Origin of the sequence: Nocardia sp. NPDC003269, from assembly GCF_042888005.1 — a bacterium.
Taxonomy (GTDB): domain Bacteria; phylum Actinomycetota; class Actinomycetes; order Mycobacteriales; family Mycobacteriaceae; genus Nocardia.
This window is the reverse complement of sequence record NZ_JBIAPA010000002.1, coordinates 1,799,542-1,857,212: the sequence shown is the minus strand read 5'-3', so window position 1 is coordinate 1,857,212 and position 57,671 is coordinate 1,799,542. Positions and strand designations below refer to the sequence as shown.

50 protein-coding genes (1 of these 50 running past the window's edge) are annotated in these 57,671 nt (G+C 71.1%); 18 read left to right on the top strand and 32 right to left on the bottom strand.

What is annotated here, in order from left to right; translation table 11 throughout:
• Window positions 1-523, bottom strand: partial view of an NAD-dependent protein deacetylase gene (locus ACFYWJ_RS18955; protein WP_355284544.1) — the 5' portion only. The gene continues 335 nt to the left of window position 1, outside the view; 523 of the gene's 858 nt are visible here — the first part of the coding sequence; it begins with the start codon at window positions 521-523; its stop codon lies beyond the left edge, outside the window.
• Between the two features lie 127 nt (window positions 524-650).
• On the opposite strand from ACFYWJ_RS18955, the gene ACFYWJ_RS18950 reads away from it, so the two are divergent.
• Together ACFYWJ_RS18950 and ACFYWJ_RS18945 are read left to right on the top strand one after the other, a co-directional pair.
• Window positions 651-1,106, top strand: a complete 456-nt coding sequence (locus tag ACFYWJ_RS18950) for a hypothetical protein (RefSeq protein WP_355284547.1) — start codon at window positions 651-653, stop codon at window positions 1,104-1,106.
• 254 nt (window positions 1,107-1,360) lie between these two features.
• Window positions 1,361-1,711, top strand: coding sequence for a hypothetical protein (locus tag ACFYWJ_RS18945; RefSeq protein ID WP_355284550.1), 351 nt, complete (start codon window positions 1,361-1,363; stop codon window positions 1,709-1,711).
• On the opposite strand, the gene ACFYWJ_RS18940 is transcribed toward ACFYWJ_RS18945, so the two are convergent.
• The 6 genes from ACFYWJ_RS18940 to ACFYWJ_RS18915 all read right to left on the bottom strand — a co-directional run bounded on the left by ACFYWJ_RS18940 (window position 1,689) and on the right by ACFYWJ_RS18915 (window position 10,358).
• Complete coding sequence (locus tag ACFYWJ_RS18940; protein ID WP_355284553.1) at window positions 1,689-2,543, bottom strand: acyl-CoA thioesterase domain-containing protein; 855 nt, start codon at window positions 2,541-2,543, stop codon at window positions 1,689-1,691. The two genes, ACFYWJ_RS18945 and ACFYWJ_RS18940, sit on opposite strands and share 23 nt — an antisense overlap.
• A 103-nt stretch (window positions 2,544-2,646) precedes the next feature.
• Window positions 2,647-3,498, bottom strand: coding sequence for an acyl-CoA thioesterase domain-containing protein (locus ACFYWJ_RS18935; RefSeq protein ID WP_355284556.1), 852 nt, complete (start codon window positions 3,496-3,498; stop codon window positions 2,647-2,649).
• The gene (cobN, locus tag ACFYWJ_RS18930; protein ID WP_355284559.1) at window positions 3,495-7,142 is read right to left on the bottom strand and encodes a cobaltochelatase subunit CobN; all 3,648 of its coding nucleotides are present in this window, start codon (window positions 7,140-7,142) and stop codon (window positions 3,495-3,497) included. Before cobN ends, ACFYWJ_RS18935 begins: the two co-directional genes overlap by 4 nt.
• 332 nt (window positions 7,143-7,474) lie before the next feature.
• Window positions 7,475-7,957: a hypothetical protein gene (locus ACFYWJ_RS18925; protein ID WP_355284562.1), complete on the bottom strand. Its 483-nt coding sequence runs from the start codon at window positions 7,955-7,957 to the stop codon at window positions 7,475-7,477.
• 164 nt (window positions 7,958-8,121) lie between these two features.
• Window positions 8,122-9,648, bottom strand: a complete 1,527-nt coding sequence (locus tag ACFYWJ_RS18920) for a MerR family DNA-binding transcriptional regulator (RefSeq protein WP_387162357.1) — start codon at window positions 9,646-9,648, stop codon at window positions 8,122-8,124.
• A gap of 41 nt (window positions 9,649-9,689) precedes the next feature.
• Window positions 9,690-10,358, bottom strand: a complete 669-nt coding sequence (locus ACFYWJ_RS18915) for a hypothetical protein (RefSeq protein ID WP_355284568.1) — start codon at window positions 10,356-10,358, stop codon at window positions 9,690-9,692.
• Between the two features lie 118 nt (window positions 10,359-10,476).
• On the opposite strand from ACFYWJ_RS18915, the gene cobG reads away from it, so the two are divergent.
• The 6 genes from cobG to ACFYWJ_RS18885 all read left to right on the top strand — a co-directional run bounded on the left by cobG (window position 10,477) and on the right by ACFYWJ_RS18885 (window position 22,821).
• Window positions 10,477-11,667 (top strand): precorrin-3B synthase, encoded by a 1,191-nt coding sequence (gene cobG / locus ACFYWJ_RS18910; protein ID WP_355284571.1) that lies wholly within the window; start codon window positions 10,477-10,479, stop codon window positions 11,665-11,667.
• Between the two features lie 79 nt (window positions 11,668-11,746).
• Window positions 11,747-12,838 carry an RNA ligase (ATP) gene (locus ACFYWJ_RS18905; protein ID WP_355284574.1) on the top strand — a complete coding sequence of 364 codons (1,092 nt, stop codon included), beginning with the start codon at window positions 11,747-11,749 and terminating at the stop codon, window positions 12,836-12,838.
• A 297-nt stretch (window positions 12,839-13,135) separates the two neighbouring features.
• On the top strand, window positions 13,136-15,934 hold the full coding sequence (locus ACFYWJ_RS18900; protein ID WP_355284577.1) for a DUF6603 domain-containing protein: 2,799 nt from the start codon (window positions 13,136-13,138) through the stop codon (window positions 15,932-15,934).
• 15 nt (window positions 15,935-15,949) lie between these two features.
• Window positions 15,950-18,070 carry a hypothetical protein gene (locus ACFYWJ_RS18895; RefSeq protein ID WP_355284579.1) on the top strand — a complete coding sequence of 707 codons (2,121 nt, stop codon included), beginning with the start codon at window positions 15,950-15,952 and terminating at the stop codon, window positions 18,068-18,070.
• A 24-nt stretch (window positions 18,071-18,094) separates the two neighbouring features.
• On the top strand, window positions 18,095-21,547 hold the full coding sequence (locus ACFYWJ_RS18890) for a hypothetical protein (protein ID WP_355284582.1): 3,453 nt from the start codon (window positions 18,095-18,097) through the stop codon (window positions 21,545-21,547).
• Window positions 21,547-22,821, top strand: a complete 1,275-nt coding sequence (locus ACFYWJ_RS18885; RefSeq protein WP_355284585.1) for a hypothetical protein — start codon at window positions 21,547-21,549, stop codon at window positions 22,819-22,821. Before ACFYWJ_RS18890 ends, ACFYWJ_RS18885 begins: the two co-directional genes overlap by 1 nt.
• 51 nt (window positions 22,822-22,872) lie before the next feature.
• Here the strand turns inward: ACFYWJ_RS18885 and ACFYWJ_RS18880 are convergent, their stop codons facing one another.
• Window positions 22,873-24,063, bottom strand: a complete 1,191-nt coding sequence (locus ACFYWJ_RS18880) for a low temperature requirement protein A (RefSeq protein ID WP_355284587.1) — start codon at window positions 24,061-24,063, stop codon at window positions 22,873-22,875.
• Window positions 24,064-24,099: 36 nt separating this feature from the next.
• Window positions 24,100-24,984 carry a dimethylargininase gene (ddaH, locus tag ACFYWJ_RS18875; RefSeq protein ID WP_355284590.1) on the bottom strand — a complete coding sequence of 295 codons (885 nt, stop codon included), beginning with the start codon at window positions 24,982-24,984 and terminating at the stop codon, window positions 24,100-24,102.
• A 137-nt stretch (window positions 24,985-25,121) separates the two neighbouring features.
• Here ddaH and ACFYWJ_RS18870 point away from each other — a divergent pair, with 137 nt between their 5' ends.
• The 5 genes from ACFYWJ_RS18870 to ACFYWJ_RS18850 all read left to right on the top strand — a co-directional run bounded on the left by ACFYWJ_RS18870 (window position 25,122) and on the right by ACFYWJ_RS18850 (window position 29,097).
• Window positions 25,122-25,559, top strand: a complete 438-nt coding sequence (locus tag ACFYWJ_RS18870; protein WP_218718291.1) for an Lrp/AsnC family transcriptional regulator — start codon at window positions 25,122-25,124, stop codon at window positions 25,557-25,559.
• 48 nt (window positions 25,560-25,607) lie between these two features.
• Complete coding sequence (locus tag ACFYWJ_RS18865; RefSeq protein ID WP_355284594.1) at window positions 25,608-26,243, top strand: precorrin-8X methylmutase; 636 nt, start codon at window positions 25,608-25,610, stop codon at window positions 26,241-26,243.
• A complete protein-coding gene (locus ACFYWJ_RS18860; protein ID WP_355284597.1) occupies window positions 26,240-27,784 on the top strand; it encodes a precorrin-2 C(20)-methyltransferase in 1,545 nt (514 codons plus the stop codon). Before ACFYWJ_RS18865 ends, ACFYWJ_RS18860 begins: the two co-directional genes overlap by 4 nt.
• Before the next feature lie 164 nt (window positions 27,785-27,948).
• Window positions 27,949-28,419, top strand: a complete 471-nt coding sequence (locus ACFYWJ_RS18855) for a ubiquitin-like domain-containing protein (RefSeq protein ID WP_355284600.1) — start codon at window positions 27,949-27,951, stop codon at window positions 28,417-28,419.
• A gap of 135 nt (window positions 28,420-28,554) precedes the next feature.
• Complete coding sequence (locus ACFYWJ_RS18850) at window positions 28,555-29,097, top strand: PadR family transcriptional regulator (RefSeq protein ID WP_355275465.1); 543 nt, start codon at window positions 28,555-28,557, stop codon at window positions 29,095-29,097.
• Window positions 29,098-29,102: 5 nt separating this feature from the next.
• Here ACFYWJ_RS18850 and ACFYWJ_RS18845 read toward each other — a convergent pair whose 3' ends face one another.
• The 3 genes from ACFYWJ_RS18845 to ACFYWJ_RS18835 all read right to left on the bottom strand — a co-directional run bounded on the left by ACFYWJ_RS18845 (window position 29,103) and on the right by ACFYWJ_RS18835 (window position 32,088).
• Entirely contained in the window at window positions 29,103-29,855 is a 753-nt protein-coding gene (locus ACFYWJ_RS18845) for a cobalt-precorrin-6A reductase (RefSeq protein ID WP_355275995.1), read from the bottom strand.
• A 248-nt stretch (window positions 29,856-30,103) separates the two neighbouring features.
• Window positions 30,104-31,357, bottom strand: coding sequence for a precorrin-6y C5,15-methyltransferase (decarboxylating) subunit CbiE (cbiE, locus tag ACFYWJ_RS18840; RefSeq protein WP_355275467.1), 1,254 nt, complete (start codon window positions 31,355-31,357; stop codon window positions 30,104-30,106).
• A complete protein-coding gene (locus tag ACFYWJ_RS18835) occupies window positions 31,336-32,088 on the bottom strand; it encodes an SDR family NAD(P)-dependent oxidoreductase (protein WP_355275468.1) in 753 nt (250 codons plus the stop codon). The genes cbiE and ACFYWJ_RS18835 overlap by 22 nt, the downstream gene beginning before the upstream one ends.
• Before the next feature lie 98 nt (window positions 32,089-32,186).
• On the opposite strand from ACFYWJ_RS18835, the gene ACFYWJ_RS18830 reads away from it, so the two are divergent.
• Entirely contained in the window at window positions 32,187-32,585 is a 399-nt protein-coding gene (locus ACFYWJ_RS18830) for a TIGR03618 family F420-dependent PPOX class oxidoreductase (protein ID WP_355275469.1), read from the top strand.
• 6 nt (window positions 32,586-32,591) lie between these two features.
• Here the strand turns inward: ACFYWJ_RS18830 and ACFYWJ_RS18825 are convergent, their stop codons facing one another.
• A complete protein-coding gene (locus ACFYWJ_RS18825) occupies window positions 32,592-33,719 on the bottom strand; it encodes a Xaa-Pro peptidase family protein (protein WP_355275470.1) in 1,128 nt (375 codons plus the stop codon).
• Between the two features lie 117 nt (window positions 33,720-33,836).
• Here ACFYWJ_RS18825 and ACFYWJ_RS18820 point away from each other — a divergent pair, with 117 nt between their 5' ends.
• A complete protein-coding gene (locus ACFYWJ_RS18820) occupies window positions 33,837-34,808 on the top strand; it encodes a 5'-3' exonuclease (RefSeq protein WP_355275471.1) in 972 nt (323 codons plus the stop codon).
• Window positions 34,809-34,877: 69 nt separating this feature from the next.
• Here ACFYWJ_RS18820 and ACFYWJ_RS18815 read toward each other — a convergent pair whose 3' ends face one another.
• From ACFYWJ_RS18815 to ACFYWJ_RS18785, 7 genes are all read right to left on the bottom strand, one after another.
• The gene (locus tag ACFYWJ_RS18815) at window positions 34,878-35,597 is read right to left on the bottom strand and encodes a DUF4333 domain-containing protein (protein ID WP_355275473.1); all 720 of its coding nucleotides are present in this window, start codon (window positions 35,595-35,597) and stop codon (window positions 34,878-34,880) included.
• A gap of 119 nt (window positions 35,598-35,716) precedes the next feature.
• On the bottom strand, window positions 35,717-38,413 hold the full coding sequence (locus ACFYWJ_RS18810; RefSeq protein ID WP_355275474.1) for an RNA helicase: 2,697 nt from the start codon (window positions 38,411-38,413) through the stop codon (window positions 35,717-35,719).
• Between the two features lie 3 nt (window positions 38,414-38,416).
• On the bottom strand, window positions 38,417-39,370 hold the full coding sequence (gene tatC / locus ACFYWJ_RS18805; protein WP_355275476.1) for a twin-arginine translocase subunit TatC: 954 nt from the start codon (window positions 39,368-39,370) through the stop codon (window positions 38,417-38,419).
• 95 nt (window positions 39,371-39,465) lie between these two features.
• Window positions 39,466-39,732 carry a Sec-independent protein translocase subunit TatA gene (tatA, locus tag ACFYWJ_RS18800; RefSeq protein ID WP_355275478.1) on the bottom strand — a complete coding sequence of 89 codons (267 nt, stop codon included), beginning with the start codon at window positions 39,730-39,732 and terminating at the stop codon, window positions 39,466-39,468.
• A gap of 92 nt (window positions 39,733-39,824) precedes the next feature.
• Window positions 39,825-40,853: a 2-dehydropantoate 2-reductase gene (locus ACFYWJ_RS18795; protein WP_355275479.1), complete on the bottom strand. Its 1,029-nt coding sequence runs from the start codon at window positions 40,851-40,853 to the stop codon at window positions 39,825-39,827.
• The gene (locus ACFYWJ_RS18790; RefSeq protein ID WP_355275481.1) at window positions 40,850-41,827 is read right to left on the bottom strand and encodes a YafY family protein; all 978 of its coding nucleotides are present in this window, start codon (window positions 41,825-41,827) and stop codon (window positions 40,850-40,852) included. Before ACFYWJ_RS18790 ends, ACFYWJ_RS18795 begins: the two co-directional genes overlap by 4 nt.
• Window positions 41,824-42,819 (bottom strand): YafY family protein, encoded by a 996-nt coding sequence (locus ACFYWJ_RS18785; protein ID WP_355275483.1) that lies wholly within the window; start codon window positions 42,817-42,819, stop codon window positions 41,824-41,826. Before ACFYWJ_RS18785 ends, ACFYWJ_RS18790 begins: the two co-directional genes overlap by 4 nt.
• A gap of 105 nt (window positions 42,820-42,924) precedes the next feature.
• Between ACFYWJ_RS18785 and ACFYWJ_RS18780 the strand changes: the two genes are divergently transcribed.
• Window positions 42,925-43,239, top strand: a complete 315-nt coding sequence (locus ACFYWJ_RS18780) for a thiamine-binding protein (RefSeq protein WP_355275485.1) — start codon at window positions 42,925-42,927, stop codon at window positions 43,237-43,239.
• 19 nt (window positions 43,240-43,258) lie between these two features.
• Here the strand turns inward: ACFYWJ_RS18780 and ACFYWJ_RS18775 are convergent, their stop codons facing one another.
• The 6 genes from ACFYWJ_RS18775 to ACFYWJ_RS18750 form a co-directional block, all read right to left on the bottom strand.
• Window positions 43,259-43,714, bottom strand: coding sequence for a MaoC family dehydratase (locus ACFYWJ_RS18775; RefSeq protein WP_355275487.1), 456 nt, complete (start codon window positions 43,712-43,714; stop codon window positions 43,259-43,261).
• Entirely contained in the window at window positions 43,711-45,204 is a 1,494-nt protein-coding gene (locus ACFYWJ_RS18770; RefSeq protein ID WP_355275489.1) for a long-chain fatty acid--CoA ligase, read from the bottom strand. Before ACFYWJ_RS18770 ends, ACFYWJ_RS18775 begins: the two co-directional genes overlap by 4 nt.
• 171 nt (window positions 45,205-45,375) lie before the next feature.
• Complete coding sequence (gene pcaF, locus ACFYWJ_RS18765; protein ID WP_355275491.1) at window positions 45,376-46,575, bottom strand: 3-oxoadipyl-CoA thiolase; 1,200 nt, start codon at window positions 46,573-46,575, stop codon at window positions 45,376-45,378.
• The gene (locus ACFYWJ_RS18760; protein ID WP_355275493.1) at window positions 46,572-47,729 is read right to left on the bottom strand and encodes an acyl-CoA dehydrogenase family protein; all 1,158 of its coding nucleotides are present in this window, start codon (window positions 47,727-47,729) and stop codon (window positions 46,572-46,574) included. The genes pcaF and ACFYWJ_RS18760 overlap by 4 nt, the downstream gene beginning before the upstream one ends.
• A 16-nt stretch (window positions 47,730-47,745) precedes the next feature.
• A complete protein-coding gene (gene fabG, locus ACFYWJ_RS18755) occupies window positions 47,746-48,498 on the bottom strand; it encodes a 3-oxoacyl-ACP reductase FabG (RefSeq protein ID WP_355275495.1) in 753 nt (250 codons plus the stop codon).
• A 16-nt stretch (window positions 48,499-48,514) separates the two neighbouring features.
• The gene (locus ACFYWJ_RS18750; RefSeq protein WP_355275497.1) at window positions 48,515-49,666 is read right to left on the bottom strand and encodes an acyl-CoA dehydrogenase family protein; all 1,152 of its coding nucleotides are present in this window, start codon (window positions 49,664-49,666) and stop codon (window positions 48,515-48,517) included.
• Window positions 49,667-49,804: 138 nt separating this feature from the next.
• On the opposite strand from ACFYWJ_RS18750, the gene ACFYWJ_RS18745 reads away from it, so the two are divergent.
• Window positions 49,805-50,440, top strand: a complete 636-nt coding sequence (locus ACFYWJ_RS18745) for a TetR family transcriptional regulator (RefSeq protein WP_355275498.1) — start codon at window positions 49,805-49,807, stop codon at window positions 50,438-50,440.
• A gap of 92 nt (window positions 50,441-50,532) precedes the next feature.
• On the opposite strand, the gene pafA is transcribed toward ACFYWJ_RS18745, so the two are convergent.
• The 5 genes from pafA to dop form a co-directional block, all read right to left on the bottom strand.
• The gene (pafA, locus tag ACFYWJ_RS18740; protein ID WP_355275500.1) at window positions 50,533-51,891 is read right to left on the bottom strand and encodes a Pup--protein ligase; all 1,359 of its coding nucleotides are present in this window, start codon (window positions 51,889-51,891) and stop codon (window positions 50,533-50,535) included.
• Window positions 51,892-52,057: 166 nt separating this feature from the next.
• Window positions 52,058-52,825, bottom strand: coding sequence for a proteasome subunit alpha (prcA, locus tag ACFYWJ_RS18735; protein ID WP_355275502.1), 768 nt, complete (start codon window positions 52,823-52,825; stop codon window positions 52,058-52,060).
• Complete coding sequence (prcB, locus tag ACFYWJ_RS18730; RefSeq protein WP_355275503.1) at window positions 52,822-53,598, bottom strand: proteasome subunit beta; 777 nt, start codon at window positions 53,596-53,598, stop codon at window positions 52,822-52,824. Before prcB ends, prcA begins: the two co-directional genes overlap by 4 nt.
• Window positions 53,599-53,663: 65 nt before the next feature.
• Window positions 53,664-53,858, bottom strand: a complete 195-nt coding sequence (locus tag ACFYWJ_RS18725) for a ubiquitin-like protein Pup (RefSeq protein ID WP_019047503.1) — start codon at window positions 53,856-53,858, stop codon at window positions 53,664-53,666.
• 162 nt (window positions 53,859-54,020) lie between these two features.
• Entirely contained in the window at window positions 54,021-55,520 is a 1,500-nt protein-coding gene (dop, locus tag ACFYWJ_RS18720) for a depupylase/deamidase Dop (protein WP_355275505.1), read from the bottom strand.
• A gap of 236 nt (window positions 55,521-55,756) precedes the next feature.
• Between dop and ACFYWJ_RS18715 the strand changes: the two genes are divergently transcribed.
• Window positions 55,757-56,941, top strand: coding sequence for a DUF418 domain-containing protein (locus ACFYWJ_RS18715; RefSeq protein WP_355275507.1), 1,185 nt, complete (start codon window positions 55,757-55,759; stop codon window positions 56,939-56,941).
• 1 nt (window position 56,942) lies between these two features.
• Here the strand turns inward: ACFYWJ_RS18715 and ACFYWJ_RS18710 are convergent, their stop codons facing one another.
• Entirely contained in the window at window positions 56,943-57,671 is a 729-nt protein-coding gene (locus ACFYWJ_RS18710) for a TetR/AcrR family transcriptional regulator (RefSeq protein WP_355275509.1), read from the bottom strand.

Genomic DNA, 57,671 nt, shown 5'->3' with positions numbered 1-57,671 from the left:
TGACCACCGCGTCCGCGTCGGGGGCCACTTCGATGCCGGTCGCCGAAACATCCTCCGCGAAACCGGGATTGGCTGCCTCGAGCCGGTCGGCCAGCGTCATGCGGGAGATCATCGCGGTGCAGCGCAGGCAGCAGACCCTGGCGTAGGTGCCGTGCAGGTCGATCACCCGCCGCGCCCCGGCCTTGGTGTGCAGCAGGTCCACGTTCTGGGTGATGACGCCGGAGACCACGCCGGCGCGTTCCAGCGCGGCGACGGCCCGGTGGCCCTGGTTCGGCCGGGCCGCGTCCATCCGCCGCCAGCCGAGGTGGTTGCGGGCCCAGTAGCGCTGCCGGAACTCGGCGTCACCCACGAACTGCTGATAGGTCATCGGTGTGCGCGGCGGGGAGTCGGGGCCGCGGTAGTCGGGGATGCCGCTGTCGGTGCTCAGCCCGGCGCCGGAGATCACCACGACGCGACGCCCGGCCAGCAGCTCGGCCGCGCGCTCCACCGCCGCCGCGGTGTCGTCCGGGGTGGGATCCACCATGAATCCACTGTACGAGCGGCGGGGCGCGCGGCCGGTGGCCGGGTCGCGGCGGTGAACACGCCGAGGCGGAGTTGCGTGGCGCGCCGGTGCGGCGACATGATGGCTCATCCGCCCGGGGAGGAAGCCTGTGTCCGACATCGACGAATACGGCCGCGCCGCACTCAATGCCGCGGTCGACGGGACGATCATCGCCGTCCGCCGGATGTTCTACGTCCTCGGCGACGACATCGACCGCACCGAGGGGCCGATCGAGTTCACCTTCCACGACGGCGCGACCCTGCTCCTCGACGCCGGGGTCGACGGCGCGGAGTTGCGGATCGGCGCCGCGCCGTGGCGGGACCCGTTCGAACCGCTGGTCGACCCGGTGAACATCGAATACGTCGCCGCCTCTGGCAAGTACACCGCGTTCGACGTCACCGACGAACCGCCCTACGACGCGCTCGCCGGTCGGCGGGTGGACGCGGTCTCGGTCGTGCCGCTGCCCGACGGCAGGCCGCGCGCCGCCACGCTGTACCTCGGCGAGGGCATGGTGAAGGCGGAGTCGATCGCCGACGAGCTGATCGTGACGCTGGCTCCGGCGTGAGCGCGCTCGATCGGCTCCGTGGCCTGTTCCGGCGCGGCGCCGCGGCCGGGCCGACGTTCGCGACGACCCCGCTTCCGGCACCTCGGCGAGCGCGCGCCGGCCGTCGCCCGTGGGAAACAGCCTGGTCCGGGCCACGGCGAGGCTGATCGGAGCCGAGGACACGGCGCGTGGTTGCGCGCGGGCGGGGACCACTCGAGGCAGCATGGGGCACGGCGCAGTGGGTGGACCGGGTGGCAGGGAAGGTGTGTGGGCGGGTGAGTGCAGCGGTGCCGGGGCAGATCAGATGGCGGGCGGGATGGGGAATCGCGGCGGGACTGTTCGTCGCCGTGTTCGTGCTGGTCCCCGCGACGTTCGCGGTGCAGGACGCCTGGCAGGTGCCCGTGCCGCGGACGATCGCGTTCGCCGAGATCGAGCCCATCCAGACCTCGTACTGGCTCAGCTGGGCGCTCACCCTGGCGGCACTGCTGACCCCGGCACTGCTGCTGGCGCTGCTGCCGCCGGCCCGGCTCATCGCGCTCGGCTACCTGCTGACCACCACCGCGGCCGGGTTCGTGCTGTGCGCGACCACCGTGGGGCTGGCGTTCAGCGGCCTCGATCCGGCGTGACCTGGGTCAGCGCGAACTCCTCGGACAGGGTGTCGATGACCGAGCCGTGGATCTGCCGGTGCTCGTTGGCCAGTGCCGTGGTGGTGCAGATCCCGAACGCGCCCTCGGCGTCGTAGAGGACCGCGGCGCCCGCGGCGATGCCGTCGTCGCTGAGGTGCGACTCCGCCTCGATGCCCATCTCGAGCCCGATCGGCAGGCGCGAGAACGTGATCGAGACGTCGGTGTTGATGAAGCCGATGCCCTCGGTGCCCCAGTTGGTCACCAGACTGGTCTGCTCCCCCGCCATGGCGGCGAAGCAGAACGGGGAGGACGCCTCCCCGGCGACCACCGGGATATTGCGCACCCACTTGCGCTTCCTGGCGTCGTTCTGATGCTCGGTCATCTTCACCGACCACCCGTTGCCGTCGCTGCCGAACAGGTGCATGGCCTCGTCGACGGTGGCCAGCGCGTCGCGCGGGGGCAGCGGCCGTTCCCGCTCGGGCCGCCACACCTCCCCCGGCGGCTGGGTCGACCGCTTCAGCAGCAGCGCGCTACCCCGCGCCACCGGCTCACCACCGGAGCGCAACACGATCGCCACCGCGCGGACCCGTTTGCCGTCGCGGACCAGCTCACTGTGCACGGTCAGCGGCACCGCGGGCACCGCCCGGTGCAGGTCGACGGTCAGCCGGGCGGGCGCGAACCCGTCGCCGCAGTAGCGCGCCTCGACCTCGCGGGCGATCAGCCCGCACACCGGCGGACCGGACAGCGTGCTCGGCGCCCACAGGCTCATGGAGAAGCGGGTGGGCTGGAAAACGCCGTCGTCCTGCGTGAAGTACGCCGGAGAAGTGCTCATTGCGACTCTCTTCTGCCCTGCGGTCGGCACCGGGGTGCCGTGGTGCGCCCACGCACCACGATCAGAGTAGAACGCGTTCTAGTTTTCCGGCAAGTCCGGCAGCTCAGGCGTGCTGCCTGCCACCGCGCTGCGGAATGTAGGCGTCGATGGCCGCACCGCTGATCTGCCTGCGTTCGTTGGCGACGGCCGACACCGTGCACACCGCGAATTCACCGTCCGCGTCGTAGAGCGCGGCCGAGCCGGCGGCGATGCCGTCGTGGCTGAGGTGGTTGCCCGCCTCGATGCCCATCTCCGGGCCGATCGGCATCCGCGAGAACGTGATCGAGACGTCGGTGTTGATGAAGCCGATGCCCTCGGTGCCCCAGTTGGTCACCAGGCTGGCCTGCTCGCCCGCCATGGCGGCGAAGACGAACGGCGACCCGGCCTCCCCGGCGACCACCGGGATGCCGCGCACCCACTTGCGCTTGCGGGTGTCGTTCTCGTGCCGCGAGATCTCGACCGACCAGCCCTCGCCGGACCCGTCGCTGTCGAACAGGTGCACGGTCGGCGCGACCGCGGCCAGCAGTTCCGCCGGCGGCAGCGGTGGCCGCCGCACCTCGCGCCACACCTCGCCCGGCGGCTGCGCCGAGCGTTTCAGCAGCACCGCCGAGGCCCGCGCGACGACCACGCCGTCGGCGCGCAGCACCGCCTGCGCCGCGCGCACCCGGTTGCCGTCGCGGGTCGGTTCGCTGTCGACGGTCAGGGCGACCGCCGGCACCGGCTGGTGCAGGTCGACGGTGAACCGGGCGGGCACGAATTCCCCGGTGCGGTACCGGTTCTCGATCTCGCGGGCGAGCAGTCCGCACACCGGCGGGCCGGACAGGAGCCCCTCGGCCCACAGGCTCCGGCCCCACGACGTCGGCGTGTACACCTCGCCGTCGCGGCGGAAATAGGCGGCGGACTGCTCCGTGCTCACTCCAGCTCGCCCTCGGTCTCGAGGTAGACTTGGCGCAGCTTGTCCAGCGTCTCGGCCTCCGGGTGCTCCCACAGCTTGCGCTCGGCGGCCTCGAGCAGGCGTTCGGCGATGCCGTGCAGCGCCCACGGGTTGGACTGCTCCATGAACTTGCGGTTCACGTCGTCGAAGACGTAGCTCTCGGACAGCTTCTCGTACATCCAGTCGGCGACGACATTGGTGGTGGCGTCGTAGCCGAACAGGTAGTCCACGGTGGCGGCCATCTCGAAGGCGCCCTTGTAGCCGTGGCGGCGCATCGCCTCGAGCCAGCGCGGGTTCACCACGCGGGCACGGAAGACGCGGGCGGTCTCCTCCGAGAGCGTGCGCGTGCGCACGGCGTCGGGGCGGGTGGAGTCGCCGATGTAGGCCTCGGGGTTCTTGCCGGTCAGCGCGCGCACGGTGGCGACCATGCCGCCGTGGTACTGGAAGTAGTCGTCGGAGTCGGCGATGTCGTGTTCGCGGGTGTCGGTGTTCTTGGCCGCCACCGCGATCCGCCGGTAGGCGGTGCGCATGTCGTCGGCGGCGGGGGCGCCGTCGAGGTCACGGCCGTAGGCGTAGCCACCCCAGGTGGTGTACACCTGCGCGAGGTCGTCGTCGGTGCGCCAGCTCTTGGAGTCGATGAGCTGGAGCAGGCCCGCGCCGTAGGTGCCGGGCTTGGAACCGAAGATGCGGGTGGTCGCCCGGCGGGTGTCGCCGTGCGCGGCCAGGTCCGCCTGGGCGTGCGCGCGCACGTAATTCGACTCGGCGGGCTCGTCGAGGTCGGCGACCAGGCGGACCGCGTCGTCGAGCAGGGCGAGCACGTGCGGGAAGGCGTCGCGGAAGAACCCGGAGATGCGGACGGTGACGTCGACGCGCGGACGGGCGAGCTCGTCGAGCGGGATCACCGCCAGGGCGGTGACGCGGCGGCTGGCCTCGTCCCAGACCGGCCGCACACCCAGCAGCGCGAAGACCTCGGCGATGTCGTCACCGGAGGTCCGCATGGCCGAGGTGCCCCACACCGACAAGCCCACCGACTTCGGGTATTCGCCGTGGTCGGCGAGGTAGCGCGCCAGCAGCGACTCCGCCATGGCCTGGCCGGTCTCCCACGCCAGTCGCGACGGGACGGCCTTGGGGTCGACCGAGTAGAAATTGCGGCCGGTGGGCAGCACGTTGATCAGGCCGCGCAGCGGGGAACCGCTGGGGCCCGCCGGGATGAAACCGCCGTTGAGCGCGTGCAGGACGCGGGCGATCTCGATGCCGGTCTCGCGCAGGCGGGGCACGACCTCGGTCGCGGCGAACCGCAGAATCGTGGCGACCTTGTCCAACCGCTCGGCATCGCGGTTTCCGTCACCCGGTGCGGCGCGGTGCCCGTCGAGGATCGCGGTTTCGAAGTCGGCGACGAGTCGCTCGACCGTGTCGACCGCCCAGTCCGTCGCCTGCAGCGCCGCCAGCAGTTCGCGGGCGCGGCCCTCGACCACGTCCACCCGCTCGCGGGCTTCGTCACCGGCTTCGCTGAGCCCCAGTGCCTCGCGCAGGCCGGGCACGTTCTGCTCGCCGCCCCACAGCTGACGGGCGCGCAGCATGGCCAGCACCAGGTCGAGTTCCATCTCGCCCTCGGGCGCCTGGCCGAGGATGTGCAGGCCGTCGCGGATCTGCACGTCCTTGATCTCGCACAGCCAGCCGTCGACGTGCAGCAGCATGTCGTCGAAGACGTCTTCCTCGGGCCGTTCGGCCAGGCCGAGATCGTGGTCCATCTTGGCGGCGCGCATCAGCGTCCAGATCTGCTGGCGGATGGCGGGCAGCTTGGCCGGGTCGAGGGCGGAGATGTTGGCGTGCTCGTCGAGCAGCTGCTCGAGCCGGGAGATGTCGCCGTAGGTCTCGGCGCGCGCCATCGGCGGGATCAGGTGGTCGACGAGGGTGGCGTGCGCGCGGCGCTTGGCCTGGGTGCCCTCGCCCGGGTCGTTGACCAGGAACGGGTAGATCAGCGGCAGGTCGCCGAGCGCGGCGTCGGTGCCACAGGAGGCCGACATGCCGAGGGTCTTGCCGGGCAGCCACTCCAGGTTGCCGTGCTTGCCCAGGTGCACCATCGCGTCGGCGCCGAAACCGTCGGGCGCGGACAGCCAGCGGTAGGCGGCCAGGTAGTGGTGGCTCGGCGGCAGGTCCGGGTCGTGGTAGATGGCGACGGGGTTCTCACCGAAGCCGCGGGGCGGCTGCACCATCAGCACCACATTGCCGAAACGCAGTGCGGCGATGACGATCTCGCCCTGCGGGTCGGCGGACCGGTCGACGTAGAGCTCCCCCGGCGGCGGGCCCCACGCCTCGACCACGGCCTCGCGCAGGTCGGCGGGCAGGGACTCGAACCAGCGGGTGTAGGTGGCGGCGCCGATCCGGATCGGGTTGCCCTCGAGCTGTTCGGCGGACAGCCAATCCGGGTCCTGTCCGCCCGCGGCGATCAGGGCGTGGATGAGCGCGTCGCCGTCCCGCTCGTCGAGGCCGGGGATCTCGCCGGGTTCACCGAGGTCGTAACCGGCGGTGCGCAATTCGGTGAGCAGGCGGATCGCGCTGGCGGGGGTGTCGAGGCCGACGGCGTTGCCGATGCGGGCGTGCTTGGTCGGGTAGGCCGAGAGCATGATCGCGATCCGCTTGTCGGCGGCCGGGATGTGGCGCAGGCGGGCGTGGCGCACGGCGATCCCGGCGACGCGGGCGGCGCGCTCGGGGTCGGGCACGTAGGTGGACAGGCCGTCGTCGTCGAACTCCTTGAACGAGAACGGCACCGTGATGATGCGGCCGTCGAACTCGGGCACCGCGACCTGGGTGGCGACGTCGAGCGGCGAGAGGCCGTCGTCGTTGTCCTCCCACTGGGCGCGGCCGCTGGTCAGGCACAGGCCCTGCAGGATCGGCACGTCGAGGGCGGCCAGCGCGGCCACGTCCCAGGCTTCGTCGTCGCCGCCGGCCGAGGCGGTGGCGGGCTTGCTGCCACCGGCCGCGAGCACCGTCACCACGAGCGCGTCGGCGCGGCCGAGCAGGGCGAGCAGTTCCGGTTCGGCGGTGCGCAGCGAGGCGCAGTAGACCGGCAGCGCGCGGGCGCCCTTGGCCTCGATCGCGGTGCACAGCGCGTCGATGTAGCCGGTGTTGCCCGCCAGATGCTGGGCGCGGTAGTAGACCACCGCGACGGTCGGGGCGTGCGGTTCGAGAATGCGGGCGGCGCGGTCGAGTTCGCCCCAGGTGGGCAGTTCCACCGGCGGCTCGAAGCCGTGGCCGGTCAGCAGGACCGTGTCGGAGAGGAAGTTGTGCAGTTCGCGCAGGTTGTCCGCGCCACCCGCGGCGAGGTAGTTGTGCGCGTCGGCCGCGACGCCCACCGGGACCGTCGAGCACTCCATGAGTTCGGCGTCCGGGGCGATCTCGCCGCCGAGGGCGACCATCGGCACCCCGCTCGCCCGGACCGCCTCGAGGCCCTCCTCCCAGGCGCGCTTGCCGCCGAGGATGCGCACGATCACCAGGTCGGCGCCGTCGAGCAACCCCGGCAGGTCATCCACCAGCAACCGCGCGGGATTGCCCCACCGGTAGTCGGCGCCGCTCGCGCGGGCGCTGAGCAGATCGGTGTCGGAGGTGGACAGCAGCAGGATCACAGGGTGAGGCCTTCCTCGGGTGACGCGCCCATCGGGATCGGTTGTCGTGCTCGCCGGAGAGGGTCTGGCTGTTCACAGTGGCGCGACCGCACCGGATTTCCACCGGTTTCCTCGACGCCCGCCGAGCATCCCGATCGTACTGGCCGCCCGCCGACCGCAACTTTCCAGCCCGCGCTCGGCGGATCACCACGCAACGGCGCGGGCAGCCCCCGGGAGGGTGCCCGCACCGGCACGTAGTGATCTTGATCAGGGCTGACGCGATCTGTCGCCCGGTGCGCAGGCGCGCCCGGTTCCTGGTCGCGGCGGGTACCGACGGCGCGGGGCGATTGCTGTCAGTGGGTCGGACGACGGGTGGTGTCGCGCGCGCTGATCGCGGCGGCGACCTCGGTGACGGCGGTGCGGATGAGGGCGCCGTAGGCGTCGTCGCCGAGGGTGGCCAGGCGTTCGCGGGCCGCGTCGATGTGGCGGGTGGCGGCGGGGAACGCGCCGAGGCGGCGGAAATTGTCGGCGAGATTGAGGTGCAGGGACGGGTAGAAACCGGCGACGTTCAGGTCCGCGTGGTGGGCCCGCAGACGGGTGTCGGTGAGGGCGTCGGCGGCGTCCAGTGCCCGCACGTCCCAGACGAGGGCTTCGGCCGGATCGTCGTAGGTGTCGGCGAGGTAGTGGGCGAGGGTACAGCGGTGCAGGGGGTCGCCCATGGGGCCGATGTCGGTCCAGACGTCGAGCAATGCGGTGCGCCCACCGTCGGGATCACCGCCGCGGAAGTCGGTGACGCCCTGGGTGATTCGGGCCATGGTGGGGTCGGTGGTGGTCATCGGAGGTCTCCTCGTCGGTGGTGGTCGGCAGGCGGTTCGGTCGGCCGGCGGCGGTTTGGCGGTGGCGGTGGCCGTGGCGGTGGCAGCGGCCGTGGCGGTGGCGGTGGCGGTGGCGGCATGGTCGGTGGGTGGGCCGAGGGGTGGCCGGGCAGGCCCCGCGGTGGTTAGCGGACGGGCACGTCGGCGGGGGCAGGACGGCAGGGCATGGCCAGGGTCAGCAAGTCGCCGTCGTCGGCGGAGCGGATTCGGGCGGGGAGGTCGGGGGCGGCGAGATCGAGCATCACGTCGGGTCCGACCGCCGCGGTGACGGCGGGGTACAGGGTGGTGACCGTGAAGTGGATCGTCATGCCAGGGCCGGTGACGGTCGCGGGCAGGCTCCGGGTGTCCTCGCCGTCGGCAGTCCGCAGTTCACCCTCCGGATCGATGTGCAGCGCGATCGTGGACGAGCCGGTCCGCTCGAGCGCGTCCAGCAGCGCTGCCCGGCCCAGCACCACTCGGGTGGTGACAGCGGGCAGCGCCGTGAGCATTCCCCGGTAGTCGGGGAAGTCCTCGGTCGATCGGCGGCATCGTCGCCGATCCGCACCGGCCGCATCGCCTGCGCCACCCATGCGTGGCTCGTCGGCCGCGGTTCCCCGTTCCCTGGGCCGGTGATCGTCGGTCGACGGTCGCGGCCAATCCGGTTCCGCCTGCCGATGGTGGCCGCCGCGAGCTCGGGCATCGGGTGCTGCCGCGCGCCCGGCCGGGTCGGCGGCGAGGACGATGTGGGCGGCTTCCACGCTGATCGTGACGGTGTGCGTTCGGCGCAGCCAGGAGGTGGCGGCCCGGAGATCGTCGGCGTCGACGGTGACCGACCACGCGGTAGCGGACGGCTGCGACGGGCGCAGGGTGCGGGTGGCCAGGCGGTAGCGGTCGGTGGCGGTGAGGGTCAGGTCCTGGGCGGTCGATTCGACATGAATGGTGTTGAGCACGGGCAGGTTCGGATCGATGACCGTCGCGGTCGCGATCTGGTCGATGGCGGCCGCTAGCAGTGGGCCACGCACCCGGAGGACGTCGTCCGCGGATGACCCCGGTCCGGTGCCCTCCGCCGGTGCGCTGCCAGTCACCCGCACGGCGCCGTCCCCCAGCGCGGCGCCATCCCCCAGCGCGGCGCCACCCCCCAGCGCGGCGCCACCCCCCAGCGCGGCGCCATCCCCCAGCGCGGCGCCATCCGCCAGCGCGGGACCGCAGGCCTGAGCGCGGCCGCCCCTCGGCGCGCCCTCGTCCACCGACGCCCGACCGTCCAGCGCGCCACCCGCCACCGGCGCCCGCCGTGCGCCGGGTCCGGTCCGGTCGACGGGGCCGGGGGTCACCTCCGAACGCACCGCTGTCCGGGCCGCGTCGGCGGCCGCGTGGACCGCCCGGAGCCGATGGTCCAGTTCGGCGAGGTGGTCGTCGACCAGTTCGGTGGCGCGGGCGGGATCGGGCTCGGCGAGGACGGCGGCGACCGCGGGCAGCGGCATCTCGGCGGCACGCAACCGGCGGATCAGCCGGGCCGGGCCGGTCTGGCCGGGCGCGTAGTAGCGGTAGCCGGTGGACTCGTCGATCACGGCGGGGACGAGCACACCCGCGTCGGCGTAGAAGCGCAGGGCACTGGTGCTCAGGCCGCAGGCACGGGCGAAGGCGCCGATGGTGAGCAGGTCGGGTTCGGGCACCCGGCCATCATCGGGGTTCGAGCTGGTCGAAGGTCAAGCGCTCAGTCGCGGGTGGTGCCAACGGCGACCATCTCCGGGGAACCGGTGCCGAGATTGCGGTAGACGTTGGCGACCACCATCTGGCCGAGCGCGTTGTTGCCGACCCCGCCGATGACGGCGCCGATCCCCGCCGGGACGAGGGTGCCGAACAGCAGCAGGGTGCGTTTCACGAGGTAGTTGACGATGAAGCGTTTGGCCGGGGAGTCGGGCATGCTCGCCAGGCCGGGAATGTGGTCGGTGACCACCCCGAGCCACTGGCCGGTCTTGTGCCCCGCGGTCTCGTCGAGCACCTTCGTGCCCGCCTCACCGAGGACGACCTTCGACACCAGGTACCTGCGGCGCGGGTCGTCGGGATCGAGATCGTAGGCCGCGGCCGCGCCGACCGACAGCACCGAGGACGCCTCCAGGAACACGGCGGTGTCGACACCGGTCGCGGCCAGGCTCAGCAGGGTGCCCACCCCGGGCACGGCGGCGGTGAGGCCGACCAGCACACCGCTGGTCGTGACGACCACGAGGTACTGCCGCGACAGCCGCCGCAACGTCTCCACCGGCGCGTCCTCCGGATGCCTGCGCTCGAGCCAGTCGACGTAGCGGCCGACCGTGCCGGTCTGCGCGTGCGCGACCCGGTCGAGCGCGGGAACGACACGCTTGTCCACGAATTCACGCAACATGCGGCGACCTCTCCTGTCGGCGAACGACCGGCGAACGATTCCCCGCCCACCCTAGGGGACGTCCACCCGCACCGCCTGACGGCGGCGCGCCGATCCGCGGTCGTAGGCTGGACGGATCATGACCAGGAGTACCCCCGATTCCTGCCCCGGTGTCCTGCGCCTGCACCAGGCCGCCGACGGGCCGCTGGCGCGGATCCGCGTCCCCGGCGGCCGGCTGGCGCCCCAGCAGCTGCAAGCCCTCGCCGACGCGGCCCGCGACCTGGGCAACGGTGCTCTGGAACTCACCTCCCGCGGCAACATCCAGCTGCGGCAGGTCCGTGACGCCGCCGCGCTCGCCGATCAGCTCGGCGCCGCCGGTCTGCTGCCCAGCCGCACCCACGAGCGGGTCCGCAATATCGTGGCGTCACCGCTGTCGGGCCGGGTCGGCGGCTGGGCGGACGTGCACGGGCTCGCCGCCGACCTCGACGCGGGCCTGCGAGCCGATCCCCGGCTGGCGGATCTGCCCGGCCGGGTGCTGTTCACCGTGGACGACGGCCGTGGCGATGTGAGCACACTGCGCGGCGACATCGGTATCCAGGCCGTCGCCGCCGACGAGTTCGCCGTGCTGCTCGCGGGCGCCGACACCGGGCTGCGGGTCGGCGCGAGCGAGGCGGTCGAGGTGATGCTCGACGCGGCGCGCGGCTTCCTGGACCTGCGCGGCACCGGCGACGACGGGCAGTGGCGGTTGCACGAGATCCCCGGCGGCGCCGAGCGGGTCGTCGAGGCGCTGGACCGCTCCCCCGCCGGCGCGCCACTGGAACTCGGTGCGGCACACGATCTTCCGATCGGCTGGCTGGACCAGGACGACGGCCTGGTGAGCCTCGGCGCCGGGGTGCCGCTCGGCACGCTGCCCGCGCGGACCGCGGAGTTCCTCGCCGCCGTCGAACGCCCCGTCTTCGTGACCCCGTGGCGCAGCCTGGTGATCACCGACCTCGACGAGGGACCCGCCGAGACGGTCGTCCGGGTGCTCGCGCCGATGGGCCTGATCTTCGACGCGCAGTCACCGTGGTTGCAGGTCAGCGCCTGCGCTGGCCGCCCCGGCTGCGCGAAGTCACGCACCGACGTGCGCGCCGATCTCGCGGCCGCCGTCGAGAGCGACCGCGTCCGGTCCGGTACCCCGGAACCGGCGCGGATCGTGGTCCCCGCCGAGGACGTCACGGTGGCGGGCCGCCAGCACTGGTCCGGCTGCGAGCGCCGCTGCGGCCGTCCGACCGGACCGGTCACCGATGTCGTTGCCACCCCCGACGGCTACCGCGTCGACACCCACTGACGTTCTCCCCCGGCGAAATTCGATCGACTCCGGCGCGCGCCGACTCGTACGCTGGCCACCTCGCATCGAGGGGGTTTCCATGTCCACACTGCAGGTGACGGCCGAACGACTGGTCGTCCACGCCCATCCGAACGCCGACCGGCTCGAACTGGCCCAGGTCGGCCTGTACCGGGCCGTCGTCGCCAAGGGTCAGTTCGCGACCGGCGCGCACGCGATCTACATTCCGGAGCAGGCCGTCCTGCCCGACGCGCTCATCGCCGAGCTCGGGCTGACCGGGAAACTGGCGGGGTCCCAGCGCAATCGGGTGAAGGCGGTGCGGCTGCGCGGGGAGGTGTCGCAGGGCATCGTGTGCCTGCCCGGCGCGCTCGACGGTGTCGACCTGGCGGCGGCCGCCGACGCGGGCACGGACTTCGCCGAGCTGCTCGGGATCACCAAATGGGTGCCGCCGGTACCGGTCTCGATGGCCGGGCAGGTCGAAGCGGCGCCGGAGCTGCTGCGGTGGATCGATGTCGAGAACATCAAACGGTTCCCCGGCATCTTCACCGCGGGGGAACCGGTGGTGGCGACGGAGAAGATCCACGGCACCGCGTGCCTGCTCACCCACGTGCGGGCCGAGGACCGGATCCTGGTGTCCTCCAAGGGCGTCGGCGGGAAATCGCTCTCGCTCACCGCCTCCGAGGGCAACCTGTACTGGCGGGCGATCCGGGCGCACGGACTCGACGAGGCCGCCCGGAAACTGGCCACCGCGCTCGACGCCGACCGGATCGGCCTCTTCGGCGAGGTGTACGGCGCGGGCGTGCAGGACCTGCACTACGGCGCCTCGGCCGCGCACGACGCGTCGCTGGGCTACGGCCTGTTCGACATCGCGGTCGCCCGGGACGGCGAACCGGTCCGCTGGCTCGACCCTGCCGAGATCGGCACGCTGCTGGACGAACTCGGGCTCGCCGTACCGCGGGTCCCGGTCCTCTACGAGGGCCCCTACGACGCGGCGGTGCTGCTGGCACTGGCCGAAGGCACCGAGACCGTCAGTGGCGCGGGCGCGAACATCCGAGAGGGCCTGGTGGTGCGCCCCGCGACCGAGCGGCTCTCGGCCGTCCTCGGCGGCCGCGCGATCGGCAAGATCGTCTCCGACGCCTACCTGCTGCGCGACGGTGGCACCGAATTCGAGTGACCGGCAGTGCCTTTCGCGCGCCGGTGCGGCGATCCGCACCGGTGCGCGCGAGAGTTGTTGTGGTACGGCTTGATTCGGCATTCCCGCCGAACCGGACGGTTACAGGCGATTCGGGAAAACACCCGGTCGCCGAATTCCGCGGTAGGCGGATACCGGCCCTTCGGTGCGCCCTGCGGCGTACGGGCACCCGATGAACCATTAATGCGGAATTGCTATATCCGCAGGTGCATCGCCCTACACTTGACGCCAGCTACCCACTCGGGCCGCGGGTGGGGTGTCGGAGAGGGAGGGGTTTTCGTGACGGTCCGAATCCAGTGGCTCCATAAACTCATCGACGAATCGGTCGGAGAATCGGTCGACATTCCGGTCGATTCCTTCGGTTTCGGCGACGGATTGCGCGCACTGTTTCCCGACGGCATTCTGCAATTCTCCGCGGGAATCGGAACAGATGACGGGATCACCCGGGTTTCCTACACCGACCAGCCCGCTTCGGCCCGGATGAGCCGCGCGCGCGACAGCGCGGACATCACGCTCGATGTGCGACTCCCCGGGACCGGAGCACCCGCGCACCTGCTGGCCCGGTGCGCCGGGTTCGACCTCCCGGAGCTGCCGTGCGGAACATCGGACACCTTCACCCTGCGCCTCGACGAGCACACGGGCACGACAGTGCGGGCGACCGGCCCAGACGTGGCGGTCGTACTGCGAGAGAACGGCGAGCGCATGTTCACCGCGGCCGCCGATGGCTGGCGGGTGATCTGCACCGACAGGCCACTGCCCGCCGACCGGCTGGCGGAGCTGGGAACCGCGGACAGCGATGCGCTGTCGCGTGCCTCGCTACCGGACCCGTTCGCCGACGAGCTACCGCCTGGGGCCTGGTTGCTGCTGCCGAGACCGGGCGCCCAGCCACATCATTTCCTGGTGCGGCTGGAGACCCCGCGTCCCACGATGTCGACCGATCCCTCAAGGCGGGACGGGCTCGGGCGACCGATGCCCCCCGCAGCGGCCCGCGTCCGGCGCACCGGTTCGCCGTACCGCCCGGTGCGGGCGGTGGCGACCGGCGACGGCTTCGCGCTGCTGGCGGGTACCAGATCCGCCGACGAGCGGAGCAACGGCCGGTTCGGGCTGGCGCTCGGCGAGGACGGCGCCGTCGCGAGTCTCGTCCTGGACTACGCACCCCTGCGCATCGTCGGTGAACTCGGCGTGGCGCCGGCGGAATCGCCCTACCGGACGGTCATCGGCGGCGTGCTGATGTTCTCTTTCAAGGGCGGGAAGTCGGGGATCTACGGCACCGGCATGGGCGCGTACGTGGTCCCGGAGTCGGGCGCCGCCGGACCCTCCTTCTTCGGCTACGCCGGCATCGGCGGCGATCCCGGCATCGGCATCCCGGCGCTGCGGCTGACCGGCGTGTCGGTGGGGTTCGGCTGGAACAGCCGCATCCGCGTACCAGACGTCGCGCAGGTCGCGAACTTCCCGTTCGTGAAGGCGCTGGCCGATCCGGGTTCGATCGGCGCGGGGTCCGGTAAGCCGGTCTCGGTGCTGCGCACCCTCATCGGCGGCGACAACCCGTGGATCTCGCCCAGGGTGGACGAACTCTGGGTGGCGGCCGGGCTCGGCTTCACCCTCGCCGAGTTCGTCTCGGGCCGCGCGATGGCGATCGTGCAGGTCGGTGACGAGTTCACCGTCGCCCTGCTCGGCACCGCCGCCGCGGAATTCCCCCGGGGTGGCGGCCGCAAGCTGGCCCGCGTCGCGGCGAACCTGCAGGCGGTGCTCAAGCCCGGCGAGGGCGAGATGGGCTTCGCCATGGCGCTCGCCCCGAACTCGTTCGTCCTCGATCCGAACTGCCGGCTGCAGGGTGGCCTGGCCTTCCGCAGCTGGTTCGGGCCGAGCCCGCACGCGGGCGACTTCGTCTACACGGTGGGTGGCTACCACCGGAATTACCTGGCTCCCCAGCGGTATCCGTCGGTGCCGCGCGTCGGTTTCGACTGGGACCTGACCGGTGCTGTCACCATCTCCGGCAAGGCGTACCTGGCGTTCACCCCGGGCGCGGCGATGGCGGGCGGGCAGCTGGCCGTGCGTTTCCACGCGGGCCCGGTCCGCGCCTGGTGCGAGGCGAAGATGGACGCCCTCCTCCAGTGGAACCCCTTCTACTTCGACGTCGGCGTGCGCGTGTCGATGGGTGTCTCCGCCTCGGTGAAGATCGTGTTCGTGCGGATCACCATCACCGTGGAAGTCGGTGTCGGCCTGACGGTCTGGGGTCCGCCCACCGGCGGCCGCGCCAAGGTGAAGCTGTGGTTCATCTCGTTCACCATCAATTTCGGCAACAGGCGCGCCGGCGCGAGCAACGACCTGGACTGGGCCGGATTCTCCGCCATGCTGCCGCCCGCGGGCAACAACGTCCGGGTGCTGCCGCAGGCCGGGCTGCTCGTGGACAAGAACCGCGAGACCGGCGGTGACGGCTCGTGGGAGGTGTCGGCCAACGGATTCACCTTCGACACCGACACCACCGTGCCGCTCACCGAGGTGTACCTGGGCACGTCGAGTACCGCTGTCGAGAACGGCAGTCCCGTCGACCTGCGGCCGACCGCATGGCGCGGCGAGACGAGCACCCAGCGGGTGACGGTGCGGCGAGGCGAGACGGGCCTCGATCTCGGGCAGTGGGCACGCACCCGCCGGATGGCGACGGTGTCGGCCGAACTGTGGGGCTCCGGCCGCACCGGTGACCTGCCCGACGGCGACGAGCACCTGGTGAAGAACCAGCTGCTCGGCGTCCAATTCACCTCGCCCGCACCGCGATACGGTACGTCGACCGGATTCGTCGACGAGGAAGCGCTCGATTTCGACACCGTCGCGCCCGACGGCAGTCAGCCACTCGACCCCGCGGCGGGCCCGGTCGGGGCCGTGCCGCAGCGGCCGGGGAACGTCATCTCCACCATCGCGAGCACGATCGCCGCCCCGGCGCAGTCCGATGCCCGCCGCCGGTTGGCCGGGCAGCTGTCCGCGCTCGGCTTCGACCTCGGCGAGGTCGACAGCGACCTGTCCGGGTATGCCCGGGCCTGCCAGACGGCCTTCACGGCCGAACCGATGCTCGTCGGCTGAACGAAAGGGATCGAGATGCCGACCACCACGCACCGCACACGATTCCTCGACCACCGCATCCCGTCGCTCTACGCCGGCCGCTACACCCTCACCGTGGAGCAGCAGATCGAGACCGTCGCCGCATTGCCGACGCGCGATCAGCGATTCGACGTGCGCACCCAGCGTTTCACGCTCGGCGACTCCGAGGTGCAGGCCTGCTACCCGGTGCCGGGCGGGGTCGGGAAGTACAGCCAGTTGCTGCCACACATCACGCTCGACACCCCCGGCCTGCCGTGGGCGATGCTGCCCGCGGGAGAGGACGACGGCAGCCCGTGGATATTCCTGCTGGTGTTCCGGGAGGGCGAGCTGCCCGACGACCCCCAGGCTGTCGGTGAGGTCACCGTCTCCACGGTCGCCCAACTGCTCGGCGGGCAGGCCGGACCGGGTGCGCCGCCCGCCATCGACACCGACAGTCTGCTCGACGGCGAGGCCGCGACGGCCTGCCGCAGTATCCACATCCCGGCGGAGCTGTTCACGAAGCTCCGCCCGACCTTCGCGGAGGCGGCGCTGCTCGCCCACCTGCGGGAGGGTGGGCGGCCGGACGCCGACCACGTGCGCGGCGCCGATCCGGAGCCGAATCTCGACGAGTGCAACGCGGTCGTCGTCGCCAATCGCTTTCCCGCCGCGACCGCCGCACGGCACGTGGCGCATCTGGTCACGGTGGAAGGATTCGAGCCGTACCTGCGGGACACGGCGGCGCCACCGGAGGGCGTGCGGATGGTGTCGCTGCACACGTGGACGTTCGAAACCCTCGACGACACCGGCATCGGGTTCGGTGACCTGGTGGCGAATCTGGCGGCCGAACCCGATCTCCGGTTGTGCCTGCCGGTGCCGCCCGGTGAGCTGGACGCCGATGCGCGGCAACGGCTTCAGGGTGGCGCGACGGTGCTCCCGCAGCGCCTGGAATCAGGGGAACGCAGCATCGCCTTCTATCGGGGACCGTTCACCGCCGCGCCCGCGCAGCCGCTTCCTCCCCCGCGCGAACCCCGGCTCGATTCCGCCGGCGCGGCGCTGATCTACCTGACGCAGTCCGGTGTCTTCGACACCGGCTACGCCAGCGCCTTCAGCCTCGGCCGGACGTTGGCCCTGGCCGACGCGCCGTTCCGGAATCGGCTGCTGGAATTCCGCACAGCGGCCAGGCGGGCCGCGCGCCGGGCGGCCGCGCATCCGGAGCTGATCGCGGGACGCGCGGTGCGCGAGGCGGGGGCGGCGCTACGCGAGAGCCGGGTGCGCACCGCCTTCGATCACCTGCTCGAGTCGCGACTGCCGCTCGCACTGGCGCGCAGCGGGGCCGAGCTGGCTACCGCGCCGCGCCGTCCCGCCGCCGCGAGGGTCCGGGGCAATGGCGCGCTGTCGGCGCTGTCCGCGGACGCACTGCGCGTGACGGTGTCCGACACCCACACCAGGGCGGTGCTGCGGTCGGCCGTCCGCGAGCACCTGGATCCGGTGCAGGAGTGGCTGAACCGGCTCGCCGCCTTCCAGATGGTGCCCTTCGATCATCTCGTCCCCGACCCGAGAATGCTTCCGCCGGAAAGCATCCGGTTCTTCTCCGTCGACCCGGGGTGGGCGCGGGCCGCCGTCGACGGCGCGCTGAGCGTCGGCGTCGCTCACGCGCTCGACGAGGACCTCAACGAGCTGGCCGCCGCGGTGGCGGATCCACCCGCCTGCGGGGTGCTGATCCGCTCGATGCTGGTACCGCACTGGCCGCGCACCCTCTACACCGCCTTCCGCGGCGAGGAGGTGCTCGAGCCACTGCGCCGCGCGACGTTCGGCAGCAACGTGCTCATGCTGCTCTACCCGGACACCCTCGACACCTTCACCATCGCCGAACCGCCGCAGGGCATCCACTTCGGTATCGGCGATCTCGGCACCATCGACCTGCGCGCGCTCAGCGGCGTCGTCGGCGAGTACCTCGAGGAGTTCCCCGACCCTCCCGGCTTCGGCGCGTTCCTGCGCCCCTCTCACGACGTGCTCGACGTCGAGGGCACGCTGATGCCCGCGCTGGCCGCCGCTCACGAGCTGCCGACGCTGTCGCCGGCTCAGTTCGCACTACAGATGTTCAAGGCGCCGCAGTTGCAGACCTTCGCCCGCTCCTGATCGCCGTCCTCCGGAGGGATTCTCATGCCCAACGACACTCTGATCGTGCCGGTCGAGGTGGCGGCGTTCGCGGTGAACGCCCGGACCCGCGACGCCGACGGCAGCTATGTCATCCAGCGCTGGATCTCGAATTTCGTTCCGTTCGTCGACGACAACGCCGCACCGGAACCCGCGCCGTTCGCCGGGTCCGAGACGTGGACGGGCGAGGCGTCTCGACTCGGTGTGTACCTGCACTGGCAGTTGCCCGAGGCGCTGAGCGAGGGTCTGCAAGACGAGGAGACCGGCGAGGTCGGCGATTTCCCGCTGGTGCCCAATCGCTGGCTGGTGGTGCGCCGCTCCGACGGCGGCGTGCGGACCTGGATCGTGCACAGCGACTACCTCGACTCCCGGGAGGGGTCGGTGTCGTATCTCGACCCCACCACCGACACCCCGACCGCCACCAAGATCGGCCGACGGGTCGACCTCACCACCGGGAGCGCGTGGCAGGAGCCGGGCGGCGAGCAGTTCCTCACCGCGGTCGGGCCGGGGCTCCTCACGTTCTCGGTGTTCCAGCCCTACAACAAGAACGTCTTCTCCGTCCACGACACCCTCGACGATCTGTCGCCCGGCACCGACGACCGGCTGAGTTACTTCGTCGCAGGCTGGTATTCAGATCCGGACAGCGACATTCTGACGGTCGGCGACCATGCCGGGGAACGGTTCGCCGACCTGATGTCGCGGCTGGAATGGCAGCTGGCCGCGACCTTCGGTGAGCCGCGGCGCTCGGTCTACACCGGCAGCGCACTCGGCATCGATTGGCGCCCCACCGGCGGGGTGTACCCCTCGGCGAGCCCGCACGCCAACGAGATCGCGGTGGCGATCGGCAACAGCGCGGGCGAGGCGGCGGGGGAACTCCAGGAGCAGTCGGGCGGCTCGAATGCGTTGAGCGAGAAGGATGCTCAGCTCTATCGGGCGTTCGCGCTCGGTGTGCTCGACGAATACGACCGCGCCGACGGCGAGCTGTTCCCCGAACGCGCGGCCCACGATTCCGGCTTCGGGCCGGTGCCGGGCGGGTTCGTGTGGCGCAGTGTCGACCGCGCCGGCGAGGAGGCGCGGGCCGCGCTGTCGGAGTCCGAACGCGCCGCCGACCAGCGCCTCGCCGCCGAGGTCACCGCCGATCTGAACGGCCGCCAACGCGAGCTCGACGGCCTCGAGCGCGAGCTCGCCGGCGCACAGCAGCGGCTCTACGTCCTGTGGGCGCTGTCGTGCGACCCGAATCCGCCGCAGGATTACGCGCCGGGCATCCTCCGGCAGCTCGACCCGGCGCGGGAGAATTCGGTGGCCTGGCGGGTGACTCAGCTGTCCGGCCAGGTGGCGGCGCTGCGGGACGACATCCCGTGGGACACCACGGCCGACGGGCTGGCCGCCAAGGCGCGCGCGTACGCCGCCGAACACGGTTTGCGCACCGGCCTCGAGTTGCAGCGTGTGCCCCTGGCTCCGTTCGAACAGCACGCCGACCCGGTGCTGATGCTGCAGGGCGCGAACCTGAGCGCTCCGCTGACCCGCGGCTCCGACCTGCCGTGCCGGGTCGAGGAGCGACTCGTCACCGAGATCGGCGCCATCACCGCCGATACGGTGGCCGCGGAGGTCGCGGAGGTGAACGTCACCGGCCTGCCCGGGCCGATGGCGAAGCTGGTCACCGAGTTCCTCATCATCGACCAGGCTCGCAAAACCGGTGCGAGCCTGACCGATCCGACCGGGACACTGCCGGAGTACGGCACCGGCCCGTGGGCGCAGCCGTGGCAGCCGCTGTATCTGCAGTGGGAGGTCGAGTACACCGCCATCCCGTTCGTCGAAGCAGGTCAGGAACGCTTCTCCTTCGACGGCGACTACTACCGATGGGAGGGCGAGGGCACCCTGCGGCCCGCCGTCACCCTCAGCGGCCGCCAGGTCCTCATGCCCACCAGTGGCTACGACCAGGACGGACAGCTCGACAGCTACGCCGACGGCCGCACCGACCTGCGCGCCGACCTGCTGGCCGCCCTGCGTGAGCAACTGAACAACCTGGACCAGCTCTCGCAACGCCTCGACGGGCTCAGTACGGCCGTCGGACAGCGTCTTTCGATGGTCAACCGAGCTCCCACCGGCGATCTCGCCGGATTGATCGGCACCGGTGTCGGAGCATCGCCGGATGGCGGCGGACGGCCGGTCTTCGATTGGGACGACTGGCCGGAGTCCGACTTCCAGGAATTGCGCTCCGGGCAGCTGCTGTTCATCCGGCTGTCGGTGGTGGACCGATTCGGCCGCGCGGTCGATCTCATCGACAATCCACTGTATTTCGATCAGCTGCGCAAGCCCGAATACATGACGCCGAAGCACGCCGTCGGCGAGGTCCAAGTCGACCGTTACGTGGAGCTCGGGCCCCGGCTCCTGCAACCGGCCCGGCTGCGCTTCGACTTCCTGTCCGCACGGTCCGACGACGACGCCGAACTCATCCCCGGCGCGAATCCGGTGTGCGCGTGGCTGATCCACAACCGGCTGGATCGCGCCATCGCCGTCTACGATCCCGAGGGCCGTGCGCTCGGCGATCTGCGGCGGGTGCTGTCGCCGTCCGGCGGGCAGATCGTCGCCTGGACCGCGCTGCCCGGCTCCCCGGTCGCCGAATTCGACGATCTGGCAGCGGAATACCCGCACGCCCACCGCTACCTGGCGGTGATCGTGCAGAAGGGCCCCGATGTCCTCGACGCCGTCCGCGACCTGATCGACCGAACCCTCGCCTCCATCGACCCCGACGGTCCGGAGGACTACAGCCTCGGCTTCCTGCTCGGCCGTCCGCTGGCCCTGGTGCGCGCCCGGCTCGACCTGGAGCTGTGCGGGCCGGTCCGTACCGATGTCACCTGGCCGCGGGTGGTGAATCCGCCCGCACCGCAGATGCCCTCCTACCGGTGGAATGTGCGCCTGGGCGAGGCGAGGCAAACCGACGACGGACTCATCGGCTGCGTCATCGACGACGACTACGAGCATTTCGAGACCGTCCTGGACGATCCGGCCGCATCGGGCGGATACCTGCGACCCATCGATATCGGCGAGCGTCTGAAGCTGGCGTTCGACGGCGACAGCAACGCCACCGTGACCCTGCTACTCGACCCCCGTGCCGCCGTGCACGCCACCACCGACATCCTCCCGGTGTCCTCGGTCGTTGTGCCGCAACGGTTCACCGACACGGCGCTGGCCGCCATGGCGGTGAACTTCCGTGCGGGCCCGCTGCTGATCGCCCGCACCGAAGCGGGCGCGGTCACGCTCCCCCAGCCCACCACCGCCACCGGCACGTGGTCGTGGACCGAGGCCGTCGGCGCGGAATGGTCCGAGTTCCCGATCGTCGTGCCGGACCCGGCCTCGCTGCCGGTCGGTATCGATCCCGAGATTCGTTCCGGTTTCCTGGTTCTCGAGGACGCCGCCCAGTACAGCCGTACCAGCAACGAGCGAGGAGCACGGTGATGACGATTGTCCAGGGATATCACGCGACCGGGACCGAACAGGCCACCAGCGGCACACCGCTGTATTTCGAGCTGAACACCGATCCGGATCCGGTGCGCATCTCACCGTCCAGCGGCGATCCGGAACGCGCCGATTTCGTGGTGGTCGGCAGTCGCCGCGGCGGACAGGCGATCGCCTGCCGCAAGATCACCATCGCCGTGCCGACCGGACCCAACGCCAGCGATCTGACACCGGATATCACCAGCATCGCCCCACAGATCAGCTTGAAGGACTGGACGCCACGCACGGACCCGACGGCGAAGACGATCACCTTCACGCCGACGGCGGAATACACCGTCATCGGGCGCGACGAGGGCGTCACGATCCAGTTGATGGACGCGCGCATCAACTCCGTGGTCGGGAGCACGGTGCTGGTCATCGCGATGGAGTGGCGGGAGGTCGACGGCGACGGCGTCTGGGAGACCGGGAGCATCGCGATCAATGTCGGCAAGTTCCCGCCCGACTTCGTGCTCGAGAACTTCACCGCCGATCAGCTGATCATCGACAACGGTGACTCCGTGCGGCTGACCTGGGAGGCCGGCGGTGTGTCGTCGCTGAAACTGCTCTACGACGTCGCCGAGATCGACGTCACGAACAAGGCCACCTACACGGCGCCGAATATCACGCGCACGACGGTGTTCTACCTGCGGGGGACCGTGCAGGAGGGCAGCGGAACCGTCGAGCGGACGTTGTCGGTCACCGTCACGGTGCGGGTCCCCGACCTGACGGTCCGCCGCCTGACCGTCATCGACGAACTGTGCGTGGGTGGCACTCAGTCCATCGCGCAGAGGAATCTCGGGGTCGACCCGGAGCATCCGCTCGAGCACATGCTCGACGGCTCGCCCGACACCTACTACATGAGTACCGCGCATCAACTCGCGGGATGTCGCCTCATTCTCGACCGGGGAGAATACGCGCCGCCGTTCCACACGATCGAAATCCTCACCGGCACCAGCTCCGGAACCTTTCCGGCGGGCGGGTTCAAGGTGTACGGAGCCCAGACCGACGGCACGAGTGGATGGACCCAGCTGGGCTTCAGCTGGGCTCCAGAGTTCACGTTCACCTCGCCGGACGGTCCACTGGCGTATCGCTATCTCCATGTGACGCTCGAGCACAACGTGACTCACCGGCTCGCGGTTCGCTCGTTCACGGTGAGTCCGGCCGCCGTGCTGCGGCTCGACGCGAAGTGCGCCGACTTCGGCGTGCCGATCAAGGCGCAGCATGGAGTCGACTGAGTTCGGAGGTGACGGGCGAAGTCCGCGCCACGGGTGTGGTGGGGCAACCGTTCAGCGCCCTCCACGCGCGCGGTAGGTCTCCGAGACGACCGCCACCGTCAACGTGACCGTCACGCCGACCACCAGCCACATCCCGCCGAGATGTGGTGCCGCCCAGGCCAGGACCAGCGCGGCCAGCAGGCACGGTAGCGGCCAGCGCAGCAACCAGCGGGGGCCCACGCTGGCCAGCCCGCCCAGTCCGCAGACCAGGAAGAAGGCCGCGGCGCCGCCACCGAGGACCCAGCCGATGCCGGCGGGCAGGTGCCCCGACGGGTGCGCGGCCACCAGGCCGAGGCCGGCCGCGACAGTCGCCACGGTCCCGCTCAGCGCGCAGTGGGTGGCCATCACCCGGTGCCGGGTCACGTCGATCGTGCGGGTCGCGGCGTCCATCATGCGGGGCACGAACCCGTAGTGCAGCGTCAGGCCCCACATGCCGAGCAGGCACAGGAACGCGCACACCCCGATCACCGCGACCGGCACCGTCCACTCCTCCACCGACACCGCCGCGATCACCGAGATCACACCCTCCCCGAGCACGATGATCAGATACTGGCCGAGGCGCTCGCCCAGATGTCCCGGCTCCGCGTGCAGCATCCGCAGTCGCGGCGGCGGGCGGCGCGGCGGACGGGGCGGACCGGGACGGCGACGGCGCAGCCGGGAGCGCACCCGCCGCTGCGCGTCGAGCATCAACCGTTCGGCGTCGACGGTGAACATCACCCACAGATCGATCGCCAGGCCGACGCCCCACAGCACGAACTTCCCCGGCGCGGGCACCCACAGCGAGACCAGCCACGGCAGTGTGCCGGAGCCGATCTGCGCGATCGGCCAGTCCACCACCACCTGGCCGCGCCCCCACGCCGAGGACGACGCGATCCGGACCACCACGTAGATCGCGGCGAAGACGTTCGCGTGGTCCTCGGGCATCCCGTCGACGGCCGCCATCATCACGCACAGGCCGAACATGCAGCCGAACACCAGGGTGGTGCGCGCCTGCTCGCCCGCGACATTGCTGTACACGGTGACGCAGGCCCATACCACCCAGAACGCCAGATACAGCAGCGCGTACAGGCCGAACTCGCCCAGCGACGGACCCCGGTGCAGCAGGTGCGTGAGCTGGCCGATCCCCGCGACGGCGACGAGGTCGAAGAACAGCTCGGTCCAGCTGGCGCGCCGTTCCGCCGTGGTCTGCTCCGGGTGTGCCACCCGGACAGTATGTGGGCGTCGCGGGCCTGCCCCTGGCTACCCGGCGGTCGTGTCGCGGCGCGTGTGCAGTTCCAGCACACAGCACTTCACGCCGCCGCCGCCCTTGCGCAGTTCGGACATGTCGACCGGCACCGGCGCGAATCCGCGGTCCCGGAGGGCGGCGATCAGACCGGTGGCGCCCGGGTCGAGGAAGACGTGGTGCCCGTCGCTGACGCCGTTGAGGCCGAACGACAGCGCGTCGTTCTCGTCGGCCAGGATCGCGTCCGGGTACAGCGCGGCCAGCACATCGCGGGCGGCCTGGCCGAACGCGGCCGGGTAGTAGGCGATGGTGGTGTCGTCGAGGACCATCAGCGCGGTGTCGAGGTGGTAGAACCGCGGATCGACGAGTTCCAGCGACACCACCGGCAGGTCGAAGTACCGCTCGACCTCGGCGTGCGCGGACAGCGAACAGCGGAAACCGACACCGGCCAGGATCCGCTGCCCGGCGAAGGTGAAATCACCCTCGCCCTCGTTGGTCTCGGACGCGGGCGCGAGCGCGCGCAGTTCCCTGGCCGCGAACCAGCGGTGGAACGCCGGACCCTCCGCCGCCCGCTCGGGGTGGGCGAACCGGGCCGAGAGCGCGTGCCCGCCGATCACGATCCCGCTGTTGGCCGCGAACACCATGTCGGGCAGGCCCGGTTCGCCGGGGACGGTCTCCACGGTGTGCCCTTGTTCCTCGAGCACCGCCCGCAGGATCTCCCACTGGGCCAGCGCCCGCGCCCGGTCCACCGGGGCGGCGGGGTCCATCCAGGGATTGATCGCGTAGGCGACCGCGAAGTGGTCGGGCCTGCACATGACATAGCGGCGCGGGGTGGCGACCCGTGCGGGCGCCGGGGCGACCCGCGCGGAGGTGGTGGCGCGAAGGGGGGCTGCGGCGGTCATCAGGACTCCCGGTGGCTGCGCGGATCGACGTGTTGCTACGACGGTAAATGTGCACGCGTTGCACGGGGAACACCGATTCGTTGCGCATTCCGGTGTCAGAATGGAGAAATCTTGCGTCTCATCGGCGAAGGAGTGACGTGGACGATATCGATCGCCGCATCCTGTCGGTCCTGCTCACCCACGCCCGCGCCTCGTTCCAGGAGATCGGCGCGGTGGTCGGGTTGTCGGCGCCCGCGGTGAAGCGGCGGGTGGACAAGATGGTGGCCAGCGGGCAGATCACCGGGTTCACCGCGCAGGTGAATCCCGCGGCGCTGGGCTGGACCACCGAGGCCTATGTGGAGGTGTACTACCGCGACAACATCTCCCCCGCCGAACTGCGCCGCACCCTGGAACCGATTCCGCAGGTCGTCGGCGTGTGGACGATCGCGGGCGAGGCCGACGCGCTGGTGCACGTGATGGCCACCGACATGGCCGAGATCGAGGTGACGGTCGAGCGGATCAGGGAGAACGCGCGCGTCGGCCGCACCCGCAGCTCGCTGGTGATGTCGCGCATCCTCGAGCGGCCGCGCACCTGAGCCACCGCGGCGGAAACGCCGCCGGACACAGGTTCTAGGGTGGTCGGCATGTCCGACGTGCGTACCAGCTACCTCACCGACGGGGCCGAGATCTATCGGCGCTCGTTCGCGACGATCCGCGCCGAAGCCGAGCTGGCCGGTTTCCCGGCCGATATCGAGCGGGTCGCGGTGCGCATGATCCACGGTTGCGGGCAGGTCGACCTGGCCGGCGACATCGCCTACTCCCCCGGCGTGGTCGCCGCGGCCCGCGCCGCCCTGCGCGCGGGCAAGCCGATCATCTGCGACGCGAACATGGTCGCCGCCGGCGTCACCCGCAAGCGGCTGCCCGCCGACAACGCGGTGCTGTGCAACCTCACCGACCCGCGGGTGCCCGCGCTGGCCGCCGAGCTGGGCAACACCCGGTCGGTGGCCGCGCTGGAACTGCTGCGCGATCAGCTCGACGGCGCCGTGGTCGCCATCGGCAACGCGCCCACCGCGCTGTTCCACCTGCTCGACATGCTCGACGCGGGCGCCCCCACGCCCGCCGCGATCATCGGCATCCCGGTCGGCTTCATCGGCGCCGCCGAATCCAAGCAGGCGCTGATCGACTTCGGCGGGGTCGAGTACCTCACCGTGCGCGGCCGCCGCGGCGGCAGCGCGATCACCGCCTCGGCCCTCAACGCGATCGCGAGCGAACAGGAATGAGCGAGATCAGCACCGGCAAACTGTGGGGCATCGGCCTCGGCCCCGGCGATCCGGAACTGGTGACGGTGAAGGCGGCCCGCCTGATCACCGCCGCCGACGTGGTGGCCTTCCACAGCGCCCGGCACGGGCGCAGCATCTCGCGCGGGATCGCCGAGCCGTACCTGCGCGCCGGCCAGATCGAGGAGCACCTGGTCTACCCGGTGACCACCGAGACCACCGATCATCCCGGCGGCTACCAGGGCGCGATCGACGAGTTCTACGAGCAGGCCGCGGCCCGGCTCGCCGTGCACCTGGCGGCGGGGCGCTCGGTCGCCCTGCTGGCCGCCGGTGACCCGCTGTTCTACAGCTCCTACATGCACATGCATCGCCGGCTGGCCGACCGGTTCGAGGCCGAGATCGTCCCCGGGATCACCTCCGTCAGCGCGGCCTCGGCGGCGCTGGGCACGCCGCTGGTCGAGGGCGAGCAGGTACTCACCGTGCTCCCCGGCACCATGCCGGTCGAGGAGCTCACCCGTCGCCTGCGCGATACCGACGCCGCGGCGATCATGAAGCTCGGCCGCACCTATCCCGGTGTGCGCCAGGCACTCTCGGACGCGGGGCGGCTCGACGACGCCTACTATGTCGAGCGCGCGAGCAGCACCCGCGAACGGGTGCTGGCCGCCGCCGACGTCGACGAGGCCGACGTGCCCTACTTCGCGATCACCCTGGTGCCCGGCCCGAAGCCGACCACCCCGATCGTCGCCAGGGACAGGGCCGCGGCCGCCGCCGAGTCCCCGGCCGAGCCGGTCACCCCGGGCGAGGTCGTCGTGGTCGGGCTCGGCCCCGGCGACACCGCCTGGACGACGCCGGAGGTCACCGCCGCGCTGGCCGAGGCCACCGATCTCGTCGGCTACACCACCTACATCGACCGCGTGCCCGCCCGTGCGGGACAGCGCAGGCACGCCAGCGACAACAAGGTCGAGTCCGAACGGGCCGCCATGGCACTGGATCTGGCCAAGCGGGGCGCCAGGGTCGCGGTCGTGTCCTCGGGTGATCCCGGGGTGTTCGCGATGGCCGCCGCGGTGCTCGAGGTGTCGGCCGAGCCGCAGTTCGCGCAGGTGCCGGTGCGGGTGCTGCCCGGCCTCACCGCCGCCAACGCGGTCGCCAGCCGGGTGGGCGCGCCGCTCGGGCACGACTACGCGATGATCTCGCTCTCCGACCGGCTCAAGCCGTGGGACGTTGTCGCCCAGCGCCTTTCGGCTGTCGCCGCCGCCGATATGGCGATCGCCGTCTACAACCCGGCCTCGTCGCAGCGCCGCTGGCAGATCGGCGCCATGCGCGATGTGCTGCTGGCGCACCGCGCGCCGGAGACGCCGGTGGTGCTCGGCCGCGATGTCGGCGGGCCGACCGAATCGGTCCGGGTGATCACCCTCGGCGAGCTCGATCCGGACGAGGTCGACATGCGGACGCTGCTGATCATCGGCTCGTCCACCACCGCCGCGTTCCAGACCAGCGAGGGCACCCGCGTGTTCACCTCGCGGCGGTACAGCACGACGGTCTAGCCCGCGCGATCCGCCACGAGGACACCCCGAGGTCAGCCGGATCCGGGGTGTCCGGTGGCACACTGGGGTGCGGCGGGCCCGGCCCGCCATGGCACAGCGTGACATCTCGTTTCCTGGTTCGATTCCCCAACGCGTCCTCGTGGACGATGAAAGGACTCACCACGATGAGAGTTCAGCACCACGCACGTCGCTCCGCCCGCTCCATCTCGTTACGCCGCGCGCTGGCGGCAGGGTTGATGGCCGCCCTGGTCGTTCCCGCCGTCGCGTCGGCGCAGCCCGCACCACCGATTCCCGGCGCCCCCGCGCTGCCCGGCGCACCGGGTGCTTCCGCGGAGCCCGCGGCTCCCGCCGCCCCCGGCCTGCCGGGCCTTCCGGGTCTGCCCGGCGCGCCCGCGTCACCGATCGCGGAGTCCCTCACACTGGCGGTCACGAACGCCGACGGGGCGAGCTTCCCGGTCACCGTCGACGCGGCGGCGCAGGTCGACGCGTTGAAGGCGCTCGTCGCGGAGCAGACCGGCATCCCCGCCGAGCAGCAGCGACTGCTGGTCGACGGTGACGTCGAGCTCGCCGACGGCACCCCGCTCGCGCAGTACCAGCTCGGCGACGGCGACACCGTCACCCTCGCCCTGCGCTGATCGACCCGCGCGGCGGTGGCCCCGCCCGGGCCACCGCCGCGCCGGGCGAACACACCGCAACACCTCCGGTCTTGGTGGACAGCGCACCCAGGCGTAACATTCCACTTAGGAATGTCGTTCGAAGGGAGTTGACCGTTGACCGATACCGCGACTCGACGCCGCCCGCTGAACTCCACCGCGGCCTCACTGCTGGGGTTCCTGCACGAGGGCCCGATGTCGGGCTGGGATCTCGCGACCCAGGCCCAGCAACGGATCGGCGACTTCTGGACGATCACCCAGAGCCAGGTGTATCGCGAGCTGACCGCCATGGACGCCGCGGGCCTGGTGACCAAGGGCGAACGGGGCGCCAGGGAGCGCACGCCCTACCGGATCACCGACACCGGCCGCGAGGCCTTCGCCGAGTGGATCGCCCGCGATCCCGGCGCCGAGACGATCCGGGTACCGCTGCTGCTCACCCTCTCCTTCGGCGAACACCTCGACCCGGCGCATCGCGACCGGATCATCGCCGCCAACAAGAACATCCACCAGGACCGGCTCGACCGCTACCTCGACGAGGACCCGACCGCGCTCGCGCCCCATCAGCGCGCCACCCTCGAATTCGGCATCGCCTACGAACGGGCGGTACTGCACTGGTTCGACCAGCTGCCCCGCATCTTCACGGGGCCGCGACCGCAGTGAGCAGCTCAGCGCACCCGGGGTGAGGCCGCGTCGTGCAGCCAGTCCACCGCGGCGCCGACCTCGTCGACGGTCACCGCGCCGACCGGCAGCGGCGGCCGATCGATCATCACCACCGGCAGGCCCGCGGTGCGGGCCGCGAAGATCTTCGCCTCCGTCTGCGCACCGCCGCTGTTCTTGGTCACCAGCACGTCGATCCGGTGCCGTGACATCAGCACCAGCTCGTCGTCGAAGGTGAACGGTCCTCGCGCCAGCAGCAGTTCGTAGCGCGGGGGCAGTGGCGCGGCGGGCGCGTCGATCGAGCGGATGACGAACCGGTGCCGCCCGCAGCCCGCGAACGCGCCGACCCCCTGCCTGCCGATGGTGAGCAGCACCCGCTCACCATGGGCGGCCAGGGCGGCGGCCGCCGACGACAGGTCGGGCACCCGCGTCCACAGGTCACCGCGGCGCTGCACCCACTCGGGTCGCCGCAGGTGCAGCGCGGGGATGCCCAGATCGTCCGCGGCGGTCGCCGCGTGGGAGGTGACCTGCGCGGCGAAGGGATGAGTCGCGTCCACGACGGCATCGATCGCGTTCTCACGCAGCCAGGTTCGGAGGCCCTCGACACCACCGAACCCGCCTACGCGGACTGGACCCACAGGCAGCCGCGGCTGCGCGACCCGCCCGGCGAGGGAGGACACGATGTCGAGTCCCCGTTCACCGGACGCGATCCGCGCCAGCTCCCGAGCTTCGCCCGTGCCGCCGAGGATCAGGACCCTCAGGGCTGCCCGCTGACATCGGCCCAACCTGCGGCGACCGGCGACGCGCCGACCGCGATGAACTTCGTGTACTTCATGTAACTCCCCATCATGGAAAAATCGAACCGGCGGGATTTACCCGGAACGGCCCCGACCCTACCCTCGAGGCACGCTTCTTACACGTTCGGTTCGTAACTTTCATGGCATCAGGACCCAGCATGAACGATTTCACCGTGATCTGCGCGTGATTTGTCCGTGATCGAAGAATCGCGCTAACCAGCGGGTTTTGTGACGATCCACTGGGCGACCGGGAGGTGTGGCCGCCACGCGGTGAACCTGCCGAGCGGTTCACCCCGGTAGATCTGGAATTTTCGCAGCGTGCCGCCGTGGGTGGCGGTCCAGTCCAGCAGCTGCGCTTCCGATTCCGCGGTGACCGCGTTGGCGACCAGGCGACCGCCCGGGCGCAGCCGCTGCCAGCACTGGTCGAACACACCGTCCTGGGTGAGCCCGCCGCCGAGAAATATCGCGTCCGGCGCCGCCAATTCGCTCTCGGCAAACTCCGAGCGCACCTCGCCCCTGACCGTTATTCCCGGAACGCCCAGCGCGGCGGCATTGACGGTGATCTGCTCGCGGCGCGCGGGCAGCCGTTCGAAGGTGACCGCACGGCACTGCGGATGGGTGCGGCACCATTCGATCGCGATGCTGCCGGACCCGCCGCCGACATCCCACAGCGTCTCGCCGGGCGCCGGGGCCAGCGCGGTGACCGTCAGGGCCCGGACCTCGGCTTTGGTGAGCTGACCGTCGCCGGTGAAGGCGGTGTCGGCCAGGCCGGGCAGCCGGGTGTCGCGGCGGCCGCCGGCTTCGGCGACACAGTCGATCGCGACGACGTTGAGCGGGTCGCCGTGCGGGTGCGCCCAGCGCGCCGCGGTGCCGGTGCGCTCGCGTTCGGCGGGCCCACCGAGCTGTTCGAGCACGGTGAGCGTGGACGCGCCGAACCCGTTGTCGCGCAACAATCGCGCCAGCAGGTGCGGCGTCGACTCGTCCTCGCTGAGCACCAGCAGCCTGCGGCCGTCGGCCAGTTCGGGCAGCACGGTGGGCAACGGGCGGGCAACCACGCTCACCACCGGGACCTCGGCCAGCGGCCAGCCCAGCCGCGCGCACGCCAGCGACACCGAGGACGGCTGCGGGAACACCCGCAGCGCCCGCGCACCGAAGCGACGGGCCAGGGTGACGCCGATGCCGTAGAACATGGGGTCGCCGCTGGCCAGCACCCCGATGCGCCGACCGGCGTTGCGCGCGAACAACTCCGGCAGCGCGGGCAGGAGCGGACTCGGCCACGGCACCGATTCGGCGTCGCTGTCCGGGAGCAGCGCCAGCTGGCGCGGCGACCCGAAGACGATCTCGCACGCCCCGATCGCGGCGCGGGCCGGCTCGCCGAGCCCGGACCAGCCGTCGGCACCGATCCCGAGGACGACGATCGGATGCCCCGACCAGGCCGCGTCGGTCACCGCGGCATCCGGCGCCACACGAACTGCGGCAGCAGCCGCATCACGAAGAACATCACGGCGATCCTGCCAGGCACGGCGACGTAGGTCTTGCCGCGGCCGAGGGCCCGCACGACGGCGTCGGCGACCTGGCCGGGCGTGCTGGACATCGGCGCGGGATCCATGCCGGTGGTCATCCGGCCGATCACGAACCCGGACCGGACCAGCAGCAGCTGGACACCGGTGCCGTGCAGGGCGTCCCCGAGCCCCTTCGCGAAGCCGTCGAGCCCCGCCTTCGCCGAACCGTAGACGTAGTTGGCCCGGCGCACCCGCACCCCGGCGATCGAGCTGAACACGACGATCTGCCCGGCGTCCTGGGCCCGCAGCAGGGTCGCCAGCGTCGTCAGGACACTGACCTGGGCGACGTAGTCGGTGTGCACGACCGCGACCGCGTGGGCCGGATCGTGTTCGGCGCGCGCCTGATCGCCGAGGACGCCGAAGGCCACCACCGCGGTGCCGATGCCGCCGTGCTCGGCGGCGATCTTCTCCAGCAGGGGCGCGTGCGTGGCGGTGTCGTCGGCGTCGAATTCCACGGTGTGCACGGCGGTCGCGCCCGCGGCGCGCACCTGCTCGATCTCGGCGTCCAGCGCGCCGGACCGGCGGGCGGCCAGGATCACCACGCGTCCGGGCGCCAGTCGGCGCGCCACCTCGACCCCGATCTCACTGCGTCCGCCCAGGACCAGCACCGGTCCGTCGTTCTGCTGCTCTGCCATGGGATCAGTCTGTCATCCGGCGCCGGACGGGGAATTCGGGTGTCGAGGGCCGAAACCCGCGCGATCGGCGGCCCGTCGTCCGGGCTACCGTTTCCCGCATGCCGACCGCCACCACACCGCTGTCCCCCGCCGCCCTCGACTTCGTCACCGAGCGGCATCTGGCCACCCTGACGACCCTGCGCGCCGACGGCACACCGCACGTGGTCGCGGTGGGGTTCACCTGGGATGCCGAGAGCGGGATCGCCCGGGTCATCACCGACGGCGCCTCGGTGAAGGCGCGCAACGCGGCGCGCGGCGGGTACGCGGCCGTGAGTCAGGTCGAAGGGCCGCGCTGGCTCACCCTCGAAGGGCCGGCCACCGTGCTCACCGAGGCCGACGACGTGGCCGAGGCCGTGCGCCGCTACACCGCCCGCTACCGGGTGCCGCGAGAAAACCCGACGCGGGTCGTCGTCGCGATCCAGGTGCGCCGGGTGCTCTCGTCGAGCACGCTGAAGTAGGTCCGGCTACAGGACCGTCAGACCGTGCGGCCGGTTGTTCATCGACTCGGCGCCGTCGGCGGTGACGACCACGATGTCCTCGATCCGGGCGCCCCACTTCCCGCGGAAGTAGATGCCGGGTTCGATGCTGAACGCCATGCCCGGCTCGAGCACCAGGTCGTTGCCCGCCACGATGTAGGGCTCCTCGTGCACCGACAGGCCGATGCCGTGGCCGGTGCGGTGTACGAAGGCGTCGCCGAGGCCCGCGTCGGCCAGCACGGTGCGCGCGGCGGCGTCGATGGACTCCGCGGTCACCCCGGGGCGGACCGCGGCCACCGCGGCGGCCTGGGCCGCCTCCAGCAGGGCCATCTGCTCGGCCACCTGCGTGCTCGGCGACCCGAGCACGTAGGTGCGGGTGGAGTCGGAGTAGTAGCCGGGTTCGACGGGGCCGCCGATGTCGATGACGACCACGTCGCCGGATTCCACGACCCGGTCGGAGACCCCGTGGTGCGGGTCGGCGCCGTGCGGGCCGCTGCCGACGATGACGAACGCCGCCTCGGTGTGGCCCTCCTCGACGATGGCGGCGGCGATATCCGCGCCGACCTCGGCCTCGGTCCGGCCCGGCCGCAGGAATTCGCCCATCCTGGCGTGCACCCGGTCGATGGCGGCGCCCGCCCGGCGCAGCGCCTCGATCTCGGCCTCGTCCTTGATCATCCGCGACTGCCGCAGCACCGGGGTCGCCGACGCGGGCAAGCCGGTGGTCGACTCGGCGAGCGGGATCAGGTGCAGGGCGGGCATGGCGTCGGCGACGGCGATGCGCGAGCCTGCGTGCAGGGTCGAGCGCACCAGCTGATACGGGTCGACGCCGTCGACCCAGTCCAGGACCTGCAGGCCGAGTTCGCCCGCCGCCGATCCGTCCAGCGAGGCCAGCTCGAGTTTCGGGATCACCACCGAGGGCGTGGCGCCGTCGGCGGGGATCACCAGGCAGGTGAGCCGCTCGAAGGATTCGGCGGCCGATCCGATGAGATATCGCAGATCGGGGCCGGGGGTGATGAGCAGGGCGTCCAGATGCGCCGCGCGCATCAGTTCGACCGCCCGCTCCAGCCGCTGACCGTAGACATTCGCCGCGAACCTGGCATCCGTGTGCGCGCTCATAGGGTCCGACGTTACCCGCCACGGGCGCACGGGCCCAGGACACGTGATCTCCCCGCGACCGGACGCGCCCGCAGCACGGTGGGCGCGGGACGGGGCTTTCGGGGCACAATCGAGCCCGTGACCGCTGACCAGACCTCCCGTGGACCCCTGCTGATCATCGACGGCGCCAGCCTGTGGTTCCGCGCCTACTACGCGATCCCCGACAAGCTCAGGGCGGCCGACGGACGCTCGGTCAACGCGCTGCGCGGCTTCACCGACATGGTGGCCTCGCTGATCACCAAGCACCGGCCGAGCAGGCTGGTGATCGGGCTCGACCTGGATTGGCGGCCGCCGTTCCGGGTGGCGCTGGTGCCGTCCTACAAGGCGCACCGGCTCGACACCAGCAGCGGCGCGGCGCCGGGCGCCGAGGAAGTCCCCGACACGCTGACCCCGCAGGTCGAGATGATCCTCGAGGTACTCGCCGCCGCCGGGATCGCCACCGGCGGCGCGGAAGGACTCGAAGCCGACGACGTGCTCGGCACGCTCGCCAGCCGGGAGCGGACGGACCCGGTGGTCGTCGTCAGCGGCGACCGCGATCTGCTCCAGCTCGTCCGTGACGAGCCGGCGCCGCCGGTCCGGGTCCTCTACGCGGGGCGCGGCCTGGCCAAGGCCGAACTGTTCGGGCCCGCCGAGGTGTCGGCGAAATACGGTGTGCCGGAGCGGAACGCGGGACCGGCCTACGCCGACATGGCCACCCTGCGCGGGGACGCCTCCGACGGGCTGCCCGGGGTGGCGGGCATCGGCGACAAGTCCGCGGCGCAGCTGATCTCGAAGTTCGGTTCGCTCGACGCCCTGCTGGCGGCGGTCGACGATCCCGGGTCCGACCTGGCCAAGGGCGTCCGCGCGAAACTGGTTGCGGCCCAGGACTATCTGAAGGTCGCCGCGCCGGTCGTGCAGGTGGTGCGCGACGCCGAGGTGATCCTGTCCGGACCGGACACACTGCCCGCGACACCGGTCGACCCCGATCGGCTGCTCGCCCTGGCCGCCGCCTACAACGCCGAGAGCCCGATCACCCGGCTCGTCACCGCGCTGACCGCGGCCCACAGCTGATCCGGCCCGGCAGACGATTCCGGGCCGCCCGCGTACGCGCGGACGGCCCGGAATCGGGGGTGCGGCAGCCTAGTTCGGGCGGCCGACCTCGTAGGTGCCATCGTCCTTGGTGATCTTGACGGTGACCTTCTTCGCCTCACCGCTGACCTTCAGGTCGCAGGTGAAGGTCGCGTCGACCTTCACCTCCTGGCCCGAGGGGCACGACACGTCGGAGACGTCGGCGATGCCGTAGGAGTCCTTCAGCACGCGCGAGACGCCGTCCTGCACGGCGGCGGAGTCGAGTTCGTCGGAGGAGAACACGACCAGGATCAGGCCGACGACGGCGGCGAGCACGAGCACGCCCGCCGCGATCAGACCGATCACCAGGCCCTTGCCCTTGCCACCCGACGACGACGGGGGCTGCTGGCCCCACTGCTGCTGACCGGGCTGCTGCGGCTGCTGTCCCCACTGCTGCTGCGGCTGACCCCACTGCTGCTGCGGCTGCTGCGCGTTCCAGTCCTGCGGCGGCGGCTGGGTCTGACCCCACTGCTGCTGCGGGCCGGTCGGCTGCTGCGGCTGCTGTCCCCACTGCGGCTGCTGCGCCGGTTGCTGCGGCTGCTGACCCCACTGCTGCTGCGGCTGCTGCGCGTTCGGGTCACCCCAGTGCTGGGTCGGCTGAGCCTGCTGCGGCTGCTGCCCACCACCCCAGTGCTGGGTCGGCTGAGCCTGCTGCGGCTGCTGACCTCCCCAGTGCTGGGTGGGATCGTTGCTTCCCTCCCCTGGGCCATTCGGTCCGTACGGGCCGCTCATCCACTCGCCTCCACTCGCATCGTTGTACATACGGTAGCCCCCCGCGCCAGGCCAGCCGCTTTCGCACGACTCCGCCATCACGGTCGGTACGCCAGGAAATCAAATCACAGACGTATCCACTACGCGGCGTCCACCGCGACGACACCCCGCCGAACCGCGCGCACCGCCTTGGCCGCGGTGGCCGCGATCTCCGGGTCGTCGGCGGTGTTGTGGATCTGGTCGAGCAGGTCGATGACCTGCCTGCACCAGCGCACGAAATCGCCCGCCGACAGCGGCGTGCCCTGATCGCCACTGGCCAGCAACGCCTCGGCCAATGCGTCGCCGCGGGCCCACTTGTACACGCCGGTGACGAAACCGAGGTCGGGTTCGCGGGTGGGCGGCAGCTTGTGCCGTGCCTCGTCGGAGCGCAGCTGGGTCCACACCTCGATGGTCGCGCCGACCGCCCGGCGGATCGGTTCGGTCGGGCCGGCCGCGGTGAGGAACCCGCCTTCCTGGCGCGACTCGTAGACCAGCGTGGAGACCACCGCCGCGAGTTCGGCCGCACCGAGCCCGCGCCACAGCCCCTGGCGCAACACCTCGGCGACCACCAGGTCGCTCTCGGCGTAGATCCGCGCCAGCCGCCTGCCGTCGGCGGTCACCTCGCCGTGCTCGACGAACCCGCGTTCCTCGAGCAGGCCGACGATCCGGTCGAAGGTGCGCGCGAGCGAATTCGTCGTCGCGGCAACCTTCTGGCGCATCGACTCGGTCTCGCGCGCGAGCCGGGCGTAGCGCTCGCCGGTGCGGCTGAGCTGTTCGCGATCGGGCCTGTTGTGCGCCGGGTGCGACCGCAGGCTGCGGCGCAGCGTCGAGAGCTCGCGATCCTCGCCGCCGCGGGTGTGGTCGTTGCGCCTGCGCCTGCCCGGCGCGGAGATCCCGGTGCTGCGCAGGGCCGAGGCCAGATCGCGGCGGATGCGCGCGGTGCGGTGATCGACCCGCCGTGGCAACCGCATGTGCCCGAGCGCCTCGGCGGGCACGGGGAAGTCCGCCGCCGAGACCCGGCCTGCCCAGTGGTCCTCGGTGAGCACCAGCGGACGCGGGTCACCGGGGGTCTGATCGGGTTCCAGGATCACCGCGAGCCCGGCGCGCCTGCCCGACGGAATCGCCACCACGTCACCGCGGCGCAATTCGATCAGGGCCTTGACAGCGGCACCGCGGCGATCGGCGCGGCCCTGCTGCTGGATCTCGCGCTCGCGCTGCTTGATCCGCTCGCGCAGCGACATGTACTCCATGAACCCGCCGTCGACGCCGCCGAGCTGACTCTCCAGCTTGCGCATCGCGCCCTGGTTGCGTTCGATGCCGCGCACCAGCCCGACGACCGACCGGTCCGCCTGGAACTGGGCGAAGGAGCGCTCGAGCAGCGCCCGCGCCTCCTGCGCGCCCATCCGGTCGATCAGGTTGATCGACATGTTGTAGCCGGGCCGGAACGAACTGCGCAGCGGATAGGTGCGGGTGGAGGCCAGGCCGGCGACCGCGCTGGTGTCGACCTCGGGCTGCCACAGCACCACCGCGTGGCCCTCGACATCGATGCCGCGCCTGCCCGCGCGACCGGTGAGCTGGGTGTACTCCCCCGGCGTCAGCTCGGCGTGCGATTCGCCGTTGAACTTCACCAGCCGCTCGAGCACGACCGTGCGGGCGGGCATGTTGATGCCCAGCGCCAGGGTCTCGGTGGCGAACACCGCTCGGACCAGGCCCTGGACGAACAGTTCCTCGACGGTGTGCCGGAACGCGGGCAGCATGCCGGCGTGGTGGGCGGCCAGCCCGCGGTGCAGCGCCTCGCGCCACTCCCAGTAGCCGAGCACCTCGAGGTCGCCCTTGGGCAGGTCGCCGGTGTGCTTCTCGATGATCTCGTCGATCCGCGCGACATCGTCGGGCCTGCTCAGGTCGAGCCGGGCGCGCAGGCACTGGGCGAGCGCGCCGTCGCAGCCCGCGCGGCTGAAGATGAACGTGATCGCGGGCAGCAGGCCTTCCTCGTCGAGGCGGGCCAGCATCTCCGGGCGCGGCAGCGGCCGGAAATTGCCGCGACCACCGCGGCCGCGCGGGCCGCCGTAGCCCTGCATCCGGTCGGCGGCCTCACGCTGGCGGATGAACCGAACCAGGTCTTCGTCGACGAGCACCTTCTGGTCGCTGGACTTGGTGTCGAACAGATCGAACATCCGCCGCCCGACCATCACGTGCTGCCACAGCGGCACCGGCCTGGTCTCGTCGACCACCACGGCGGTGTCGCCGCGCACGGTCTCCATCCAGGCGCCGAATTCCTCGGCGTTGGACACCGTCGCCGACAGGCTCACCAGGCGAACGTCCGGCGAGAGGTGCAGGATGACTTCCTCCCACACCGCACCACGGAACCGGTCGGCCAGGTAGTGCACCTCGTCCATCACGACATAGGACAGTCCACGCAGCGAATCCGAGGACGCGTAGAGCATGTTGCGCAGCACCTCGGTGGTCATCACGACCACCGGTGCGTCGGGGTTGATCGACTGGTCGCCGGTGAGCAGGCCGACGCTGTCGCGGCCGTAGCGCGCGGTCAGGTCGGCGAACTTCTGGTTCGACAGCGCCTTGATCGGCGTGGTGTAGAAGCATTTGCCGCCCGAGGCCAGCGCCATGTGGACCGCGAACTCACCGACGATCGTCTTGCCCGCGCCGGTCGGGGCGCAGACGAGCACGCTGTGCCCGTCCTCCAGCGCCGCGCAGGCGGTCCGCTGGAAAGGGTCGAGATCGAAAGGGATTTCGCTGGCGAACTGCGCCAACTCGTTGGCCCGCGCGGGAGAATCGGTCACCCGTCAGAGCGTATCGGAGTAGTCCGACACCGGGCGGGTGGTTTTCTCCGGGTCGGCGACCGGGTCGGCGGGCCGCACCGGGTCCGGCGTGTCCAGCGGGGAGGCCTCCTCGTCGGAGAGCGAACCCCAGCCCTCGTTCGCCGCGCGGCGGGCCCGGCGGGCGTCGTTGAACCGGGCGAACTGCACCGCCAGTTCGAACAGCACCGTCAGCGCGCAGGCCAGCGCCAGCATCGAGAACGGGTCCTGCGGGGTGACGACCGCGGCGAAGACGAACAGGCCGAAGATGATGCCGCGCCGCCACGCCTTGAGCTTCACGTAGGGCAGCACGCCGACCAGGTTCAGCCCGATGATGATCAGCGGCGTCTCGAAGCTGACGCCGAAGATGATCAGCAACTGGATGATGAACCCGAAGTACTGGGTACCGCTGAGCGCGGTGATCTGGACGTTGTCACCGATGGTCAACAGGAACGACAACGCGTGCGAGACGACGACGTAGGCCAGCACGGCGCCGGTCACGAACAGCACGCTGCCCGACACCACGAACCCGACCGCGTAGCGGCGTTCCTTGGCGTAGAGGCCGGGGGTGATGAACGCCCACAGCTGGTAGAGCCAGAACGGCGCCGCGAGCACGACACCGGCCGTGAAGCCGACCTTCAGGCGCAGCATGAACTGTTCGAAGGGCGCGGTCGCCAGCAGCCGGCAGGAGCCGTCGGCGCTCAGGCTCGCCCGCGCCGACTCCGGCAGCGAACAGTACGGTCCGCGCAGGATCTCGCCCAGGCTCTCGATGCCGAAGAACGGGTGCGCGTACCAGAAGAAGCCGACGAGCGTGGTGACCGCGATCGCGGCCAGCGCCAGCAACAGCCGGGTGCGCAGTTCCTGCAGGTGCTCGACCAACGACATGGTGCCGTCGGGATTCGTCCTGCGCTTGCTGCGCCGTGGATCGAACGGAATGCGCATGGTGGGTGGTGGCCTCTAACCCTCGGTCCGGCGGATGCTCGACAACAGCACTCAGCCCCGGAGCGGTGGATGCGCTCCGGGGGTGAACACCGAGGTCAGGCCGACTTCTGGCCCTGCTGCGGTTCGACGATCGGGGTCTGCGCCTGCGGGGCCGACGCCGGCAGCTGCTGCTGCGGCGCCGGGGCGGCCTGCGGTGTGGTGGCCTGCGTGGCCGACTCCGACTGCATCTGCCCGACCTCGCTCTTGAAGATCCGCAGCGACCGGCCGAGACCGCGCGCCGCGTCCGGCAGCCGCTTCGCGCCGAAGAGCAGGACGAACAGCAACGCGATGATCAGCAGGTGCGTCCAGCTGAACGTGCCCATTATCAGATACCTCCAAAGACTGTGGTGATTACCGATGCTACCTGCACTCGGAGCGTCATGACCGGCCACCCGCAGCGGTGTTCGCCACGCGTTCAACCCTGGACGGCGGATGCCGCCCCGGTCAGCTCGGCGAACAACCGGCTTCCGGTGAACCGGCGGGTGTCGCCGGATTCGGCCTGCCGGATCAGCTCGGTGAGCCTGCGGTTGACCGGTGTCGGCTGCCCGACCATTTCGCCGAGACGTACGATTTCGCCGCACAACCACGCGATTTCCGTCCGCCTGCCCAGGGCGAGATCGTCGGCCATCGAGGAACGGGCCAGCGGGTCGATGGCCAGCACCTTGCCGAACACCCGGCGGAAGACGACATCGGGAACGCGCAGCAGATGCACCATGAGTTCCGGCGGGATGGCCGTCAGCTGAGCGGGCCGAATTCGCGCAGTGTTCATCACCGCGAGGGCTTCGGCCTGGGCGAGCGCGAGGCAGCGGCGGTAGTCGCGCTCGGCGAGTTCCTCGCGCAGTGGCCGCCCGGACAGCGCGTTGATCGGGTTGTTGAGGTTGAGCAGCAGCTTGGCCCACTGCACCGGCCGCAGGTCGCGATAGCGGCGCAGTGGCAGGCCGGCGGCCCGGAAGTGGTCGGCGAACCGGTCGACCACCGGGTCGTCCTGGATCGCCACGACGCCGTCGCTGCCCCGGTGGAACCGGCCGTTGCCACGGTGCACCACGTTGAACGGGACCATGCCGGGCAGCACGACGCTGGTGGGCAGGACCTCCCGGATCAGGCTGTCGTTGCCGATGCCGTTCTGCAGGCTCACCACCGGGGTGCCGGGGCGCAGCCTGCCCGCGACGGTCCGCACGACGGACGCGGTGGCGGCCGATTTCACGGTGACCAGGACGAGGTCGGCCAGTTCCGGTTCGTCCGGCTCCAGGGCCAGCCCGAAGCGGTCCGGCGACACGTCGACCGAGCCGCCGTCGAGATCGGTGAGGTGCAGACCGTGCTCGGCGATGTCGTCGAGCACGCGCTGGCGGCCGACGAAGATCACGTCCAGGCCCGCCGCGGCCAGATGGCCGCCGATGAAGACCCCGATGCTGCCCGCCCCGAGGACCAGTACTCGCTGGTTCACGCGGATTCGGTCTCCCCGGGCAGTCCGGCGGCCGCGTAGGCGGCCAGGGCGGCATCGGCGCGGTCGCGCACCGCCGTGACCAGTTCCGGCGGGCCCAGCACGGTGACGCCGGTGCCGAACCCGAGCAGCAGGCGCGCCATCCACTCGGCGGAGGCGAAGCGCATGCCCGCCTCGATGCTGCCGTCGGGGCGGGACTCGATGCGGTGCATCGGGTACTGGTCGAGCACCCAGGCGTAGTCGGCGCGCAAGCGCAGCCGGGCCAGCGGCACGTCGGGGTCGTCCTGGAACAGGTCGAGGGCGGCCGCGTCGGCGGCGGCGTGGCTGGGCGGACGGGCGGGTTCGTCGAGTTCGGTGGCGTCCTCGATCCGGTCGAACCGGAACAGGCGCACGCCCTCGGCCTGCCTGCACCACGCCTGCAGGTAGCTGTTGTTGTCGACCAGCACCACCCGGATGGGGTCGACGATACGTTCGGAGACCTCGTCGCGGCTGGCCGAGTAGTACACCAGGCGCAGGGCGCTGGCGTCGGCGAGCGCGGCGCGCACGGTGGCCACGACCGGCTGTTCGACGGGCACGGCGGCCGGGGTGACGACGGCGTCGGTGCTGGCGATGGCCGATTCGATCTTGGCGATCGCGGCGTGCGCTGCGGTCGGGTCGACCATGCCGGGCATCTCCACGATCGAGCGCAGCGCGACCAGCAGCGCCGTCGCCTCGGTGGAGGTCAGTCGTAGTGGCCTTTCGATGCCCGCGGAGAAGGTGACCTCGATGCTCTCCTCGGAGAACGACAGGTCGATCAGATCGCCGGGCCCGTACCCGGGCAGCCCGCACATCCACAGCTGGTTGAGGTCGCTCATCAGCTGTTTGGTGGTCACCCCCAGCTCGGCGGCGGCCTCGGCGGCGCTGATGCCGGGGTGCGCGAGCAGGTACGGCACCATGTTCAGCAGGCGCGAAAGGCGTAGGGACAGGCGCGAACTCACGACGCCACCTCCGTGTGGTCGAGTACCGACCGTAGCCGGTTCATCACATCGGCGCGCAGTTCCGGCGGATCCAGCACGAGTACATCCGGGCCGAGGCCGGTGATCAGCCGGGCCACCCAGTCGCGCGAGCGGACCGGCACCTCGACGACCGAGCCGTCGCGGCCGCCGAGTTCCCTGGGGCCGAGTTCGGTGCCGATGCGGCGCAGTTCGCGCCCGCGCCCCTTGGCGACCCAGACGGTGGCCGACCCGGTGACGGGCGCGTCGCCGGTGACCCGGTCGACGATGGCGCGCAGATCGGCGTCGGCCGGCTTGCGGACCGCGTTGTGCGGACCGTACGGCGTGACCTCGCCGCCGATCCGGGACAGCCGGAAGGTGCGCACGGCGTCACGCTCGCGGTCGTGCCCGACCAGGTACCAGCGGCCGTGCCGGGTGACCACGCCCCAGGGCTCCACATCGCGGGTGACGAACGGATCGGTGACGGCGCTGTGGTGCCCGAACCGCACCGCCTGCCCGGCGTCGATCGCCGCGAGCAGCTCGCGCAGCACCGGCTCCGAGCCACGGGTACGGGCCGGCACGGCGGGCACCGACACCCCGACGTTCTCCGTCTCGACGGTGACGCCGGCCGCGCGCAGCTTGAGCAGCGCGCCCTCGGCGGCGCTCGCCAGCTCGGGCGAGGCCCACATCTGCACGGCGACGGCGACCGCGGCCGCCTCCTCGCTGGACAGGTCGATGTCGGGCAGCTCGTAGGCGTCGCGGTTGATCCGGTAGCCCTCGAGCGTCGAGAACCGCCCCACCGGGCCCACTTCCAGCGGAATGCCCAGGTCGCGCAGTTCGTTCTTGTCGCGCTCGAACATCCGGCTGAACGCCTCGTCGGTCGCGGAGTCCTCGTAACCGGCCACACTGGCGCGAATGCGCTCCGCGCTCAGGAACTGCCGGGTCGACAGCAGCGCGATGACCAGATTCATCAGCCGCTCGACCTTGGATATCGCCACTCGATAGAGGGTAATGGTCGGGTGACCGCGGCGGCGCGTCGGCGCACGGTTGCCCGCGGTCCGCGGCGGCAGAATGGTGCGGATACCCGCAGCGAAAGGACCACCATGCTTGTTGCGTTCTCCGTGGCGCCCAGTGGCGCCGCCCATGCCGACGGGTCGGTCGGCGAGGCCGTGGCGGCCGCCGTGCGCGTGGTGCGGGCCTCGGGCCTGCCGCATCGGACCGATGCCATGTTCACCACGATCGAGGGCGACTGGGACGAGGTGATGGCGGTGGTGAAGTCGGCGTGCGACGCGATCCTCGCGGTCGCGCCGCGCTGCAGCCTGGTGCTCAAGGCCGATCTGCGGCCCGGTGTCACCGACGCGCTCACCACCAAGGTCGCGACGATCGAGCGCTACCTGGCCGAGGGCGACGGCTACTAGGCCGCCACCCCCGGACGGTTCAGCGCAGGTAGCGGGCGATGGCGTCGGCCACGCAGGCGGGACGCTGCGCGCCCGCCACTTCCACCGTGACCCGCCGGTGCGCCTGCACGCCGCCGGGCACCTCGGTGACCTCGGTGAGCACCACCCGGCCCCGGATCCGGCTGCCCACCGGTACCGGGGTGAGGAACCGGACCCGGTCCAGGCCGTAGTTGATCGCCGCGCTCGCGGCGCTGACCGTCATCACCTGCTGGGTGATCGGCACGATCAGCGACAGCGTGAGGAAGCCGTGCGCGATGGTCGTGCCGTACGGGCCCGCGGCGGCTCGCACGGGATCGACGTGGATCCACTGGTGATCGCCGGTGGCGTCGGCGAACCGGTCGATCCGCTCCTGGTCGATGGTGATCCAGTCGCTGGGACCGAGTTCGGTGCCCGCCGCCGCGCGCAGGGTGTCGAAATCGGCGAAATCCGTGGTCATGCCACACCTCCGAAACGTCGGCGCAGTTCGCGCTTGAGCACCTTGTGAGTGGGACCGAGCGGCAGCTCGGTGACGAATTCCACGCGGCGCGGGTACTTGTACCTGGCCACCTGTTGCCTGCCGAACTCGATCACGTCCTGGGCGGTCAGCTCGCCGTCGGCCACGACGACGGCCACGATCTCCTCACCGTAGTGCTCGTCGGGCACGCCGATCACCGCGACCTGCGCGATGCGCGGATGCCGCACCAGCGCGGCCTCGACCTCCGTCGGATACACGTTGAACCCGCCGCGCAGGATCATCTCCTTGATCCGGTCGACGATGCGGATCCGGCCGGTGGCGTCCCTGGTGCCCAGATCGCCGGTGCGGAACCAGCCGTCGACGACGGCGGCCGCGGTCGCCTCGGGCCTGCCGGTGTAGCCGTTGAACACATTGTGCCCGCGCACCACCACCTCGCCGGTCTCGCCGACCGGCAGCAGCACGATCCGGTCGGTGATCGCGGGATCGGCGATCTCCACGTCGACGCCCCACACCGGGTGTCCGACGGTGCCCGCCTCGGCGCCGTAGATCGGCTGGTTGACCGCCGCGGTCGGCGAGGTCTCCGACAGCCCGTAGCCCTCGAGCACCGGCGCGCGGAAGAGTCGCTCGAAGTCCTCCAGCACCGACACCGGTAGCGCCGCACCGCCACTGACACACAGTTTCAGTGCGGGCAGGTCCGCCGCGTTCGCCGCCGCCTCGATGAGGGCGATGTACATCGTCGGCACCCCGTGGAAGAGGTTGACCCGCTCCGCCGCCATCAGCGCGATCGCCTGCGCCGCGTCGAATCTCGGGAGCAGCACCAGCGTCCCGCCGACCCGCCAGTGCGAGTTCATCGACACCGTCTGCCCGAACACGTGGAACAGCGGCAGCGCGCCGAGCGCGATGTCGTCGCGGTGGATCTCGTTGGCGTCGAAGGTGTTCACCGTCGCGCACATCACCATGTTGAGGTGGTTCAGTTCGGCGCCCTTGGGGGTGCCGGTGGTTCCGCTGGTGTAGAAGACGACGGCGGTGTCGAGCGGACCGCGCGAGACGAACGCCGGAATCGCCTCGCCCGCCAGGTCTTCCGGGGCGACGACATCGATGCCCACCGCGCTCGCCGCCGCGGCACCGGTCTCGGCCACCATCGGATGACAGATCAGCAGCGAGGCCGCGCTGTCGCGCAGCACGTATTCCATCTCGGGCGCGGTGAGCAGCAGGTGCACAGGCACCACCACCGCGCCCGCGGCGAGGATCGCGAAGTACGCGCGCGGGAAGTCGGCGGTGTTCGGGCACAGCAGCGCCACCCGGTCACCGGGCCGGACCCCGCGCGCGATCAGGGCGCCGGCCTGTTCCCTGGCCTGCCGCCACAGGTCGGCGAAGGTGATGCGGTGCTCGCCCTCGATCAGCGCGAGGTGATCCGGGCGGCGGCGGGCGGGTTCGGCGAGGATGCTCGCCAGGGAGAGAGTGGCATTCATCAGGATTCCTGGAGTCGACGGCTTCGGCGAGGGAGCGCGCACCCGCGGTGTCGCGCGGTGGATGACTGGATCGGTCGGAGTTCGGGGGACCGTCGGCCCGCACCTCGAAGGGAGGGCCCGAACGGTCGATCGGCGTCGCCCGCATCGGATGCCCGGTGCGGGCGACGTGGGTCAGCGACGGAGGTGGACCGCGAGGCCCTGCCCGACCCCGACACACAGGGTGACCACCGCGTGGCGCGCGTCGCGATCGGCGAGTTCGAGTGCGGCGGTGAGCGCCAGGCGCGCACCGCTGGCACCGAGCGGGTGACCGAGCGCGATGGCGCCGCCGTTCGGGTTCACGTGTTCGGCGTCGTCGGGCAGTCCGAGTCCGCGCAGGACGGCCAGGGCCTGGGCGGCGAAGGCTTCGTTGAGTTCGACGACGTCGATGTCGGCGATCGCCAGACCTGTTCGCGCGAGCAGCTTCTCGACCGCGGGGACCGGTCCGATGCCCATGACGCGCGGCGGCACCCCGGCCGCCGTCACGGCACCGACCTCGGCCAGCGGCGTCAGGCCGTAGCGCCGCACCGCGGCCTCGGAAGCGATCAGCACCGCGGCGGCACCGTCGTTGATCCCCGAGGAGTTGCCCGCCGTGATCGACCCGCCCGACACCACCGGACGCAGCCGGGCGAGTGCCTCGACGCTCGTCTCACGCGGATGCTCGTCGCGGTCGACGGCGACGGGTTCCCCGCGCCGCTGCGGGACCGGCACCGGGGTGATCTCGCGAGCGAGCCTGCCGCGCGCGATCGCCGCCGCCGCCCGCTGTTGCGAGCGCAGTGCGAAGGCGTCCTGATCGGCGCGGGCGATGCCGTGCTCGTCGGCGACGTGCTGGGCGGTCTCGGGCATCGAGTCGATGCCGTACTCCGCCCGCAGCCGCGGATTCACCAGCCGCCAGCCGAGCGTGGTGTCGGCCAGCTGCGCCGAACGGTCCCACGGCGCACCGGTTTTCGGCAGCACGTACGGTGCCCGCGTCATCGACTCGACCCCACCCGCGATCACCAGGTCGGCGTCACCGGCCTTGATCGCCCTGGCCGCGTAGCCGATCGCGTCCAGGCCCGACGCGCACAGCCGGTTGACCGTCACGCCGGGAACGTCCACCGGCAGCCCGGCCAGCAGCGCCGCCATCCGGGCGACATTGCGGTTGTCCTCGCCCGCCTGGTTCGCGCAGCCGAGCACGACATCGTCGACCCGCGCCCAGTCCACGGCGGGCAGTCGTTCCCTGAGCGCGGTGAGCACGTGCGCGGCCAGGTCGTCGGGGCGCACCTCGGCCAGCGCGCCGCCGTAGCGGCCGAACGGCGTGCGGACGCCGTCGACCAGGAACGCGCGGCCCGTCACAGGCCCATGTCCTTGGCGATGATCATCTTCATCACTTCGCTGGTGCCGCCGTAGATCCGGTTCACCCGGTTGTCGGCGTAGAGGCGGGCCACGGGATATTCGGTGATGTAGCCGTACCCGCCGTGCAGCTGCAGGCAGCGGTCGATCACCCGCGAGGCGACCTCGGTGCAGAACAGCTTGGCCGACGCGGCGTCGGCCGGGGTGAGTTCGCCCCGGTCCAGGGCGTCGAGCGCCCGGTCGACCACGGCCTCGGCGGCGTCCACCTCGGCCCGGCAGGCGGCCAGCTCGAACTTGGTGTTCTGGAACTGCGCCACCGGCTGGCCGAACACCGTCCGGCCCCTGGTGTATTCGAGCGCGAACCGGATCGCCGACTTGGCCTGCGCGTAGGCGCCGACCGCGATGGACAGCCGCTCCTGCGGCAGGTTCTGCCCGAGGTAGCCGAATCCCTGATGCGGCGCGCCGAGCAGGTCGGCCACCGGGACCCGCACGTCGGTGAAGGACAATTCGGCGGTGTCGGACACCTTGAGGCCGAGCTTGTCGAGCTTGCGGCCGACCGCGTACCCCGGCGAGCTCGTGTCGACCACGAACAGCGAAATACCGTGGCGCCGATCGGTCTCCGCGGGCGGGGCGGTCCGCGCGCAGACGATCACCCGGTCGGCGTGCACCCCGCCGGTGATGAAGGTCTTCGCCCCGTTGAGCACGTAGTGGGTGCCGTCCTCGGACAGTTGCGCGGTGGTCCGCATCCCGGCCAGATCCGACCCGGTGCCCGGCTCGGTCATCGCGATGGCGAACATGATCTCTCCCGAGACGAACCCCGGCAGCCACCGCCGCTTCTGTTCGTCGGTCGCGAGGTTCTTCAGGTACGGCAGGCACAGGCCGACGTGCACGCCCGACCCACCGAACGACACACCGGCCCTGGCGGTTTCCTCCATCAGGATCGCCTGGAACTTGAACGAGTCGATCCCCGCGCCCCCGTATTCCTCGGGCACCTCGATCCCGAAAACGCCGAGATCGGCCAGCGAGCGGTAGAACTCGCGCGGCACGATGCCCGCCTCGTACCACTGGTCATAGACCGGCACGACCTGCGACTCGATGAACGCGCGCGCCGTCTTGCGGAACGCCTCGTGCTCATCGGTGAAAACTGTGCGCTGCATGAATGACTCCCGAAACCTAGAGACGGCGTCCGCCGTCGACGTACAGCGTCTGGCCGGTGACGAACCCGGCGTCGTCGGAGGCGAGGAACGCGACAACGCCCGCGATGTCGTCGGGCGTGCCGACCCGGCGCAGCGGCGTGATCCCGGCGGTCTTGGCCTGCAATTCCTCGGCGCTCACGCCCATCCGGGCGGCGGTGGCGGCGGTCATCTCGGTGGCGATGAAGCCGGGCGCAACCGCGTTGACCCGGATGCCGAACGGGCCGAGTTCCATCGCCAGCGTGCGGGTCAGGCCCTGGATGCCCGCCTTGGCCGCGGCGTAGTTGGCCTGCCCGCGATTGCCCAGCGCCGACACGCTCGAGGTGTTGACGATCGCGCCGCCGCCGCGCTCCACCATGTGCTTCTGCGCGGCCCTGCTGCACAGGAACGCCCCGCGCAGGTGCACCGACACGACGGTGTCCCAGTCGTCCACCGACATCTTGAACAGCAGGTTGTCGCGCAGCACGCCGGCGTTGTTCACCAGCACGTCGAGCGAGCCGAGGTCGGCGACGGTGCGCGCCACGGCGGCGGCCACCGAATCCTCGTCGGTGACATCGCAACCGAGCCCGATCGCGGTGCCGCCCGCGGCGTTGATCTTCCCGGCGGTCAGCACGGCCGCGTCGGCGTCGAGATCGACGACGGCCACGGCGCAGCCGGCGGCCGCCAGGCGGGCCGCGGTGGCCGCGCCGATGCCGCGGGCCGCTCCGGTGACGAAGGCGGTTCTGTGGGTCATGGTTCGTACTCCTCTGTCAGACAATGGCGTTCACACCGGTGAGGGCGCGGCCGATGAGCAGCTTCTGGATCTGGGTGGTGCCCTCGTAGAGGGTCAGCACGCGCGCGTCGCGCAGGTACTTGGCGACCGGGTACTCGTCGATGTAGCCGTAGCCACCGAAGACCTGGATCGCGTTGTTGGCGGCCTTGACCGCGGCCTCGGAGGCGAACAGCTTCGCCATCGAGGCGGCGGTGCCGAACGGCTCGCCCCGGTCGACGAGATCGGCGGCACGCCAGGCCAGCAACCGCGCGGCCTCGGTCTCCACGGCGATGTCGGCGAGCAGTTCCTGCACCAGCTGATAGCCCGCGATCGGCTTGCCGAACTGCTCGCGCTCCCCGGCGTAGCGCACCGCGGCCTCGAGGCAGGCGCGCGCCAGGCCGACACAGCCCGCGGCCACCCCCATCCGCCCCTTGTCCAGCGCCGCCATCGCGATCCGGAAGCCCTGGCCTTCCGCGCCGAGGCGCAGCGCGTCGGGGACCCGGACCCGGTCCAGGACCAGTTCGGCCGTGGCCTGTCCGCGCAGCCCGAGCTTGCCCTTGATCTCGGTCCGGCCGAAACCGGGCGAATCGGTCGGGACGAGGAAGGCGGTGACACCCTTCGGTCCCGGTCCCCCGGTGCGCGCGAACACCAGTGCCACGTCGGCCCAGGTGCCGTTGGTGATGAAGATCTTGGTGCCGTCGATGACCCAGTCCGCCCCGTCCCGGGTGGCGCGGGTGATCAGGTTGGCCGCGTCGGACCCGGTCCCCGGCTCGGTCAGCGCGAAGCACCCGAGCTGCTCGCCCGCGCACAGCGGCGGCAGGAAACGGCGCTTCTGCTCCTCGGTGCCGTAGGTCGCGATCGACTTGCCGACCAGCCCCAGCGACACCGACACGATGCCGCGCACCGCGCTGTCGCCGCGGCCCAGCTCCTCCAGCAGCACGCAGTAGGCCAGGGCGTCCCCGCCGGAGCCGCCGTACTCCTCGTCGATCCCGATGCCGAGGAACCCCAGCGCGCCGAGCTTGCCGACGATCGCCGGGTCGACCGATTCCGCCCGATCCCACTGGGCGGCGTGCGGGACGACTTCCTTGTCCACCCATGTGCGGGCGAGCTCGCGCAGGTCGCTGTGCGCTTGCGTGAGTGCGAGATCCATCGGACCACTCCTGAACCAAACGGTGTTAGGTTTACTCGGGCACCGTATCCTACCGCCGTTCGGTTAATCAAGGGCCGAAATGCCCATCGGTGATAGCGTTCGAATCCCCACCGACCCCGAGCAGACGAGGAGTGGCGTATGGCGAGGCCGCGCGTACCGCTGTTGAGCCGCGAACGCATTCGCGACACCGCGCTGGCCATGATCGACCGGGACGGCCTCGCCGAGGTCTCCATGCGCAAGCTGGCCGCCGAACTCGGCGTGCAGGCCGCCTCGCTGTACGGCCACTACCCGAACAAAGACGACCTGTTCGACGACATCGCGACGGGCATCATGAGCCACGTCGACACCTCGGGCTTCGACACCCTGCCCTGGGATGACGGACTGGCCGCCTGGGCCCGCAGCTACCGGACGGCGCTGGTCACGCACCCGAACTTCGTGCCCTACCTCGCCGCGGGCCCCGGCAGGCGCGCGGAGAACCTGCGCGCGGCCGACGCCGTGCACGGCGGCCTGGTGGGCGCGGGCTGGCCGCCGCGCTACGCGACCATGATCGGCGCGGCCACCCGCTACCTGGTGATGGGGTCGACGGTGGGGTCGTTCGCGGGCGGTTTCGCCGACGACGTGCAGGTCTACCGGGACCGCTACCCGCACCTGAACCAGGCGCACCTGCTGCGCGCGGTCGCCGAGGAGATCGACGACGACAGCTTCGAGCTGGCCCTGACCTCGTTCATCGCGGGCCTGCGCGGCACCTACGCGAGCGTCGTCAGCCCCGACTGAGCCCACAGACGACGACGGGACCGGTGGCGTCTACGCAATCGCTCCCTCGCGCCATCGGTCCCGTCGCCGGGTCCCCCGTCTCGGGGGTTCGCCTACATCGAGGCGATCAGCCGATCGACCCGCTCGTCGACCGACCGGAACGGATCCTTGCACAACACGGTGCGCTGCGCTTGATCGTTCAACTTCAAATGCACCCAATCGACCGTGAAATCGCGGCCCGCCTCCTGCGCGGCGGTGATGAAGTCACCGCGCAGCTTGGCGCGGGTGGTCTGCGGCGGGGTCTCCACCGCCGCGTCCACGGCCTCGTCCTCGGTGATCCGCTTGGCCAGACCCTTGCGCTGCAGCAGGTCGAAGACGCCGCGACCGCGCTTGATGTCGTGGTAGGCCAGGTCGAGCTGGGCGATCTTCGGATCGGACAGCTCCATGTTGTAGCGGTCCTGGTAGCGCTGGAACAGCTTGCGCTTGATCACCCAGTCGATCTCGGTGTCGACCTTGGCGAAGTCCTGCGCCTCGACGGCGTCGAGGGTGCGGCCCCACAGGTCGACCACCGCGTCGACCTGCGGATCGCGGTCGCGGTTGCGGAGGTGCTCGACGGCGCGGGCGTAGTACTCGCGCTGGATCTCGAGCGCGCTGGCCTGCCTGCCGCCGGCCAGCCGCACCGGACGGCGACCGGTCAGATCGTGGCTGACCTCGCGGATCGCCCGGATCGGGTTGTCGAGGGCGAAATCGCGGAACGAGACGCCCGCCTCGATCATCTCCAGCACCAGCGACGCCGTGCCCACCTTGAGCATCGTCGTCGGCTCGGCCATGTTGGAGTCGCCCACGATCACGTGCAGGCGCCGGTACTTCTCGGCATCGGCGTGCGGCTCGTCGCGGGTGTTGATGATCGGGCGCGAGCGGGTGGTCGCCGAGGAGACGCCCTCCCAGATGTGCTCGGCACGCTGCGAGAGGCAGAACGTGGCCGCCTTGGGCGTCTGCAGCACCTTGCCCGCACCGCAGATGAGCTGGCGGGTGACCAGGAACGGCAGCAACACGTCGGAGATCCGGGAGAACTCGCCCGCGCGCACCACGAGGAAGTTCTCGTGGCAGCCGTAGGAGTTGCCCGCGGAGTCGGTGTTGTTCTTGAACAGGTAGATGTCGCCGCCGATGCCTTCCTCGGCGAGCCGCTGTTCGGCGTCTATCAGCAGGTCTTCCAGCACCCGCTCGCCCGCCCGGTCGTGGGTGACCAGCTGCACCAGGCTGTCGCATTCTGCCGTGGCGTACTCGGGATGCGATCCGACGTCGAGGTACAACCTGGCACCGTTTCGAAGGAAGACATTAGAGCTACGGCCCCAGGACACCACCCGGCGGAACAGGTACCGGGCCACCTCGTCGGGGGACAGCCGACGGTGACCGTGGAAGGTGCATGTCACACCGAACTCGGTCTCGATCCCCATGATTCGTCGCTGCACACTATCGACACTACAGCCATGACCAGGGCCCGCGCGGCGCTCCGGACATCCCATTCGCATACGTGTTCACAACGATTCGGACAGCGAACGACCCCGGCGAGCACGACGAGAACGGCCCCCGGACCGGATCGGTCCGGGGGCCCGTTCATGATCATGACGGCGGGGTCTACTCCCCCGCGCCGTCCTCGGGCTCGGGCAGCTTCGCTTCCTTCACGGCTTTCGCCTTCGGCGTACCGAGCGCCTTCTCCAGGGCCGCACCCTGCAGCCGGCGGAACGCCCGGCGGGGCCGGGACTGCTCGAGCGTGGCCACCTCGAGGGAGGACTCACCGAGCACGCGCTTGTCCTTGTCGGCCTCGGGCTGACCGGCCTGCAGCGCCCCGATCGCCACCTTCAGCGCCTCGTCCAGGGTCAGACCCGGCTTGTAGGCGGCCTTGAGCGCGGTCACGATGGGCTCGGTGGTGCCGCCCATGACGACGTACTCGCGTTCGTCGACGATCGACCCGTCGAAGGTGATCCGGTACAGCACCGAGGTCGGCGACTGTTCCGGATACCCGACCTCGGCGACACACAGCTCCACCTCGTAGGGCTTGAGCTGATCGGTGAAGATCGAGCCAAGGCTCTGCGCGTAGAGGTTGGCCAGGCCACGGCCGGTGACATCGCGCCGGTCGTACTGATAGCCCTTGAGGTCGGCCTGCAGGATGCCGCCGCGGCGCAAGGCCTCGAACTCGTTGTACTTGCCGACCGCGGCGAAACCGACGCGGTCGTAGAGTTCGCTGACCTTGTGCAACGTCGCCGAGGGGTTCTCGGCGACGAACAGCACGCCCTTGTCGTAGACCAGCACCACCACACTGCGACCGCGACCGATGCCCTTGCGGGCGAGCTCGGTCTTGTCGCGCATGATCTGCTCGGCCGAGGCGTAATACGGCAGCGTCATAGGACGGCGCCCCCTTCTTCCGCGGCTTCCCGGTCGGCGATAACGCCGCGGGCGATCTCGGCCAGGCGGTCCTCGCCCACCTCGGTCGCGCCCTCGGCGTCGATCACCACCGCTGTCGGGTAGATGCCGCGCAGCATGTCCGGACCACCGGTGGCGGTGTCGTCGTCGGCGGCGTCGAACAGCGACTCCACCGCGATCCGCAACGCCCGGTCCTGATCGAGGCCGCGCTGGTAGAGCTTCTTCAGCGAGGACTTCGCGAACATCGAACCGGAGCCGACCGCGGTGTAGCCGAACCGCTCCTCGCTGCGCCCGCCGACCACGTCGTAGGACACGATGCGGCCGGATTTGTCGAGGTCGGCGATCTGGTCGTCGTAGCCGACGAGGATCGGCACGACGGCCAGGCCCTGCAGGGCGGCCGGCAGGTTGTCGCGGACCATCTTCGACAACTTGTTGGCTTTACCGTCGAAGGTCAGCGGCACGCCTTCGATCTTCTCGTAGTACTCGAGCTCCACCGCGAACAGCCGGATCATCTCGATCGCGATGCCCGCGGTGCCCGCGATGCCCGCCGCCGAGAAGGTGTCGGTGATGTACACCTTCTCGGTGTCGCGACTGGCCAGCAGGTTGCCCATGGTGGCCCTGCGGTCGCCCGCGATGAGCACGCCACCTCGATAGGTGACCGCGACGATGGTGGTGCCGTGCGGCGCCAGATCCTTCGCCGCGGTCAGATCCGAGGCGCCGAACCTGTTGCCGGGCAACAGGTCCGGAGCGTGCATGCGGAGATGTTCGGTGAACGAGGAGAGAGCCTGCCCCGCGTGGAGGCGCAACGGGTCACCTGAGGTCACTGGCCGCCCTTCTGCACATATGCCCGCACGAAGTCCTCGGCGTTCTCCTCGAGCACGTCATCGATCTCGTCGAGCAGGTCGTCGGTTTCCTCCGCGAGCTTCTCGCGGCGTTCCTGACCCGCCGCGTCGACGCCCTCGGGACCCTCGTCCTCGTCGCCACCCCCGGCGCGCTTGGTCTGCTCTTGTGCCATGGCAGCCGACCTCCTCTTTCCTCATCATGACCGCGACCTTTCGGATGAGCACGGTCGGCGATCATGAGCGATGTTCGTGCTCGTCCCACAACCCTACCGAGCCGATCCGACAAGGTGGTCTATTAGCGATCGGATTGTCGCCCTGTCGTGCCGGAAAACGCCTCAGTGCGTGAGCTGGTCGACCAGGTCGGCGGCCGACTGCGCGGCGTCGAGCAGCTTCCCGACGTGCGCTTTCGTGCCGCGGCGCGGCTCCAGGGTGGGAATTCGCACCAGCGAATCGCCGCCGAGGTCGAAGATCACCGAATCCCAACTGGCGGCGGCGATATCGGCGCCGAACCGGCGCAGGCACTCACCGCGGAAGTACGCGCGGGTGTCGGTCGGCGGCTTGGTCATCGCGTCGAGCACCTGCTGCTCGCTGACGAGCCGCTTCATCGAGCCGCGCGCCACCAGGCGGTTGTAGAGGCCCTTGTCCAGGCGCACATCGGAGTACTGCAGGTCCATCAGGTGCAGCTTGGGCGCGGCCCAGCCCAGGCCCTCGCGGCTGCGCATGCCCTCGAGCAGGCGTAGCTTGGCCGGCCAGTCGAGCAGGTTGGCGCACTCCATCGGGTCGCGCTCGAGCAGGTCCAGGACCATGGCCCAGTTGTCGACGATGTCGCGCACGCGCGGGTCGTCGTTGCCCTCGCGGTCGATGAACTTGGCGACGCGCTCGTGGTAGAGCCGTTGCAGCGCAAGGCCGGTCAGCTCGCGGCCGTCGGCCAGCGCCACGGTGGCGCGCAGCGACGGGTCGTGGCTGATCTGGTGCACCGCGGTGACCGGGCGGGCCAGCTGGAACTCCGAGAGGTCCTCGCCCGCCTCGATCAGATCGAGCACCAGCGCGGTGGTGCCGACCTTCAGGTAGGTCGACATCTCGGCCAGGTTGGCGTCGCCGATGATCACGTGCAGGCGCCGGTACTTGTCGGCGTCGGCGTGCGGCTCGTCGCGGGTGTTGATGATGCCGCGCTTGAGCGTGGTCTCCAGGCCGACCTCCACCTCGATGTAGTCGGCGCGCTGGGACAGCTGGAAGCCCGCATGGTCGCCGGACTGGCCGATGCCGACCCGGCCGGACCCGCAGATCACCTGGCGGGAGACGAAGAACGGCGTGAGCCCCGCGATGATGTGGCTGAACGGGGTGTCGCGGTTCATCAGGTAGTTCTCGTGGGTGCCGTAGGAGGCGCCCTTGCCGTCGACGTTGTTCTTGTACAGCTGCAGGCGCGGGGCGCCGGGGACGCTGGAGGCGTGCCGGGCGGCGGCCTCCATCACCCGCTCGCCCGCCTTGTCCCAGATGACCGCGTCCAGCGGGTCGACCACCTCGGGCGCGGAGTACTCCGGATGGGCGTGGTCGACGTAGAGCCGGGCGCCGTTGGTGAGGATCATGTTCGCCGCGCCGACCTCGTCGGCGTCGATCACGGGAGCGGGTCCGCTCATCCGGCTCAGGTCGAAACCACGCGCGTCACGCAGCGGGGATTCCACCTCGTAGTCCCAGCGCGTCCGCTTGGCCCGCGGTACGCCCTCGGCGGCGGCGTAGGCGAGAACGGCCTGGGTGGAGGTGAGGATCGGGTTGGCCGTCGGCTCCGTGGGGGTCGAGATGCCGTACTCGACCTCGATTCCGATGATGCGCTGCATGCTGTCGAGCCTAGGCGACGGGCCCGACGCGCACCGGCATCTCGGCCCAGCGGCCTCCGGCGCCCCGGGCTCACCCGCGCGGACGCAGGCCGGTGAGCAGCCCGGCGACGTCGCCCGCCGCCTGAGGACAGATCGTTCGCGGGCGATCGGGCGCACCCCGGTCCCCCGCTCGGCGGACCCGGGGTGGTCCTCGCGGGCGATCCGGCGGGCGGGGCCAGGCCGAGATACTCGAAGCCATGAGCGAATCCGTGCAACAGCTCACCGGCGAGGTGACCGAACGGCCCACCCGGCTGCTCGCGCTCGATGTCCTGCGTGGCATCGCGATCCTGGGCACCCTCGGCACCAATATCTGGATCTTCACCGATCCGGCCGGGTTGACCGGCTACATCGACGGGCTCGGCGCCGCCGCGACCGACGGCTGGCTGTGGACCGAACGGGTGCTCCAGCAACTGGCCCAGGGCAAGTTCCTCGGCCTGCTGACGGTGATGTTCGGGATCGGGCTGGCCATCCAGCAGGATTCGGCCCGGCGCGGCGGACGCCGCTGGCCGGGCCGCTATCCCGTGCGAGCGGGCCTGCTGTTCCTGGACGGCCTGGTGAACTTCCTGCTCGTCGCCGAGTTCGACGTCCTGATGGGATACGCGGTCACCGGCCTGGTCGTCGCCTACCTGCTGGCGACGAGCGACCGGGCGCAACGCCGGTGGCTGATCGTCGCGGCGTCGATCCACGTGACGATGCTGACCCTGATCGCGGCCGCCCTGACCTTCGCGCCCGCCGCGGAGCCGTCCGCTGCCGAACCCCTCGACCCGAATCCCTACGCGGACGGCTCCTTCTGGGATCTGGTGCTGTTCCGGATCGAGAACGCCGGGGCCTTCCGGGTGGAGGCGATCTTCGTCTTCCCGATGTCGGTGGCGCTGTTCCTGCTCGGCGCGCGGCTGTATCGCGCCGGGGTGTTCCAGCCCGCGGGGGCGCGCATCCGCCGCCGGCTGCTGGTGATCGGCTTCGGCATCGCGGCGCCGCTGGACTTCACGGTCGGTGTCTTCGGTGGCGGCGACCTGGTGCTGCTCACCCGCTACGGCACGGCGCCGTTCGTCGCGCTTGGCATTCTCGCGGCGGTCGCGGAGTTCTATCTGCGCCGGTCGCGGGTCGGCTACGCGGGGGCGCGGCTGAGCGAGGTCGGCCGGACGGCGCTGAGCTGCTACATCCTGCAGAACCTGATCGCCGGAATGCTCTGCTACGGCTGGGGTTTCGGGCTCGCCGCCAGCGTCGCACCGTCCGCGCGGGTGCCGTTCACGATCGGGATCTACCTGCTGGTGGTCGTCCTGATCACGATGTTCGCCCACTTCTGGTTGCGCCGCTTCGAGCGCGGCCCGGTCGAATGGCTGTGGCAGCGCACCTATCAGCTGCTCACGCCGGCGGGGTGAGTCAGCGCAGCCGCTCCGCCGGTGGCGGGGCGGCATCGGGCGCGACCAGCAGGTCGGCCACCAGCGAATCCCGTTGCAGCGGGACACCGAGACTGCGGGCATTGCCCTCGAACAGCGACAGCACCGACTCGGTCAGGATGCCCTGGATCTGTTCGGCCGACAGCACCGGCTCCGGGTCGGCGCGCCAGCTGGCGACCACGCCGTCGACGAGGCCGACCATGCCGAAGGCCATCGGCCGGGCACGGGCGGGATCGATCCCGAAGCGGGCCAGCGTGGCGGCGAACATGTCGGCCAGCTGCCCACCGACCTGGCGCCCCGCGCCGCCCAGGGTGGCGGCGCCGCCGTCGGGCGCGGCGTCACCGAGGAAGCGGTGCAGGTTGGGGTGGCGTTCGATCCAGCCGAGGTAGGTGCCGATGGCGCCGCGCACCGCGTCCTTGAGCGTCCCGTCCGGCTCCAGCGCGGGCAGCAACTCCGCGAGCAGCAGCTCCAGGATGCGCTGGCGGGCGAGGGCGTCGAGTTCGGCCCGGCCGCCGACGTGCCGGTACACCACCGGCCGGGGCAGGCCCAGGTGCTCGGCGATCAGCTGCACCGAGATCTCGAGCCCGTGTTCGTCGATCACCTCGATCGCGGCATCGATCATCTCCGCCCGGCGGCGGGCCTTGTGGCCGTGCCAGCGGGTGGCGCGCCCGTCACCGACGGGCTGCGCGTCCTGGGCGGAAGGTGCAGTCAC

Bases quoted from the DNA above. Each gene is read 5' to 3' on its own strand.
- tatA (WP_355275478.1), bottom strand. From the start codon at position 39,732: ATGGGCACGTTCAGCTGGACGCACCTGCTGATCATCGCGTTGCTGTTC.
- ACFYWJ_RS18885 (WP_355284585.1), top strand. From the start codon at position 21,547: ATGACGATTGTCCAGGGATATCACGCGACCGGGACCGAACAGGCCACC.
- ACFYWJ_RS18895 (WP_355284579.1), top strand. From the start codon at position 15,950: ATGCCGACCACCACGCACCGCACACGATTCCTCGACCACCGCATCCCG.
- ACFYWJ_RS18750 (WP_355275497.1), bottom strand. From the start codon at position 49,666: ATGGATCTCGCACTCACGCAAGCGCACAGCGACCTGCGCGAGCTCGCC.
- ACFYWJ_RS18860 (WP_355284597.1), top strand. From the start codon at position 26,240: ATGAGCGAGATCAGCACCGGCAAACTGTGGGGCATCGGCCTCGGCCCC.
- cobG (WP_355284571.1), top strand. From the start codon at position 10,477: ATGACCAGGAGTACCCCCGATTCCTGCCCCGGTGTCCTGCGCCTGCAC.
- prcB (WP_355275503.1), bottom strand. From the start codon at position 53,598: ATGCACGCTCCGGACCTGTTGCCCGGCAACAGGTTCGGCGCCTCGGAT.
- ACFYWJ_RS18775 (WP_355275487.1), bottom strand. From the start codon at position 43,714: ATGACCACGGATTTCGCCGATTTCGACACCCTGCGCGCGGCGGCGGGC.
- tatC (WP_355275476.1), bottom strand. From the start codon at position 39,370: ATGCGCATTCCGTTCGATCCACGGCGCAGCAAGCGCAGGACGAATCCC.
- ACFYWJ_RS18770 (WP_355275489.1), bottom strand. From the start codon at position 45,204: ATGAATGCCACTCTCTCCCTGGCGAGCATCCTCGCCGAACCCGCCCGC.
- ACFYWJ_RS18905 (WP_355284574.1), top strand. From the start codon at position 11,747: ATGTCCACACTGCAGGTGACGGCCGAACGACTGGTCGTCCACGCCCAT.
- ACFYWJ_RS18715 (WP_355275507.1), top strand. From the start codon at position 55,757: ATGAGCGAATCCGTGCAACAGCTCACCGGCGAGGTGACCGAACGGCCC.
- ACFYWJ_RS18830 (WP_355275469.1), top strand. From the start codon at position 32,187: ATGCCGACCGCCACCACACCGCTGTCCCCCGCCGCCCTCGACTTCGTC.
- ACFYWJ_RS18915 (WP_355284568.1), bottom strand. From the start codon at position 10,358: ATGTTGCGTGAATTCGTGGACAAGCGTGTCGTTCCCGCGCTCGACCGG.
- ACFYWJ_RS18825 (WP_355275470.1), bottom strand. From the start codon at position 33,719: ATGAGCGCGCACACGGATGCCAGGTTCGCGGCGAATGTCTACGGTCAG.
- ACFYWJ_RS18925 (WP_355284562.1), bottom strand. From the start codon at position 7,957: ATGACCACCACCGACCCCACCATGGCCCGAATCACCCAGGGCGTCACC.
- fabG (WP_355275495.1), bottom strand. From the start codon at position 48,498: ATGACCCACAGAACCGCCTTCGTCACCGGAGCGGCCCGCGGCATCGGC.
- ACFYWJ_RS18780 (WP_355275485.1), top strand. From the start codon at position 42,925: ATGCTTGTTGCGTTCTCCGTGGCGCCCAGTGGCGCCGCCCATGCCGAC.
- prcA (WP_355275502.1), bottom strand. From the start codon at position 52,825: ATGACGCTGCCGTATTACGCCTCGGCCGAGCAGATCATGCGCGACAAG.
- dop (WP_355275505.1), bottom strand. From the start codon at position 55,520: ATGCAGCGCATCATCGGAATCGAGGTCGAGTACGGCATCTCGACCCCC.
- ACFYWJ_RS18815 (WP_355275473.1), bottom strand. From the start codon at position 35,597: ATGAGCGGCCCGTACGGACCGAATGGCCCAGGGGAGGGAAGCAACGAT.
- ddaH (WP_355284590.1), bottom strand. From the start codon at position 24,984: ATGACCGCCGCAGCCCCCCTTCGCGCCACCACCTCCGCGCGGGTCGCC.
- ACFYWJ_RS18940 (WP_355284553.1), bottom strand. From the start codon at position 2,543: ATGAGCACTTCTCCGGCGTACTTCACGCAGGACGACGGCGTTTTCCAG.
- ACFYWJ_RS18745 (WP_355275498.1), top strand. From the start codon at position 49,805: ATGGCGAGGCCGCGCGTACCGCTGTTGAGCCGCGAACGCATTCGCGAC.
- ACFYWJ_RS18865 (WP_355284594.1), top strand. From the start codon at position 25,608: ATGTCCGACGTGCGTACCAGCTACCTCACCGACGGGGCCGAGATCTAT.
- ACFYWJ_RS18855 (WP_355284600.1), top strand. From the start codon at position 27,949: ATGAGAGTTCAGCACCACGCACGTCGCTCCGCCCGCTCCATCTCGTTA.
- ACFYWJ_RS18835 (WP_355275468.1), bottom strand. From the start codon at position 32,088: ATGGCAGAGCAGCAGAACGACGGACCGGTGCTGGTCCTGGGCGGACGC.
- ACFYWJ_RS18890 (WP_355284582.1), top strand. From the start codon at position 18,095: ATGCCCAACGACACTCTGATCGTGCCGGTCGAGGTGGCGGCGTTCGCG.
- ACFYWJ_RS18725 (WP_019047503.1), bottom strand. From the start codon at position 53,858: ATGGCACAAGAGCAGACCAAGCGCGCCGGGGGTGGCGACGAGGACGAG.
- ACFYWJ_RS18760 (WP_355275493.1), bottom strand. From the start codon at position 47,729: ATGCAGCGCACAGTTTTCACCGATGAGCACGAGGCGTTCCGCAAGACG.